The sequence below is a fragment of the Streptomyces sp. NPDC050738 genome (assembly GCF_040654175.1).
GTDB lineage: Bacteria > Actinomycetota > Actinomycetes > Streptomycetales > Streptomycetaceae > Streptomyces.
On the sequence record NZ_JBFAHN010000024.1, the window covers coordinates 1 to 54515 of the forward strand.

The 54515-nt window shown below is 67.5% G+C and carries 62 protein-coding genes, 4 tRNA genes and 1 pseudogene (1 of these 67 running past the window's edge); 57 read left to right on the plus strand and 10 right to left on the minus strand.

What is annotated here, in order from left to right; all coding sequences use genetic code 11:
• The 11 genes and pseudogenes from AB0H78_RS36375 to AB0H78_RS36425 form a co-directional block, all read left to right on the plus strand.
• Positions 1 to 185 (plus strand): annotated as a pseudogene (locus tag AB0H78_RS36375) (NADH-quinone oxidoreductase subunit C); the annotation flags it as partial.
• Complete coding sequence (locus tag AB0H78_RS36380) at positions 182 to 1150, plus strand: complex I subunit 1 family protein (protein WP_363239110.1); 969 nt, start codon at positions 182 to 184, stop codon at positions 1148 to 1150. The pseudogene AB0H78_RS36375 and the gene AB0H78_RS36380, both read left to right, overlap by 4 nt.
• A gap of 2 nt (positions 1151 to 1152) precedes the next feature.
• Positions 1153 to 1698, plus strand: coding sequence for an NADH-quinone oxidoreductase subunit I (locus AB0H78_RS36385; protein WP_363239111.1), 546 nt, complete (start codon positions 1153 to 1155; stop codon positions 1696 to 1698).
• A complete protein-coding gene (locus tag AB0H78_RS36390) occupies positions 1695 to 2276 on the plus strand; it encodes an NADH-quinone oxidoreductase subunit J (RefSeq protein ID WP_363239112.1) in 582 nt (193 codons plus the stop codon). Before AB0H78_RS36385 ends, AB0H78_RS36390 begins: the two co-directional genes overlap by 4 nt.
• Positions 2276 to 2653, plus strand: a complete 378-nt coding sequence (gene nuoK / locus AB0H78_RS36395) for an NADH-quinone oxidoreductase subunit NuoK (RefSeq protein ID WP_363239113.1) — start codon at positions 2276 to 2278, stop codon at positions 2651 to 2653. The genes AB0H78_RS36390 and nuoK overlap by 1 nt, the downstream gene beginning before the upstream one ends.
• Positions 2650 to 4653, plus strand: a complete 2004-nt coding sequence (locus tag AB0H78_RS36400) for an NADH-quinone oxidoreductase subunit L (protein ID WP_363239114.1) — start codon at positions 2650 to 2652, stop codon at positions 4651 to 4653. Before nuoK ends, AB0H78_RS36400 begins: the two co-directional genes overlap by 4 nt.
• Positions 4654 to 4680: 27 nt before the next feature.
• Positions 4681 to 6231 carry an NADH-quinone oxidoreductase subunit M gene (locus tag AB0H78_RS36405; RefSeq protein WP_363239177.1) on the plus strand — a complete coding sequence of 517 codons (1551 nt, stop codon included), beginning with the start codon at positions 4681 to 4683 and terminating at the stop codon, positions 6229 to 6231.
• A complete protein-coding gene (locus AB0H78_RS36410; RefSeq protein WP_363239115.1) occupies positions 6228 to 7709 on the plus strand; it encodes an NADH-quinone oxidoreductase subunit N in 1482 nt (493 codons plus the stop codon). The genes AB0H78_RS36405 and AB0H78_RS36410 overlap by 4 nt, the downstream gene beginning before the upstream one ends.
• Positions 7710 to 7777: 68 nt before the next feature.
• Positions 7778 to 8236 carry an MscL family protein gene (locus tag AB0H78_RS36415; protein ID WP_363239116.1) on the plus strand — a complete coding sequence of 153 codons (459 nt, stop codon included), beginning with the start codon at positions 7778 to 7780 and terminating at the stop codon, positions 8234 to 8236.
• Positions 8237 to 8369: 133 nt separating this feature from the next.
• A complete protein-coding gene (htpX, locus tag AB0H78_RS36420; protein WP_363239117.1) occupies positions 8370 to 9230 on the plus strand; it encodes a zinc metalloprotease HtpX in 861 nt (286 codons plus the stop codon).
• Positions 9227 to 9619, plus strand: a complete 393-nt coding sequence (locus AB0H78_RS36425; RefSeq protein ID WP_363239118.1) for a YccF domain-containing protein — start codon at positions 9227 to 9229, stop codon at positions 9617 to 9619. Before htpX ends, AB0H78_RS36425 begins: the two co-directional genes overlap by 4 nt.
• Before the next feature lie 10 nt (positions 9620 to 9629).
• Here the strand turns inward: AB0H78_RS36425 and AB0H78_RS36430 are convergent, their stop codons facing one another.
• The gene (locus tag AB0H78_RS36430; RefSeq protein WP_363239119.1) at positions 9630 to 10223 is read right to left on the minus strand and encodes a hypothetical protein; all 594 of its coding nucleotides are present in this window, start codon (positions 10221 to 10223) and stop codon (positions 9630 to 9632) included.
• A 100-nt stretch (positions 10224 to 10323) separates the two neighbouring features.
• On the opposite strand from AB0H78_RS36430, the gene AB0H78_RS36435 reads away from it, so the two are divergent.
• A complete protein-coding gene (locus AB0H78_RS36435; protein WP_363239120.1) occupies positions 10324 to 10596 on the plus strand; it encodes a GlsB/YeaQ/YmgE family stress response membrane protein in 273 nt (90 codons plus the stop codon).
• 31 nt (positions 10597 to 10627) lie between these two features.
• Here AB0H78_RS36435 and AB0H78_RS36440 read toward each other — a convergent pair whose 3' ends face one another.
• From AB0H78_RS36440 to AB0H78_RS36450, 3 genes are all read right to left on the minus strand, one after another.
• Positions 10628 to 11284: an alpha-ketoglutarate-dependent dioxygenase AlkB gene (locus AB0H78_RS36440; protein ID WP_363239121.1), complete on the minus strand. Its 657-nt coding sequence runs from the start codon at positions 11282 to 11284 to the stop codon at positions 10628 to 10630.
• Entirely contained in the window at positions 11281 to 11787 is a 507-nt protein-coding gene (locus tag AB0H78_RS36445; protein ID WP_363239122.1) for a methylated-DNA--[protein]-cysteine S-methyltransferase, read from the minus strand. The genes AB0H78_RS36440 and AB0H78_RS36445 overlap by 4 nt, the downstream gene beginning before the upstream one ends.
• Before the next feature lie 124 nt (positions 11788 to 11911).
• On the minus strand, positions 11912 to 12400 hold the full coding sequence (locus AB0H78_RS36450; RefSeq protein ID WP_363239123.1) for a YajQ family cyclic di-GMP-binding protein: 489 nt from the start codon (positions 12398 to 12400) through the stop codon (positions 11912 to 11914).
• A 166-nt stretch (positions 12401 to 12566) separates the two neighbouring features.
• On the opposite strand from AB0H78_RS36450, the gene AB0H78_RS36455 reads away from it, so the two are divergent.
• A tRNA-Tyr gene (locus AB0H78_RS36455) sits at positions 12567 to 12648 on the plus strand.
• A gap of 88 nt (positions 12649 to 12736) precedes the next feature.
• Here AB0H78_RS36455 and AB0H78_RS36460 read toward each other — a convergent pair.
• Positions 12737 to 13393 carry an SDR family oxidoreductase gene (locus AB0H78_RS36460; protein ID WP_363239124.1) on the minus strand — a complete coding sequence of 219 codons (657 nt, stop codon included), beginning with the start codon at positions 13391 to 13393 and terminating at the stop codon, positions 12737 to 12739.
• A 34-nt stretch (positions 13394 to 13427) separates the two neighbouring features.
• The gene (locus AB0H78_RS36465; protein ID WP_363239125.1) at positions 13428 to 14660 is read right to left on the minus strand and encodes an amidohydrolase family protein; all 1233 of its coding nucleotides are present in this window, start codon (positions 14658 to 14660) and stop codon (positions 13428 to 13430) included.
• A gap of 196 nt (positions 14661 to 14856) precedes the next feature.
• On the opposite strand from AB0H78_RS36465, the gene AB0H78_RS36470 reads away from it, so the two are divergent.
• From AB0H78_RS36470 to AB0H78_RS36520, 11 genes are all read left to right on the plus strand, one after another.
• Positions 14857 to 14929: transfer RNA gene (locus AB0H78_RS36470), tRNA-Thr, on the plus strand.
• Positions 14930 to 14973: 44 nt separating this feature from the next.
• Positions 14974 to 15046, plus strand: a tRNA-Met gene (locus AB0H78_RS36475).
• 88 nt (positions 15047 to 15134) lie between these two features.
• Positions 15135 to 15299 carry a 50S ribosomal protein L33 gene (gene rpmG, locus AB0H78_RS36480; protein WP_363239126.1) on the plus strand — a complete coding sequence of 55 codons (165 nt, stop codon included), beginning with the start codon at positions 15135 to 15137 and terminating at the stop codon, positions 15297 to 15299.
• Between the two features lie 92 nt (positions 15300 to 15391).
• Positions 15392 to 15850, plus strand: coding sequence for a MaoC family dehydratase N-terminal domain-containing protein (locus tag AB0H78_RS36485; RefSeq protein WP_363239127.1), 459 nt, complete (start codon positions 15392 to 15394; stop codon positions 15848 to 15850).
• 2 nt (positions 15851 to 15852) lie between these two features.
• Positions 15853 to 16287 (plus strand): MaoC family dehydratase, encoded by a 435-nt coding sequence (locus AB0H78_RS36490; protein WP_363239128.1) that lies wholly within the window; start codon positions 15853 to 15855, stop codon positions 16285 to 16287.
• A gap of 95 nt (positions 16288 to 16382) precedes the next feature.
• Entirely contained in the window at positions 16383 to 16934 is a 552-nt protein-coding gene (locus AB0H78_RS36495; RefSeq protein WP_363239129.1) for a TetR/AcrR family transcriptional regulator, read from the plus strand.
• Positions 16935 to 17019: 85 nt separating this feature from the next.
• The gene (locus AB0H78_RS36500; protein ID WP_363239130.1) at positions 17020 to 18456 is read left to right on the plus strand and encodes a DHA2 family efflux MFS transporter permease subunit; all 1437 of its coding nucleotides are present in this window, start codon (positions 17020 to 17022) and stop codon (positions 18454 to 18456) included.
• A gap of 71 nt (positions 18457 to 18527) precedes the next feature.
• Positions 18528 to 18941, plus strand: coding sequence for a DUF3291 domain-containing protein (locus tag AB0H78_RS36505; protein ID WP_363239131.1), 414 nt, complete (start codon positions 18528 to 18530; stop codon positions 18939 to 18941).
• A 72-nt stretch (positions 18942 to 19013) separates the two neighbouring features.
• Positions 19014 to 20069, plus strand: a complete 1056-nt coding sequence (locus AB0H78_RS36510) for a UDP-N-acetylmuramate dehydrogenase (RefSeq protein ID WP_363239132.1) — start codon at positions 19014 to 19016, stop codon at positions 20067 to 20069.
• 105 nt (positions 20070 to 20174) lie between these two features.
• A complete protein-coding gene (locus AB0H78_RS36515; RefSeq protein WP_363239133.1) occupies positions 20175 to 20708 on the plus strand; it encodes a SigE family RNA polymerase sigma factor in 534 nt (177 codons plus the stop codon).
• Positions 20705 to 21505: a hypothetical protein gene (locus AB0H78_RS36520; protein ID WP_363239134.1), complete on the plus strand. Its 801-nt coding sequence runs from the start codon at positions 20705 to 20707 to the stop codon at positions 21503 to 21505. The genes AB0H78_RS36515 and AB0H78_RS36520 overlap by 4 nt, the downstream gene beginning before the upstream one ends.
• Positions 21506 to 21528: 23 nt before the next feature.
• Here AB0H78_RS36520 and AB0H78_RS36525 read toward each other — a convergent pair whose 3' ends face one another.
• Positions 21529 to 22164, minus strand: a complete 636-nt coding sequence (locus tag AB0H78_RS36525) for an NAD(P)H-binding protein (protein ID WP_363239135.1) — start codon at positions 22162 to 22164, stop codon at positions 21529 to 21531.
• Between the two features lie 86 nt (positions 22165 to 22250).
• On the opposite strand from AB0H78_RS36525, the gene AB0H78_RS36530 reads away from it, so the two are divergent.
• Entirely contained in the window at positions 22251 to 22847 is a 597-nt protein-coding gene (locus AB0H78_RS36530; RefSeq protein ID WP_363239136.1) for a helix-turn-helix domain-containing protein, read from the plus strand.
• 284 nt (positions 22848 to 23131) lie between these two features.
• Here the strand turns inward: AB0H78_RS36530 and AB0H78_RS36535 are convergent, their stop codons facing one another.
• Both AB0H78_RS36535 and AB0H78_RS36540 read right to left on the minus strand, forming a co-directional pair.
• Positions 23132 to 24151 (minus strand): adenosine deaminase, encoded by a 1020-nt coding sequence (locus AB0H78_RS36535; protein ID WP_363239137.1) that lies wholly within the window; start codon positions 24149 to 24151, stop codon positions 23132 to 23134.
• A gap of 121 nt (positions 24152 to 24272) precedes the next feature.
• Entirely contained in the window at positions 24273 to 25499 is a 1227-nt protein-coding gene (locus AB0H78_RS36540; protein WP_363239138.1) for a pyridoxal phosphate-dependent aminotransferase, read from the minus strand.
• 159 nt (positions 25500 to 25658) lie between these two features.
• Between AB0H78_RS36540 and AB0H78_RS36545 the strand changes: the two genes are divergently transcribed.
• From AB0H78_RS36545 to tuf, 14 genes are all read left to right on the plus strand, one after another.
• A tRNA-Trp gene (locus AB0H78_RS36545) sits at positions 25659 to 25731 on the plus strand.
• Between the two features lie 105 nt (positions 25732 to 25836).
• Positions 25837 to 26124, plus strand: coding sequence for a preprotein translocase subunit SecE (gene secE, locus AB0H78_RS36550; RefSeq protein ID WP_363239139.1), 288 nt, complete (start codon positions 25837 to 25839; stop codon positions 26122 to 26124).
• Positions 26125 to 26198: 74 nt separating this feature from the next.
• Positions 26199 to 27080, plus strand: coding sequence for a transcription termination/antitermination protein NusG (nusG, locus tag AB0H78_RS36555; protein WP_363239140.1), 882 nt, complete (start codon positions 26199 to 26201; stop codon positions 27078 to 27080).
• 166 nt (positions 27081 to 27246) lie between these two features.
• Positions 27247 to 27681, plus strand: coding sequence for a 50S ribosomal protein L11 (gene rplK / locus AB0H78_RS36560; RefSeq protein ID WP_329118668.1), 435 nt, complete (start codon positions 27247 to 27249; stop codon positions 27679 to 27681).
• Between the two features lie 79 nt (positions 27682 to 27760).
• Positions 27761 to 28483 (plus strand): 50S ribosomal protein L1, encoded by a 723-nt coding sequence (gene rplA / locus AB0H78_RS36565; protein ID WP_363239141.1) that lies wholly within the window; start codon positions 27761 to 27763, stop codon positions 28481 to 28483.
• Positions 28484 to 28626: 143 nt separating this feature from the next.
• Positions 28627 to 29493 carry a hypothetical protein gene (locus AB0H78_RS36570; RefSeq protein ID WP_363239142.1) on the plus strand — a complete coding sequence of 289 codons (867 nt, stop codon included), beginning with the start codon at positions 28627 to 28629 and terminating at the stop codon, positions 29491 to 29493.
• 295 nt (positions 29494 to 29788) lie between these two features.
• A complete protein-coding gene (gene rplJ / locus AB0H78_RS36575) occupies positions 29789 to 30322 on the plus strand; it encodes a 50S ribosomal protein L10 (protein WP_329118662.1) in 534 nt (177 codons plus the stop codon).
• A 107-nt stretch (positions 30323 to 30429) separates the two neighbouring features.
• Positions 30430 to 30813 carry a 50S ribosomal protein L7/L12 gene (rplL, locus tag AB0H78_RS36580; protein WP_363239143.1) on the plus strand — a complete coding sequence of 128 codons (384 nt, stop codon included), beginning with the start codon at positions 30430 to 30432 and terminating at the stop codon, positions 30811 to 30813.
• Positions 30814 to 31399: 586 nt separating this feature from the next.
• Entirely contained in the window at positions 31400 to 34885 is a 3486-nt protein-coding gene (rpoB, locus tag AB0H78_RS36585) for a DNA-directed RNA polymerase subunit beta (RefSeq protein ID WP_363239144.1), read from the plus strand.
• Positions 34886 to 34980: 95 nt separating this feature from the next.
• Positions 34981 to 38880, plus strand: coding sequence for a DNA-directed RNA polymerase subunit beta' (locus AB0H78_RS36590; RefSeq protein ID WP_363239145.1), 3900 nt, complete (start codon positions 34981 to 34983; stop codon positions 38878 to 38880).
• Positions 38881 to 39200: 320 nt separating this feature from the next.
• Entirely contained in the window at positions 39201 to 39572 is a 372-nt protein-coding gene (gene rpsL / locus AB0H78_RS36595; protein ID WP_363239146.1) for a 30S ribosomal protein S12, read from the plus strand.
• Positions 39573 to 39574: 2 nt separating this feature from the next.
• Complete coding sequence (gene rpsG / locus AB0H78_RS36600; RefSeq protein ID WP_363239147.1) at positions 39575 to 40045, plus strand: 30S ribosomal protein S7; 471 nt, start codon at positions 39575 to 39577, stop codon at positions 40043 to 40045.
• Positions 40046 to 40083: 38 nt separating this feature from the next.
• A complete protein-coding gene (gene fusA / locus AB0H78_RS36605) occupies positions 40084 to 42213 on the plus strand; it encodes an elongation factor G (RefSeq protein WP_363239148.1) in 2130 nt (709 codons plus the stop codon).
• A gap of 150 nt (positions 42214 to 42363) precedes the next feature.
• Complete coding sequence (gene tuf, locus AB0H78_RS36610) at positions 42364 to 43557, plus strand: elongation factor Tu (RefSeq protein WP_363239149.1); 1194 nt, start codon at positions 42364 to 42366, stop codon at positions 43555 to 43557.
• 98 nt (positions 43558 to 43655) lie between these two features.
• Here the strand turns inward: tuf and AB0H78_RS36615 are convergent, their stop codons facing one another.
• The gene (locus tag AB0H78_RS36615; RefSeq protein WP_363239178.1) at positions 43656 to 45635 is read right to left on the minus strand and encodes a PIG-L family deacetylase; all 1980 of its coding nucleotides are present in this window, start codon (positions 45633 to 45635) and stop codon (positions 43656 to 43658) included.
• Between the two features lie 552 nt (positions 45636 to 46187).
• Here AB0H78_RS36615 and rpsJ point away from each other — a divergent pair.
• From rpsJ to rplR, 18 genes are all read left to right on the plus strand, one after another.
• Positions 46188 to 46496 (plus strand): 30S ribosomal protein S10, encoded by a 309-nt coding sequence (rpsJ, locus tag AB0H78_RS36620; RefSeq protein ID WP_014054162.1) that lies wholly within the window; start codon positions 46188 to 46190, stop codon positions 46494 to 46496.
• Positions 46497 to 46510: 14 nt separating this feature from the next.
• The gene (gene rplC / locus AB0H78_RS36625; protein WP_329118643.1) at positions 46511 to 47155 is read left to right on the plus strand and encodes a 50S ribosomal protein L3; all 645 of its coding nucleotides are present in this window, start codon (positions 46511 to 46513) and stop codon (positions 47153 to 47155) included.
• Positions 47156 to 47162: 7 nt separating this feature from the next.
• Positions 47163 to 47816 carry a 50S ribosomal protein L4 gene (gene rplD, locus AB0H78_RS36630; protein ID WP_206959500.1) on the plus strand — a complete coding sequence of 218 codons (654 nt, stop codon included), beginning with the start codon at positions 47163 to 47165 and terminating at the stop codon, positions 47814 to 47816.
• On the plus strand, positions 47813 to 48136 hold the full coding sequence (gene rplW / locus AB0H78_RS36635; RefSeq protein WP_363239179.1) for a 50S ribosomal protein L23: 324 nt from the start codon (positions 47813 to 47815) through the stop codon (positions 48134 to 48136). Before rplD ends, rplW begins: the two co-directional genes overlap by 4 nt.
• A 40-nt stretch (positions 48137 to 48176) precedes the next feature.
• Positions 48177 to 49013 carry a 50S ribosomal protein L2 gene (gene rplB / locus AB0H78_RS36640; protein ID WP_363239150.1) on the plus strand — a complete coding sequence of 279 codons (837 nt, stop codon included), beginning with the start codon at positions 48177 to 48179 and terminating at the stop codon, positions 49011 to 49013.
• Positions 49014 to 49025: 12 nt separating this feature from the next.
• Positions 49026 to 49307: a 30S ribosomal protein S19 gene (gene rpsS, locus AB0H78_RS36645; protein WP_329118635.1), complete on the plus strand. Its 282-nt coding sequence runs from the start codon at positions 49026 to 49028 to the stop codon at positions 49305 to 49307.
• A gap of 42 nt (positions 49308 to 49349) precedes the next feature.
• Positions 49350 to 49697, plus strand: coding sequence for a 50S ribosomal protein L22 (gene rplV, locus AB0H78_RS36650; protein ID WP_147874529.1), 348 nt, complete (start codon positions 49350 to 49352; stop codon positions 49695 to 49697).
• Positions 49697 to 50545 (plus strand): 30S ribosomal protein S3, encoded by an 849-nt coding sequence (rpsC, locus tag AB0H78_RS36655; protein ID WP_329118634.1) that lies wholly within the window; start codon positions 49697 to 49699, stop codon positions 50543 to 50545. The genes rplV and rpsC overlap by 1 nt, the downstream gene beginning before the upstream one ends.
• Positions 50546 to 50550: 5 nt before the next feature.
• The gene (gene rplP, locus AB0H78_RS36660) at positions 50551 to 50970 is read left to right on the plus strand and encodes a 50S ribosomal protein L16 (protein ID WP_164264448.1); all 420 of its coding nucleotides are present in this window, start codon (positions 50551 to 50553) and stop codon (positions 50968 to 50970) included.
• Complete coding sequence (gene rpmC / locus AB0H78_RS36665; RefSeq protein ID WP_363239151.1) at positions 50970 to 51194, plus strand: 50S ribosomal protein L29; 225 nt, start codon at positions 50970 to 50972, stop codon at positions 51192 to 51194. The genes rplP and rpmC overlap by 1 nt, the downstream gene beginning before the upstream one ends.
• The gene (rpsQ, locus tag AB0H78_RS36670) at positions 51194 to 51481 is read left to right on the plus strand and encodes a 30S ribosomal protein S17 (protein WP_363239152.1); all 288 of its coding nucleotides are present in this window, start codon (positions 51194 to 51196) and stop codon (positions 51479 to 51481) included. Before rpmC ends, rpsQ begins: the two co-directional genes overlap by 1 nt.
• 101 nt (positions 51482 to 51582) lie before the next feature.
• Positions 51583 to 51951, plus strand: coding sequence for a 50S ribosomal protein L14 (gene rplN / locus AB0H78_RS36675; RefSeq protein ID WP_053682618.1), 369 nt, complete (start codon positions 51583 to 51585; stop codon positions 51949 to 51951).
• Positions 51952 to 51953: 2 nt separating this feature from the next.
• Positions 51954 to 52277 carry a 50S ribosomal protein L24 gene (gene rplX / locus AB0H78_RS36680; protein ID WP_329118625.1) on the plus strand — a complete coding sequence of 108 codons (324 nt, stop codon included), beginning with the start codon at positions 51954 to 51956 and terminating at the stop codon, positions 52275 to 52277.
• Positions 52277 to 52834: a 50S ribosomal protein L5 gene (gene rplE, locus AB0H78_RS36685; protein ID WP_363239153.1), complete on the plus strand. Its 558-nt coding sequence runs from the start codon at positions 52277 to 52279 to the stop codon at positions 52832 to 52834. The genes rplX and rplE overlap by 1 nt, the downstream gene beginning before the upstream one ends.
• Before the next feature lie 2 nt (positions 52835 to 52836).
• Positions 52837 to 53022, plus strand: coding sequence for a type Z 30S ribosomal protein S14 (locus AB0H78_RS36690; RefSeq protein WP_030368403.1), 186 nt, complete (start codon positions 52837 to 52839; stop codon positions 53020 to 53022).
• Between the two features lie 213 nt (positions 53023 to 53235).
• Entirely contained in the window at positions 53236 to 53634 is a 399-nt protein-coding gene (gene rpsH / locus AB0H78_RS36695; RefSeq protein WP_329118620.1) for a 30S ribosomal protein S8, read from the plus strand.
• Positions 53635 to 53655: 21 nt separating this feature from the next.
• Positions 53656 to 54195 carry a 50S ribosomal protein L6 gene (gene rplF / locus AB0H78_RS36700; protein WP_363239154.1) on the plus strand — a complete coding sequence of 180 codons (540 nt, stop codon included), beginning with the start codon at positions 53656 to 53658 and terminating at the stop codon, positions 54193 to 54195.
• 3 nt (positions 54196 to 54198) lie between these two features.
• Positions 54199 to 54515 carry the 5' portion of a 50S ribosomal protein L18 gene (rplR, locus tag AB0H78_RS36705; RefSeq protein ID WP_329118617.1) on the plus strand. The gene runs 67 nt beyond the window's last position, so only the first 317 of its 384 coding nucleotides appear in the window; the start codon lies at positions 54199 to 54201; the stop codon falls past the right edge of the window.

Here is a 54515-nt window from a genome sequence, read left to right on the forward strand (position 1 = left end):
GCGCCGATTCCCGCGAACAGGGGGCGCTTGGCCGTACGCAGCCGGTCGTGGCCGGCACCGGTGAGCTGGCGGCGTACGTGGGCGCCCCCGAAACCCCCAACGCACCTGCACCCGCCGAACCCAACCCCACCCCTGACGACGACAAGCCCCACCCCGACACCCCCGCCGGAGGCGATACCGCGTGAACGACGTACTCGACGTCGCCCTCCGGCTGATCATCGTCTTCGCCGTCTTCCTCGTGCTGCCCCTGGTCGTAGGCCAGACCGAGCACAAGGTCATGGCCCACATGCAGGGCCGCCTCGGCCCCATGTACGCGGGCGGCTTCCACGGCTGGGCCCAACTCGTCGCCGACGGCGTGAAGTTCGCGCAGAAGGAAGACATCGTCCCGGCCGAGGCCGACCGCCGCATCTTCCAGCTCGCCCCCGCCGTGGCCCTCCTCCCGTACCTCCTGGTCCTCGTCGCGATCCCGATCGGCCCTGGCGAGGGCGCGGTCGGCCAGGTAGTCGACGCGGGCATCTTCTTCGTCCTCGCCGTCATGGGCGTCGGCGTGCTCGGCTCCCTCATGGCGGGCTGGGCATCGGCGAACAAGTTCAGCCTCCTCGGCGGCCTCCGCACCGCCGCCCAGCTCCTCGCGTACGAACTCCCCATGCTGCTCACCGCCGCCTCGGTCGCGATGGCGGCGGGCACGGTCTCGCTCCCCGGCATCCTCGACGCCTTCGCGTGGTGGTGGATCCCGTGGCAGATCGTCGGCGGCCTGGTCTTCTTCACCGCGGGCCTCGCCGAACTCCAGCGCCCGCCCTTCGACATGCCGGTGGCCGACTCGGAGATCATCTTCGGCGCGTACACCGAGTACACCGGGCTCCGTTTCGCGCTCTTCCTCCTCGCCGAGTACGCGGGCATCGTCGTCCTCTGCGGCCTCACCGCCGTCCTCTTCCTCGGCGGCTGGCACGGCCCGTGGGGGAGTGACGGACTCGGCTGGGTCTGGATGCTCCTGAAAACCGCGGTCCTCGCCTTCGGCGTGATCTGGCTCCGGGTCACCTACCCGCGCCTGCGCGAGGACCAGCTGCAGAAGCTCGCCTGGACCGTACTCATCCCGCTCGCGCTCGCCCAGATCGCGCTCACCGGCATCGTGAAGGTGGCGATCTCCTAGCCATGTCCCCCATCCCCGGATCCGGCCTCGCCAAGGGCCTGGCCGTCACCCTCCGCACGATGACGAAGAAGACCGTCACCGAGCAGTACCCCGAGGTGCAGCCCGAACTCCCGCCCCGTACCCGCGGCGTGATCGGCCTCTTCGAGGAGAACTGCACGGTCTGCATGCTCTGCGCCCGCGAGTGCCCCGACTGGTGCATCTACATCGACTCCCACAAGGAGACGACGCCGGCGGCCACCCCCGGCGGCCGCGAGCGCAGCCGCAACGTCCTCGACCGCTTCGCGATCGACTTCTCGCTCTGCATGTACTGCGGGATCTGCATCGAGGTCTGCCCCTTCGACGCGCTGTTCTGGTCGCCGGAGTTCGAGTACGCGGAGACCGACATCCACGAACTGACCCACGAGCGCGACAAGCTCCGCGAGTGGATGTGGACCGTCCCGGCCCCGCCCGCGCTCGACCCGGGAGCCGAGGAGCCGAAGGAGATCGCCGCGGCCCGCAAGGCGGCGGAGAAGCTGGCAGCCCAGCAGGAGCAGGGGGGCCCGGCATGAAGACCCTTGCCGCAGCAAGCCACCCCGGCTTCCTCTCGCCCTCCGGCGTGGAGATCGCGTTCCTCCTCATCGGCCTCGTCACCTTCGGCGCGGCCGTCATGACGGTCACCACCAAGCACCTCGTCCACGCCGCACTCTGGCTGGTCGTGACGCTGGGCGGCCTGGCCGGTACGTACCTCCTCCTCACGGCGGAGTTCATCGCCTGGGTCCAGGTCCTGATCTACGTCGGCTCGGTCGTCGTCCTCCTCCTTTTCGGCCTGATGCTCACGAAGGCCCCCATCGGCCGTTCCCCGGACGCCGATTCGGGCAACCGCTGGGTCGCCCTGGCCGTGGCGCTCGCCGCGGCGGCATCCCTCGTCTGGGTCGTCGCCGACGCTTTCCGTACGACCTGGATCAACCTCGACGGCGCGACGGCGCAAGGTTCCACCAAGATCACCGGCGAAGTCCTCTTCCGCCACTGGGTCCTGCCCTTCGAAGCGCTGTCGGTCCTCCTCCTCGCCGCCCTGATCGGCGCGATCGTCCTGTCCCGCAAGGACACACCCGTCGACGCCGGCACCGAATCGGAGGCGAAGAGCTGATGCACCTCGTCTATCCCGCCGTGCTCTCCGCCCTCCTGTTCTGCACGGGGCTGTACGGAGTCCTCGCCCGCCGCAACGTGATCCTGGTCCTGATGGCCGTCGAGCTGATGCTCAACGCCGTCAACCTCAACCTGGTCGCCTTCGACGTCTGGCTGCGCGACAAGCTCCACTCCGGACAGGCCCTCACCCTCTTCACGATCGCCATCGCCGCCGCCGAGATCGGCATCGGCATGGCGATCGTCCTGGCGGTCTACCGCAACCGCTCCACCTCGGCGATCGACGCACTGCGCGACACCGCCGAAGGCAGCGACCCCAGCGATCCCAGCGCAACCGACGCCGCAACCGACGCCGACGAGAAGGCCGAGGCCGCCGCGTGACCACCACGACCCTCGCCGTCCTCGTCCCCCTCCTCCCGTTCCTCGGCGCCGCCGCAGGTCTCTTCCTCGGCCGCACCGCGCCCGGCTTCGTACGCCCCCTCGCGGTCCTCCCCACCCTGGCCGCGGCAGCCTTCGCGATCACCCTCGCCACCCGCCAGGGCAGCGGAAAGACGCTCGACGCCGCGACCCGCCTGACCCCGACCGGCTCGGTCCCCATCGACCTGTCCCTGCACATCGACGGCTTCGCCGCCCTGGTCGCGATCCTGGTGACGGTCGTCGCGACCTGCGTGCAGATCTACTCGACGGGCTACCTCCGCGACGACCCCCGCTACCCCTCCTACGCGGCCCTGGTCTCGCTCTTCACCTCCGCGATGCTCCTGGTCGTCTACTCCGGCGACCTGATGGTTCTCCTGGTCGGCTGGGAAATCATGGGCATCTGCTCGTACTTCCTCGTCGGCCACTACTGGGAGACGCCCGAAGCCCGCGCCGCCTCCCTCAAGGCCTTCCTGGTCACCAAGCTCGGTGATGTCCCCTTCCTGATCGGCCTGTTCGCGCTCGCCACCGACGCCGGGACCTTCCGGATCACCGGCATCCTGCAGACGGTCGCCGACGGCGGACTGACCCACCCCACCCTGATCGCCCTGCTCCTGCTCGCGGGCGTCGCGGGCAAGTCGGCCCAGTTCCCGCTCCACACCTGGCTGCCCGACGCGATGGCCGGCCCCACCCCGGTCTCCGCGCTGATCCACGCCGCGACGATGGTCGCCGCCGGCATCTACTTCGTGGCCCGCCTCCTCCCCGTCTTCGCCGCCTCCCAGGCAGCCCTCACCGTCCTCGCCGTGATGGCCGCGGTCACCATGGTCGGCTCGGCACTCGCCGCCCTCGCCCAGGACGACATCAAACGCGTCCTCGCGTACTCGACGATCGGCCAGCTCGGCTACATGTCCGGCGCGCTGGCCGTCGGCGACCGCTCGGCCGCCGTCTTCCACCTCCTCTCCCACGGCGCGTTCAAAGCGCTCCTCTTCCTCGGCGCCGGCGTGATCATCCACGCCGCCGGCACCAACTCCCTCTCGGCGATGTCCCGTACGGGCAGCCTCGCCAAGCGCATCCCCGACGCGTTCTGGACGATGTCCATCGCCCTGCTCGCGCTCGCCGCGATCCCGCCCTTCGCCGGCTTCTTCTCCAAGGAATCGGTCCTGGTCGCCGCCGAGCACACCGCGTTCGGCGACAGCCACATCGCCCCGACGGGCGCGGGCTGGACCGTTCTGCTCGCAGGCCTCGCCACCGCCCTCCTCACCGGCGCGTACGCCACCCGCCTGTGGCTGATGGCCTTCCGCGGCAGCGGCCCCGAAGCCCCCGACCACGGCAAGCAGCCCGCCGTCATGAACGCCGTGCTCTGGGTGCTGGCCGTCCCCTCCATCGGCTTCGGCCTCAGCGCGGGCGCGATCACCGACTGGTTCGACGGCCACACCCTCTCGCCGTCCCTCACCACCTCCGTCCTCGGTACGGGAGTCGCCCTCGTCGGCGGCCTCCTCACCTACGGCGCCTGGCGCGCGGTCCACTTCAAGGAGGGCGCGGCCACCCCTCTCGGCGCGGTAGCCGCTCACCCCGAAGCGGACCCGGCCACCTCGGAGATCGAAGCGATCGCCACGCACACCCAGGCGTACGGCGACATCGCTTCGGCCCCCGACCCCTCGGACCCCGGCCGACTCCTCCTGGGCCCGCTCCACCGCCACGCGGCCGCGGGCTTCCACGTCGACGCGGTCTACGACGCCCTGTTCGTGCGCCCCGTCCTGGCCGCCGCGAAGCTGGTCCGCTTCCTCGACCGCGAGGTCGTCGACACCTACGTACGAGGAGCGGGCGCCGTCCCGCGCTGGCTGGGATACCTGGTCCGCCGCGCCCAGACCGGCAATCTGCAGACCTATCTGAGCGCCCTGCTCGCCGGCTCGGTCGTCCTGGCGATCGCCGCAGTCACCCTCGCCAACGTCTACGCCGGATCGTGAGCCGTGATCGATATCAATGCATCAGTGATGCAGTTCCTTCTCGCGTTCACCGTCGCCGGTCCGCTCATCGGCGCCGCCGCGGCCCTTCTCCCGGCCCCGCCCGGGCTGAAGGGGAAGTCACCCGACCAGGCGGTCCTGCGCCACGGCGTGGTGGTCACCGGAGTCGTGCTCATCGCCGCGATCGTCCTCGCGCTCGGCTTCGACCACCCCTCCACGATGCAGGCCACCACCGACATCACCTGGATCAAGGCGCTCGGCGTCCACATCCACCTCGGTGTCGACGGCATCTCGCTCCCCCTCCTGCTCCTGACCGCGCTGCTGACCTTCCTCTGCGCGCTCTACAGCTACTTCAAGCTCCCCCAAGGCCCGTCCCCCAAGGCCTTCGTGGCGCTTCTCCTGCTCCTCGAGTCCGGCACCCTCGCCACCTTCGCCGTACTCGACCTGATGCTTTTCTTCCTCGCCTTCGAGATGGTCCTCATCCCGATGTACTTCCTCATCGCCCGCTGGGGCGGCGCCCAACGTCAGGCCGCAGCCTGGAAGTTCATCCTCTACACCCTCCTCGGCTCCGTCGTCATGCTGCTCGGCCTGCTCCTCATCGGTCTGAAAAGCGGCACATTCGACATGGTGGCACTCGCCACTGACAACGGCCGCGGTCTCACCCACACCACCGAGGTCATCGCGGTCCTCGCCATCGCGATCGGCCTCGCGATCAAGACCCCGATGTGGCCGCTCCACAGCTGGCTCCCCGACGCCCACACCGCGGCCCCCACCGTCGGCTCGGTCCTCCTCGCGGGCGTCATGCTGAAGATGGGCACGTACGGCTTCGTCCGCATCGCCCTGCCCATCGCCCCCGACGGCATGCACACCTTCGCGCCGTACCTCGCGGCCTTCGCGGTCGCCGGAATCATCTACGGATCCCTCGCCTGCATCGCCCTGGTCCGTCCCGGCGCCAAGGGCGACCTCAAGCGCCTCATCGCGTACTCCTCCGTCGGCCACATGGGCTTCGTGCTCCTCGGCATCGCCTCGATGACCCCCACCGGCGTCAACGGCGCGCTGTTCGCCAACATCGCCCACGGCCTCATCACCGGCCTCCTCTTCTTCCTGGTCGGAGCGGTGAAGGACCGATACGGCACGGCGGACCTCGACACCCTCGCCGGCACCACAGGAGCAGCGCTCTACGGCAGGGCCCCCCGCCTCGGCGGCCTCGTCGCCTTCGCCGCCGTGGCCTCCCTCGGCCTTCCGGGCCTGGCCGGTTTCTGGGGCGAGATGCTGACCCTCTTCGGCGCCTTCGACCCGGCCCCCGGACTCAGCCGCCCCGCCTTTCTCACCTTCATGGCGATCGGCGCGGTCGGCACCCTCCTCACGGCCGCGTACATGCTCCAGGTGGTCCGCCGCGTCTGCATGGGCGCGCAGCCCGCAACGGACAACGCCCAGCACATCCCCGACCTCCAGGGCTACGAGTTCGCCGCCTGGACCCCCCTCGCTGCCCTCACCGTCCTCGCCGGCCTCTGGCCCGCGGCCCTCCTCGGCCTCTCCGACCCGGCCGTCCAGAAGCTTCTCGCAGGAGGCAAGGCATGAGCTCCCTCGTCCAGTCCGTCGACTGGGTAGCCATCGCGCCCCCCACGATCGCCGCCGCGACCGCCCTGATCGTCCTGGTCACGGACCTGTTCGTCGCGGAGAACCGCAAGCCCCTCCTCGGCGCGATCTCGATCACCGGCCTGGTCGCGTCCCTCCTCGCCCTCATCCCGCTCTACGAGCACAAGCGCCGCACCTTCTGCCTCACCACGGACCCCGCCGCCTGCAGCTACACCGTGGACCGCTTCGCCTTCGCCATCCAGGTCCTGGTCCTGGCAGGCGCGCTCCTCACCGCGCTGCTCTCCCTCACCCCGACAGCCGAGAAGAAGCTCCCCGCAGGGGAGTACTGGTTCCTGCTCCTCTCCTCGGCCTCCGGTGCGGCGCTGCTCCCCGCCTCCCGCGACCTCGCCACCCTCGTGGTCGCCCTCGAAGTGGCCTCGCTCCCCGCCTTCGCCCTCGTAGGCCTCAAGCGCGGCGACGCACGCTCCTCCGAAGCGGCCCTCAAGTTCTTCCTCTCCTCGGTCACCGCGACAGCAGTGATGCTCCTGGGCATCAGCTTCATCTACGCGACGACCGGCACCCTCTACCTCAACCGCATCGCCGACGCCCAGATCGACCCCCAGCTGGAGACCCTCACCCAGGCCGGCGTCGTCCTCACCCTGGTCGGCTTCGCCTTCAAAACAGCGGCGGTCCCCTTCCACTTCTGGGTCCCCGACACCTACGTGGGCGCCCCACTGCCCATCGCCGCGTACCTCTCCGTGGTCGGCAAGGCGGTCGGCTTCTCCGGCCTCATCCTCGTCACGGTCATGGCGTTCCCCGCGTACGCCGACGTCTGGGGCCCGGCGATCGCGGTCCTCGCCGCCCTCACGATGACGGTCGGGAACGTAGCGGCCCTGCGCCAGATCGCCACCCGCTCCCACAGCGCCGTACGCCTCCTGGCCTGGTCCTCCGTGGCCCAGGCCGGCTACCTCCTGGTCCCGATCGCGGCAGCCGCGTACACCTCGGACGACGAGGTGGGCGCCACCGTCGGATACGCCCTGATGTACGCGGTCGTGAACCTCGGCGCCTTCGCCGTAGTGGCCCTCGTCTCCCGTACGAACCCCGAGAACCGCATCTCCGACTACCGCGGCCTCTACGCCACCCGCCCCCTCGCCGCCCTCGCAATGGCCTTCTTCCTGCTCTGCCTCGCAGGCCTGCCCCCGGGCATCATCGGCCTCTTCGCGAAGGTCACGGTCTTCCAGGCGGCGGTCGACGCCCGCCTGGGCTGGCTCGCGGTGATCATGGCGGCGAACGTCGTCATCGCCCTCTACTACTACCTCCAGTGGACGGCGGCGCTCTTCAGAGCCCCCGAAGGCGAAGCGACGAAGCATCGCGCCCCCACAGCGATCACTGCCGCGATCGCCCTCGCGGCAGCCGCGGCAGTCGTCCTCTCCGGTGTCCCGGAGCTGGTGCTGCGCTACGCGTCCGTCACCCTCTTCTGAGGTTTGCTACGGTCGCGGGCTGAATGTCCCCCACCTTCCGTCCCCCCCCACGCATCAAGGAGAAGGCAGTGCTGACCGGCTTCAAGGAATTCATCCTCCGCGGAAACGTCATATCCATGGCGGTCGGCCTCGCGGTCGGTTCGGCCTTCACCGCCGTGGTCACCGCGTTCAGCACAGCGTTCATCACCCCGCTGATCGGCATGGCGACCCACTCCACGATGGGTGATTTCAGCAAGGCCCATTTCACGCTGCACGGCTCGCACTTCAACTACGGCGTCCTGATCAACGCCTCCGTGGCCTTCCTCATCACCGCGGCGGTCCTCTACTTCGCCGTCATAGCGCCCCTCGCCAAGATCCAGTCCCGGTTCACCAGCGACAAGCCGGTCGACATCAAGGCCGCCCTGCGCGACTGCCCGCGCTGCTACACGGAGATCCCGGCCATCGCCTCCCGCTGCGCCCACTGCACCAGCGAGATCAAGCCCGACCCCGAGGCGCTGGCCATGGCGGAGCTCCCCGCTCCGCGCTGACACCCGTACGGCGGACACGGCCGCCCGCGCGCACAAGGGAACTAGGACCCTCTGCCTGGCGTTGACCAGTACAGAAGGGTCCACTGGAGACAACCGCAAAGGGTTCCCCTGCCGCACCATTTGGAGGGCTACCGTGCACCGCCGGCACAACGGACTGAGGACAGCTGTACTCCTCGGGGGCCTCTCGGCCCTCATCCTCGTCATCGGAAGCTTCTTCGGCCGTACGGGCTTGATCGTCGCGCTCCTCATCGCGCTCGGCACCAACGCCTACGCCTACTGGAACAGCGACAAGCTCGCCCTGCGCGCGATGCGGGCACGCCCGGTCAGTGAGTTCGAGGCCCCCGAGCTCTACCGCATGGTCCGCGAGCTCTCCACGGCCGCGCGCCAGCCCATGCCCCGCCTCTACATCTCCCCGACCCAGGCCCCGAACGCCTTCGCGACCGGCCGCAACCCGCGCAATGCCGCGGTCTGCTGCACGGAAGGCATCCTCCAGATCCTGGACGAGCGCGAGCTCAGGGGCGTGATCGGCCACGAACTGAGCCATGTCTACAACCGAGACATCCTCATCGCCTCGGTAGCGGGAGCCCTGGCCTCGGTCGTCATGTTCCTGGTCAACTTCGCCTGGCTGATCCCCATAGGGCGCTCGGACGACGACGACGGCCCCGGCCTCCTGGGCATGCTCCTGATCATGATCCTCGGCCCCCTGGCGGCCACCGTGATCCAGATGGCGGTCAGCCGCTCCCGCGAGTACGAAGCGGACGCCTCCGGAGCCCAGCTCACCGGCGACCCGCTCGCCCTGGCCAGCGCCCTGCACAAACTGGAACTCGGCACCAAGCAGCTGCCGCTGCCGCCCGAGCCCCGTATCGAGACCGCGAGCCACATGATGATCGCGAACCCGTTCCGCCCGGGCCAGGGTCTCTCCAAGATGTTCTCCACGCACCCGCCCATGGCAGAACGCATCGCCCGACTCGAGAAAATGGCAGGCCGCCCGTGAAGACCATCCTGAACGTCATCTGGCTGATCCTCTGCGGCTTCTGGATGTTCCTCGGCTACATGCTGGCCGGGCTCCTGCTGTGCATCACGATCATCGGCATCCCCTTCGGCCTGGCCGCGTTCCGCATCGGTATCTACGCCCTCTGGCCCTTCGGCCACATGGCAGTGGACCGCCACGACGCGGGCGCCCCGTCCTGCATCGGCAATGTCCTCTGGCTGATCCTGGCGGGCTGGTGGCTGGCGCTGGGCCACCTCTTCACGGGCATCGCGCTGTGCATCACGATCATCGGCATCCCGCTGGGCCTGGCCAACTTCAAGCTGATCCCGCTCTCCCTGATGCCCCTGGGCAAGGAAATCGTCCCCACGGACCAGCCCTTCGCCACCCGCTGACCGGCCGGCTTCAGAGCTCGCGCGCCCAGACAGCCTTCCAACGGGCACCCTGCTCGATCGCCGACGAGCGATCGCTGGGGGGCTCGATGCGTTTGGACCGCTGCACCCCGCATCCGGTGCACAGTTCGTACGTGCCGTAGCCGCTGTTCCACAGCATCCCGGGCGGCCCCAGCCCGCATGCGCGGCACAGGGGGCCGTCGTCCGGTGCACTCAGTACCCGGGCGACGACCACGGGCAGCGGATCGCGCGGATGCAGTTCCGGCGCCGGGCAGTACGCGATCTGCCCCCATCTGCGCCAGCTGTCCCCGGCCGCCGCTCCCCGAAGCCCCGCCTGCTTCTCCCGTCGCCGACGGGCAGCGTAGAGACGCGTGTCGGGCAGCCAGAGCTCGCGTGCCGCGTGCAACTCCTCGACTGCCCGCACCAACGCCGCAGGATCGTCCGCCAGCCGCCCCGGTATGCCCGCGCTCCGTACGAGGTGGTGGTACGTGGCCCGAAAGCCGTACGGCGCGAAGCGCTCCAGGCAGGTCCGCAGGTTGCTCAATCTCCGGTACGGAGGCAGCGCTTCGTCGTACACCCGCAGCCGATGCGTCGTAAATGAGCTCATGCCGTCACCACTCCCCACCGCACCACGGCGATCCCCGCAACCACGCCCACACACCCCGACGTCCCTGTTTACAACACCGTACGGAAGGCAGGCTCAGCCCATGGGAATCCTCAGCTGGATCGCACTAGGCCTCCTCGCAGGCGCCATCGCCAAGATCCTGCTGCCCGGCCGTGACCCGGGCGGCCTGATCGGCACCACCCTCATCGGCATCGCAGGCGCCTTCATAGGCGGCTGGATGGCCTCCCACTTCTGGCACCACCCCGTGGCCAAGCACTTCTACGACGGCGCCACCTGGGTCTCCGCCATCGGCGGCGCACTGGTCCTGCTCATCGCGTACCGCCTGATCTTCGGCAACTCCCGAGACCGGCGCTGAACCGGTCCTGAACCGCCGCTGAACCGGCCGTTCACCCAAGCCCCGTCTCCCGCAAGGTGATGTTCAGTCGCCCAGCGACCCCCAGCCCCGGATCACCGGTCCCCGGCATCACCTTCGGCACCCCGTGGAACGCGAACCGCGAGTCCCCACCGAAGACGAAAAGATCCCCGGACTCCAACTCCACGTCCGTATAAGGCCGCCCGCGCCCCTCCACGTTCCCGAACCGGAACACGCACGTGTCGCCCAGGCTCAGCGACACCACAGGAGCCCACCCGGCCCGCTCCTCCTTGTCCTGGTGCATCCCCATGCGCGCGTCACCGTCGTAGAAATTCACCAGCGCCGCATCGGGCGCGTAAGCCCCAGCATCCCCATAAGCCTCAACAACAGCGGCCCGCCCCAACTCCACCAACCACCCCGGCAGTTCGGCGACCCGAGCCCCATTCACATCACCCGCCACACGCGCATACCGGTACGGCTGCCAGTGCCACCCCAGACACACCGTCTGTACGGACATGACCCCGCCCCCCGGCAGCACCGTGCGCCGCATCGGCACGGGCCCCCGCGCCCACTCCCGGCACGCCCCGACCAACTCCCGCTGCCGCTCAGCCGAGAGCCACCCGGGCACATGCACCGCGCCCGGCGCGACCTCCGTACGACTGCGGTCCCGCGGAAACAGTGCCCCGCTCACGCCACCAAAGCCCCTTCGAGCTCCAGCAGAGCCTGCTTCCGCTCGATCCCGCCCGCGTACCCGCGCAGCGCCCCGTCCGCCCCGATCACCCGGTGGCAGGGCCGCACGACCAGCAGCGGATTGCGCCCGATGGCAGTCCCCACAGCCCTGACCCCGGCCCCGGCGGACATCCCGATCCGGGTCGCGATCTCCCCGTACGAAACGGTCTCCCCATACGCCAGCCCCTCCAGCGCACCCCACACGCGCCGCTGGAAGTCGCTGCCGCCCGCACCGAATTCAAGCTCGAACCGGGTCAACTCCCCGTCGAAATAAGCCTCGAGCTGCTCAGCGACAGCCCCAAAGACCTCCGGCGCGCGCCGCCACCCGTCCTCGACGACCGCGCCACCCTTCTGCCCGGGCACGGAGAGCGACGTCAGCGCCACCCCGCCCGGCGCCGTGGCCGACTCCTCGCCGACCAGCAGCAGCTCACCCAGCGGGCTGTGCACCGTCCCGTAGAACGTCATCACCACCGCCTCCTTCCCTCGCAGCGCCCCGGCAGCGAATCCGCCGGGACATCTACGAGTCTGCGACCCCCGCACCGCCACGGCTGGCGGTTTCCGGACATCGCATCCATCCCACAGCCACCGCTCAGCGGTAGTTCACGAACTGGATCGCGAACTCGAAGTCCTTCTCCTTGAGCAGCGACTGCACAGCCTGCAGGTCGTCACGGCTCTTGGAGGAAACCCGCAGCTCATCGCCCTGCACCTGCGCCTTGACGCCCTTGGGGCCCTCATCGCGGATGGCCTTGGCGACCTTCTTCGCGTTGTCCTGGGAGATGCCCTCCTCGATCGTCGCGAAGAGCTTGTACTCCTTGCCGGAGAGCTGCGGCTCACCCGCGTCGAGCGACTTCAGCGAGATCCCGCGCTTGATCAGCTTGGTCTGGAAGATGTCGAGGATCGCGAGCACCCGCTCCTCGCCGCTGGCCTGCATCTGGATCTTCTCGCCGGACCACTCGATGGAGGCACCGGTGCCCTTGAAGTCGTAACGCTGCGAGATCTCCTTGGCGGCCTGGTTGAGGGCGTTGTCGACCTCCTGCCGCTCGACCTTCGAGACGATGTCGAAACTGGAGTCGGCCATGTCCTGTGGCTCCTTGTATCGGGATACGTATTCGGGTGCACAAGCCTAGTGGGGCCCTGGTGGGGTGGGGCACTGATCAATCGGGTGGCGGACCACCCCCACCCATCGGGTATCGTTTACGTCGTTGCCCCGGAACGCCGCAAGGCGGACTCGGACGACAACCCTTGGCGATGTGCCCGAGTGGCCAAAGGGAGCAGACTGTAAATCTGCCGGCTCAGCCTACCCAGGTTCGAACCCTGGCGTCGCCACAGGAAATCAGCCCCTGACCAGCAATGGTCAGGGGCTGTTCTGTTTCCCCGGCCCGGCCCGCCCCGGCGCAGGCCCGGCCATCCGGCCTCAGTTCCCGGCCACGGACTTCACCGCCACCGCCACCGGCACGGACCCGCCGATCAGCTCCAGCGTCAGCCCCGCCGTGGCCGGACTCTCCACCAGCTCCGCGAGCACCGCCGCCACATCGTCCCGCGGCACAGAACCACGCCCCGTCCGCGCCTCCAGCCGTACGAGACCGGTCCCCGCGTCGTCGGTCAGCGCGCCGGGCCGCAGGATCGTCCACTCCAGGCCGGCCCGCCGCCGTACCTCCTCGTCGGCCGCACCCTTCGCCCGCAGATACGCGTCGAAGACCTCGTCGCCCTCACGCTCCGTGTCCGCCCCCATGGACGAGACCACCAGATACCGCCGCACCCCGGCACGCTCGGCCGCATCGGCGAAGAGCACCGCCGCGTCGCGGTCCACGGTGTCCTTCCGCTCCACGCTGCTGCCGGGCCCCGCGCCCGCCGCGAAGACCGCCGCGTCGGCGCCCTTCAGCGCCTCGGCGACCTGCTCCACGGAAGCCGATTCCAGATCGAGCACGACCGGTTCGGCACCCGCCGACCTCAGGTCCTCGCTCTGTCCCTCGGCGCGGATGATGCCCGCGACCTCATCACCGCGTGCGGCGAGCAAACGCTCCAGCCGCAGCGCGATCTGACCATGTCCACCTGCGATGACAATGCGCATGTTTCCGACCGTACGCCCGCGAAGCGCCCCGCGCTCACGAAGCCGTGTCCGACCGCCCCTGACGCGGCAGTTCGAGGGCGACGGCCACCGCCGAATCGCAGTACTCCCGCACCGCGCTCGTCCGCGCGACCACCCGCCCGCGATGGACGACGATCCTGCTGTACGCCAGCGACAGCACGGCGTCCAGCCGCTCTCCCCGTACGGCCAGAAGCTCCGCCGGGAACCCCGCCTCCACCCGCACCTCGGCCAGGTCCATCGCCTCGCGCGCCGCCGAACTCACCGTCACGTACGCCTCGTTGACGCGCATCCCCGTCTGCGAGGCCAGCAGATAGGCGGCCTCCAGAGGATCCCCGCGCCCCACCGGATTGGCCGCGTCGCGCACCGCCCCGCTGCCCGCGGCGACCTGCACCCCGGCCGCCCGCAGCAGCCGTACGGGAGCGACCCCGCGCACCTCCCCGCACCCGCCCTGCGGCAGGCACACCACCCGCACCCCCGCGGCGGCGAGCTGGTCGGCGGCCCGGGTCGCCACGTCCAGCGGCAGCCGCGAGAGGCCGGCACAGGGCCCGAGCGTGACACCGCCGCGCAGTCCCCCGGCCATGGCAGCGAGCCGGGCGAGGCGGGCCGGATCGTCACCCTCCGTATGCAGATCGACGGAGCACCCGTGTTCGGCGGCGACGCCGAGCACCGCCTCCGCGTACCCCGTCGGATCGGGGTCCAGATCGGGGCAGCCGCCCACCGCCGCGGCGCCCATCTTCACCGCGTCCCGCAGTATCGCCAGTCCGTCGGCCCCCGCGACGCCCGTGAGCAGCCGGGGCACGGCGACCGCGGTCAGGTCCGCGAGCCCGCGCAGCGACCGCCGGGTCTTCAGCACGGCCTCCAGCGCCCCGAGGCCCTGGGCGTCCCCGATCCGTACGTGCGCGCGCTGGGCGGTGGCCCCGTGCCCGAGCTGCAGCAACGCGGCCTCCGTGGCGCGCCGCTGGACGTCTTCGGGTGCGTACGAAGGCGCCCGTGAGGCCGGCTCGTCCGCTGTGAGCGCGGTGTCGCTGTGGGCATGCGGTTCTGCGGGGGCGGGGAGCAGCAGATAGCCGGCGAGGTCGATCCGCGAACCGTGCGAGGGGAGGCTGCCCGCAGTGCCGACGGCTTCGATGCGCCCGGCGCCGAGCGATACGTCCACGGTCCGGCCGTCGGTGAGACGGGCACCGCAGAGCAGGAGAGCGGTGGTGCCGGCGGTGACGCCTTCGGGAGGCTGCGGCTGACTGTCGGGCATCGCGCTCCTCCTGGGGGCTGGTGGATCAAGATCACGCAGCGGTGGAGCGAGCCTAGAGCGAGGCCGGGCGCGCTTCGAGGAGGAGCGGAATAGTCGTACCGGTGTGGCCTCGTGAGGCCCGTGCGAGGGGTGGGACGGAGGGCCGGCTTAAGGATTTGGTCGATCGGCGAGGGAGCGGGTAATGTCTTCCTCGCTCGCCCCAATAGCTCAGTCGGTAGAGCGTCTCCATGGTAAGGAGAAGGTCTGCGGTTCGATTCCGCATTGGGGCTCTGGTGCGGTAGCCCTCACCTTCGGGTGAGGGATTCCGTATCAAAGCGGTGTAGCTCAGTCGGTAGAGCAAGCGGCTCATAATCGCTGTGTCACCGGTTCAAGTCCGGTCACCGCTACACACAGTAGCCGATTGTGGGGTCGGTCCTTCGATCGGCTACTCTTTTATGCGTTCATCCGTCCAACGACCGTCCCAGGAGCACTCACGTGGCTGCCACCGACGTCCGCCCGAAGATCACGCTGGCCTGCGTGGAGTGCAAGGAGCGGAACTACATCACCAAGAAGAACCGGCGTAACGACCCGGACCGCTTGGAGCTGAAGAAGCACTGCCCGCGCTGCCACTCGCACACTGCACACCGCGAGACGCGCTAACACACAGGCTCGTATGCAAGGCCGTCCCCCTCGGGGGGCGGCCTTGTGTCGTTTTTGCAGGTACAGGCTCTTTCATCAGGAGGTAGCGAGTCATGGCGCTCGACCAGTCCTTCGTGGGGCGGACCTATCCGCCCACCGCTCCGTACGAGGTCGGCCGGGAGAAGATCCGCGAGTTCGCGGTTGCTGTGGGTGACACCAATCCCGCGTACACGGATCCGGATGCCGCCAAGGCGCTCGGACATTCCGATGTGATCGCTCCGCCGACTTTTGTGTTCGCGATCACTTTCAAGGCCGCGGGTGCGGTCATCGAAGATCCGCAACTGGGTCTGGATTACAGCCGGGTGGTGCACGGCGACCAGAAGTTCGCGTACACGCGTCCGGTACGGGCGGGGGACCGGCTGACGGTCACCTCGACCATCGAGGCGATCAAGTCCATGGCGGGCAACGACATCCTGGACATCCGCGGCGAGGTCCACGACGAGTCCGGCGAGCATGTCGTGACCGCCCTCACCAAGCTCGTGTCCCGCGCGGCGACGGCAGAGGAGGCGTGACGATGACAGCGAAGGTCTCTTACGGGGACGTCGAGGTCGGCACCGAGCTGCCGGCGGCGTCCTTCCCTGTGACGCGTGCCACGCTTGTCCAGTACGCGGGCGCCTCGGGCGACTTCAACCCGATCCACTGGAACGAGAAGTTCGCGGTCGGCGTCGGGCTGCCCGATGTGATCGCGCACGGCATGTTCACCATGGCCGAGGCGATCCGCGTGGTCACCGACTGGGCCGGCGACCCGGCGGCGGTCGTGGAGTACGGCGTGCGCTTCACCAAGCCCGTCGTCGTTCCCAACGACGAGACGGGTGCGCTGATCGAGGTCAGCGCGAAGGTCGCGGCCAAGCTGGACGACGATGCCCGTACGGTGCGCGTCGACCTGACGGCGATGAGCGCAGGCCAGAAGGTGCTGGGCATGTCCCGCGCCGTGGTCCGCCTCGCCTGACGAGAGCAGTGCGTAAGGGGCGTCCGCCATGGCGGACGCCCCTTACGCATCTCCACCCCTTGACTCAGGTAGTGATTGGCCACTAACTTAACCGCATGGCCAGGATGAGTGCAGACGAGAGGCGCGAGAGCGTCATCCGCGCGGCGGTGACCGAGTTCGCCCGCGGCGGCTACAACGGCACCTCCACGGAGGCGATCGCCAAGCGGGTGGGCGTCTCGCAGCCGTATCTCTTCCGGCTCTTCCCGAACAAGCAGGCCATCTTCCTTGCCGCGGCGGCCCGTTGCTGCCAGGAGATCACCGAGGTCCTACTGAAGGCGGCCGACGGGGTGGAGGCCGATGGGCTCCGGATGGCCATGGGGATGGCGTACGAGTCGCTCATCGCCGACGACCCGGACAAGCTGCTGATGCAGATGCAGGCGTACGTGGCCGTGGCGTCGGCGGAGATCGTAGGCGACCACGAATTCGGTGAGTCGGTCCGGGCCGCCTGGCTGGAGATGTACGACACCATCCACCTGAAGCTCGGCGCGGACGCCACGGGGACGACGACGTTCCTGGCGGACGGGATGCTCATCAACACGCTGGTGTCCCTGGGCTTCAAGCCCGAGCACCGGGTCTGGGCGAACTTCTACGAGTCGAAGCTGCAGTGAAATGACGCACGTGATCCCGCTTTTCCGCTCCGCTGTTCCACGCCCGCAAAACTTAGTCATCAATAACTAACTCCGAGGGGGAGTAATGAACGAGCAAGCAGCAGGACGGCGCGGGGGCGCCACCTGGGCCCTGATCATCACCAGCGTCGCCGGTTTCATGGCGGCTCTCGACAATCTCGTCGTCACGACCGCCCTGCCCTCCATCCGCGAGGACCTGGGCGGCGCGCTCTCCGACCTGCAGTGGACGGTCAACGCCTACACGCTGACCTTCGCCGTCCTGCTGATGTTCGGCGCAGCCCTCGGTGACCGGTTCGGCCGCCGCAAGCTCTTCATCTCCGGCCTCACGGTCTTCACTCTCGCCTCCGCCGCCGCTGCCATGGCCCCCGGCATCAACTCCCTGATCGCCGCCCGCGCGGTCCAGGGCGTAGGCGCGGCGATCATGATGCCGCTCACGCTCACCCTGCTCACCGCAGCCGTTCCGGCCGCCCGCCGGGGCGCCGCCCTCGGCATCTTCTCCGCCGTCACCGGCCTCGCGGTCGCCAGCGGCCCGTTGATCGGCGGCAGCCTCACCGAGCACTTCTCCTGGGAGTGGATCTTCTGGCTGAACGTCCCGGTCGGTCTGGCCCTGCTGCCCTTCGCCCGCCTCCGCCTCTCCGAGTCGTACGCCCCGAACGCCCGTCTCGACATCCCCGGCACGGTCCTCGTCAGCGGCGGCCTGTTCGGCATCGTCTACGGGCTGGTCAACGGCCAGGCCGACGGCTGGACTTCGCCCACCATCCTCATCAGCCTCTTCGCGGGTGCCGCCCTCCTGGCCGGTTTCGTCCATCACGGCTTCACCGCCAAGAACCCCATGCTCCCCATGCGGCTCTTCCGTAACCGCGCCTTCTTCGGCATCAACATGGCGTCCATGCTGATGTTCCTGGGGATGTTCGGCTCGATCTTCCTGCTCAGCCAGTTCCTGCAGGGTGTCGCCGGATACTCGCCCACCGAGGCCGGACTGCGGATGCTCCCCTGGACCGGAATGCCGCTGATCGTCGCGCCGTTCGCCGGGATCCTCTCGGACCGGATCGGCGGCCGCCCGGTCGTCGCGGCAGGTCTCGCACTCCAGGCGCTGGGCCTCGGGCTCTTCGCGGCGGTCATCGGCCCCGACGTCTCGTACGCGGCCCAGCTCCCGGGCCTGATCCTCAGCGGCATCGGCATGGCGCTGTACTTCGCCCCCGCGGCCAGCGTGGTCATGTCCAGCGTCCGCCCCGCCGAGCAGGGCATCGCCTCCGGCGCCAACAACGCCCTGCGCGAGGTCGGCGGATCGCTCGGAGTCGCCATCATGGGTGCGGTCTTCTCCGCCCAGGGCGGGCTGGAAACCCCGCAGTCCTTCACCGACGGCACGGTCCCCGCGCTGTGGATCGGCGCCGGCACGGTGGCCCTCGCCGCCCTGGTGGCCCTGCTGATTCCGCGCCGCGCCAAGGCCGCGGCCCAGGCCGCCGAGGACCAGGCCGAAGAACGCGAATTCGCCTCCGCCTGAACGATCTTGGCCCATACGATGACCGATCCGGACACGACCAATCCGGACACTCACGAAAGCGGAGGCCAGCCATGCCGGACCTGCCCTGGATCGTTCCTCAAGCACCCGCACCGCACACCGAGGCCTACGCCATGGCCTCCCGCTTCGAGACCCGCACCCTGCTCGGCGCGCTCAGGTTCTTCGCGAAGGCCCCCGGGATCATGCTCCAGATACGCAAGGCCCCGGGTGCGTACGGGGTGACGCTGCGGGCCCGCCCGCTGCGCCGGACCTTCTGGACGCTCTCCGTATGGGAGTCGAAGGAGGCGCTGTACCGCTTCGCCGGCACCGGCGCGCACCGCGCGGGCGTCCGCGCCGTGAGGGGCCTGATGAGCGATTCGACCTTCACCTACTGGGCCGCGAACACGGATGACGTCCCGCTCGGCTGGGAGGAGGCGCTGCGGCGCCTGGACGAGGAAGACGAAAAGAAGCAGCAGACGCAGGTGTGACGCCCCCGCCGTACGGACAGCCCCGCCGCGACCGGCGGGGCTGTCCGTCTGCCGTCTCGTACGCTTGACCCCGTGCAGGAACTCCACGAAGCCCCCCTCGCCCCCCTGACCACCTTCCGCCTCGGCGGCCCGGCCACCCGGCTGATCACGGCGGAGACCGACGCCGAAGTGATCGAGGCGGTCCGCGCCGCGGACGCGACGGAGACACCCCTCCTCGTCATCGGCGGCGGCTCCAACCTGGTCATCGGCGACAAGGGCTTCCGCGGCACCGCCCTGCGCATCGCCACCCGTGGCTTCGAACTCTCCGGTACGAAGCTCGAGTTGGCGGCAGGCGAGAACTGGTCGGACGCCGTCGCCCGCACCGTCGAGGCAGGCCTGGCCGGCATCGAGTGCCTCGCCGGAATCCCCGGCTCCGCCGGCGCGACCCCGATCCAGAACGTCGGTGCGTACGGCCAGGAAGTGTCCGCCACGATCACCGAGGTGGTCGCCTACGACCGCCAGGCCGCCGAAACGGTGACGATCCCCGCGGCCGACTGCCACTTCTCGTACCGCCACAGCCGCTTCAAGCAGGACCCCGACCGCTATGTGGTCCTCCGCGTCCGCTTCGAACTGGAAGACGCGGGCGGCCTCTCGGCCCCCCTCAAGTACCCGGAGACGGCCCGCGCCCTCGGTGTCGAGGCAGGCGACCGCGTCCCGGCGGCCAAGGCGCGCGAGACGGTGCTCACGCTGCGCGCCGGCAAGGGCATGGTCCTGGACCCCGAGGACCACGACACCTGGTCGGCGGGCTCCTTCTTCACCAACCCGATCCTGTCGGCGCAGGAGTACGAAGCCTTCCTGGCCAGGGCCCGGACGCGTCTCGGCTCCGACGTCGTCCCGCCCGCCTACCCGGCGGGGGAGGGGCTGACGAAGACATCGGCGGCCTGGCTGATCGACAAGGCGGGCTTCACGAAGGGGTACGGCACGGGCCCGGCCCGTATCTCCACCAAGCACACCCTGGCCCTCACCAACCGGGGGAGCGCCACCACCGAAGACCTTCTCGCGCTGGCCCGCGAGGTCGTCGCGGGTGTCCAGGAGGCCTTCGGCGTCACCCTGGTCAACGAACCCGTGACCGTCGGCGTCAGTCTCTGAAGCCCCCTCCGAAACCCGGTGGAACCCACCGGGCACCCCCGGTTGTCGAGTGAGTGACAGGGTCTTTGCCCTTGAGGACCGCACGCTCATCGAGGGGGACACCAGGTGGGGACGGAGCCGGCCACGCGCGATGCGGATTTCACGGAGTTCACGGCGTCCGCGTACGCCTCGCTGCTGCGCACCGCCCGTCTGCTGACGGGGGACCGGCACACGGCCGAGGATCTGGTGCAGGCCGCTCTGGTCCGCGTCTATCTGCACTGGGGCCGTTCGGCGGCCTGGGAATCGCCGCAGGCGTACGCCCGCAAAGTGGTCGTCAATCTCTACGCGACCTGGCGCCGCCGCAGCTGGCACCGCGAGGTGCCCCACGCGATCCAGGGGGAGGGCGGTCAGCCGGACCGCGCGGACGACGCGACGGGCGGCACGGACACCCGGATCGAACTCCGGCGCGCACTCTCCTCCCTGCCCCGTGCCCAACGGGCGGTGCTGGTGCTCCGCTTCTACGAGGACCTGTCGGTGGAACAGACGGCCGAGCTGCTCGGCTGTTCGCCCGGAACGGTCAAGAGCCGTACCAACAGGGCCCTGGAACGGCTGCGCGCCACGGGTGCGCTGACCGGTTACGCGCAGAGGGGTGCACGGTGAGCGATACGGACCACTCCGATCACTCGGACGAAGACCTGTTGAGGCAGGCGCTGCACGATCTGGCGGGAGCGGACGCCTCCCCGGCGGCAGTGGAGGCCCCGGCCCTGATGGCACGCGGCCGCCGCACGCGCGGGCGGCACAGGGCGGCGCTGGCGGCCTGCGCGACGGCTCTGGTGGCGCTGGGCGGGTCCTTGCTGGGCCTGAACCTCGCAGGCGGGGAGGGGCGCGACGGGTCCTCGGCTGCCTCCACCGCAGCCGTACGGACGCCTGAGGCGGTGACCGGGAAGGCGTACGCGTACGGGCTGCCCGGTGTCTGCGACCTGCGAGTCGCCCTGTTCGACGGGCGCTTGTGGACGGCCCGTCACGACACCTGGGCGATCTCGCTCGTCGGGGACTATCTGACGGGGCGCATGACCCTCCGGTCCCACAACGCACTGCGTTTCAGCGGAGCCGGCGGCATCCCTCCGATGACGTTCCACCCGGCCGGCGCGGCCGATGTCGAGGCCGTCTCACCCGGCTGCCTGGACCGGCTGGCATCGGACGTCAAGAAGCCGAGGACCGGGGCGATCTACCCCGTGCGGCTGGGAGGCGGCCACCCGTGCGACATGGGTCCTGACATCACGCGCATCGACGGACGCTGGTGGGCCTCGGAGGAGAAGACCCCTGAGGGCGCCTGGGAGCAGGCCCCGTCGGGGACGATCGAACTGCGCGCCCCGGACACCGCCGAGGTCACCTACCTCGGGGGCCGCACGGCCACCTTCCACCCGCTCGCAAGCCCGCCCGGACTGTGCCAGTGATACGGCGGCGCGGTCCTCCGCCCCTAGTACGCGACCCCGACCCCCTGCTTGAAGGCCCGCGCATCGTCCACCAGCGCGAGCATCGCGTGGGCCACATCGGCCCGCGCGATCGAACGCCCCTTGCGCGGATTGCCCCCGATCTCGGTGCGGTACGCACCCGTCCGCGCCCCGTTGGTGAGCTTCGGCGGTCGTACGGCCGTCCAGTCCGTCGCGCTCCGCGCCATCTCCTCCTCCATGGCCCGAAGGTCGGCGTACACGTCCTTCAGGATCGCGTTGATCGCGGAGAGCATGACGCGGTCGAGCAGCGCCTCCCGTACCTCCGGCGCAGGTGCGAGCGGCGCCGCGCTGACCACGAGGAGCCGCCGCGTCCCCTCCGCCTCCATGGCGCGCAGCACCGGCCGGGTCAGCCGGGCCGCGACCCCCGCGTCCGACCGCTTCCTCGCCCCGAGCCCGGAGAGCACCGCGTCGCGTCCGGACACGGCGGCCCGCAGTTCTTCCGCGTCGTCGAGAGCGGAGGTGAAGACCTCCACCTCCGACAGCCGGACGGGCAGCCGCGCCGGATCCCGTACCACCGCGGTGACCTGGTGCCCTGCCGCCACCGCCTGCTTGACGATCTCCTGACCGATACCGCCGGTCGCTCCGAAAACGGTGAGCCTCATGGCGCTTCCTCCCGGGTGGGTAAGTGTTCACTCACCCCTATAGTGAGTAAACGCTCACCCACTCGTCAAGCTTGGTTGGTCCCTCCATGCAGCAGAAGCCGGCCCGCGTCCGCATCGTCGACGCAGCTCACGAACTCATGCGCACAGCCGGCCTCGCCCGCACCACCACCAAGGAGATCGCCAGGGCGGCGGGCTGCTCGGAGGCAGCGCTCTACAAGTACTTCCCGAGCAAGGAGGACCTCTTCATCACGGTCCTCAGCGAACGGCTGCCCAAACTGGCACCCCTGCTGAACACCCTGGTCGAAAGCCCCGGCGGCCACAGCGTCGAGGAGAACCTGACCACGATCGCCCGCCAGGCCGCCCTCTTCTACGCCGAGAGCTTCCCGATCGCCGCCTCGCTCTACGCCGAACCCCGCCTCAAGCAGCGCCACGACGACGCCATGCGCGCCATCGGCGCCGGCCCGCACATGCCCATCCGCCGCCTCGACGCCTATCTCCGCGCCGAACAGCGGGCAGGCCGCGTCGGCCCCGAAGCGGACACGTACGCCGCGGCCTCCCTCCTCCTCGGAGCCTGCGCCCAACGCGCCTTCGCCTACGAGATGTCCGAGGACGGCGTCCCCCCGCACCCCCTGGACGAGTTCGCCGCAGGAATCGCCCGCACGCTGCTCAAAGGGATCGCATAGGGTCCTCCCCGCTCCTGGCGCGGGCAGCACGGTGGACACAAGCTCCGAGCAGACCCTTGAGCGGCTCGACAGGGACGGCACGACGATCATCGTCGGCATGTCCAGCAGGACGGCCGTGCAGGTCTACGAGGACCCTCGGCGGCCAGTGCCCCAAGCGCGCGGCCAACGCCCTGTGTGCGGCGCTGGAGATGAAGAAGTTCGCGGAGCACCACACGGTCGTCAGGACCATGGAGCTGTCCCCGTCGGCCCGCCCGAAGCTCACCTGGCAACCCCGGTGTCCGGGGTCAGACGGCCAGCCAGTCGTCCACCCCGGACAGCAGCTTCTCCCGTACGTCCACCGGTGCGGCGGACGCCCTGACCGACTGCCGCGCCAGCTCGGCCAGCTCCTCGTCGCTGAACCCCTGGTGCTTGCGCGCCAGTTCGTACTGCGCCGCCAGCCGCGACCCGAACAGCAGCGGGTCGTCGGCCCCCAGCGCCATGGGAACCCCCGCGTCGAACAGCCGCCGCAGCGGTACGTCCTCGGGCTTCTCATAGACCCCCAGCGCCACATTGGACGCCGGACACACCTCGCACGTCACCCCGCGCTCAGCGAGCTTCCGCAGCAGCCGCGGGTCCTCGGCCGCCCGCACCCCGTGCCCGATCCGCGTCGCGTGCAGGTCGTCCAGGCAGTCCCGTACGGAAGAGGGCCCGCTCAGCTCCCCGCCATGAGGTGCGGCCAGCAGCCCGCCCTCGCGCGCGATCGCGAAGGCCCGGTCGAAGTCCCGCGCCATGCCCCGGCGTTCATCATTGGACAGTCCGAACCCCACCACCCCCCTGTCGGCATAACGCACCGCGAGGCGCGCAAGTGTCCGTGCGTCCAGCGGATGTTTCATCCGGTTCGCCGCGACGACCACCCGCATCCCGAGCCCGGTCTCCCGCGAAGCCGAATCGACGGCATCCAGGATGATCTCCAGAGCCGGGATCAATCCGCCGAGCAGGGGCGCGTACGACGTCGGATCGACCTGGATCTCCAGCCACCCCGACCCGTCCCGCACATCCTCCTGGGCGGCCTCGCGCACGAGGCGCCGGATGTCGTCGGGGGTACGCAGGCAGGACCGCGCGATGTCGTAGAGCCGCTGGAAGCGGAACCACCCCCGCTCGTCGGTGGCCCGCAGCTTCGGGGGCTCCCCACCAGTCAGCGCCTCGGGCAGGTGGACGCCGTACTTGTCGGCCAGTTCCAGCAGGGTCGAGGGCCGCATCGACCCGGTGAAGTGCAGATGCAGATGGGCTTTGGGCAACAGCCTCACATCACGTACGTGCTCCATCCCAAGATCCTGCCGTACGCACCCGTCCCCCCGGTAGCGGCTTTCCCCCTATGAGTAGTTGCCCGAACGAAGAAACGGGCCCCCGGCCGAAACCGGAAGCCCGTGTCCATACCCGCAAAAACTAGTCGCGGGCCTCGGCCAGCAGCTTCTGCAGCCGCGAGACGCCCTCGATCAGGTCCTCGTCGCCCAGCGCGTACGAGAGCCGCAGGTAACCCGGGGTCCCGAAGGCCTCACCCGGCACCACGGCGACCTCGACCTCGTCCAGGATCAGCGCGGCGAGCTCGACCGAGGTCTGCGGCCGCTTGCCCCGGATCTCCTTGCCGAGCAGCCCCTTCACCGAGGGGTACGCGTAGAAGGCACCCTCCGGCGTCGGGCAGACGACTCCGTCGATCTCGCTGAGCATCCGCACGATGGTCTGCCGGCGCCGGTCGAAGGCGGTCCGCATCTCGGCGACCGCGTCCAGGCTCCCGGAGACGGCGGCCAGCGCGGCGATCTGCGCCACATTGCTGACGTTCGACGTGGCGTGCGACTGCAGGTTGGTCGCGGCCTTGACGACGTCCTTCGGGCCGATGATCCACCCCACGCGCCAGCCGGTCATCGCGTACGTCTTGGCGACGCCGTTGACGACGATGCACTTGTCGCGCAGCTCGGGCACGATCGCCGGCAGCGAGGTGAAGGTGGCGTCCCCGTAGACGAGGTGCTCGTAGATCTCGTCGGTGAGCACCCACAGACCGTGTTCGACGGCCCAGCGCCCGATCGCCTCGGCGTCGGCCTCGCTGTATACGGCGCCGGTCGGGTTGGACGGCGAGACGAAGAGGACGACCTTGGTCCGCTCGGTGCGGGCAGCCTCGAGCTGCTCCACCGAGACCCGGTAGCCGGTGGTCTCGTCGGCCACGACATCGACCGGGACACCGCCCGCGAGGCGGATCGACTCGGGGTACGTCGTCCAGTACGGAGCCGGGACGATGACCTCGTCGCCCGGGTCGAGGATCGCGGCGAACGCTTCGTAGATCGCCTGCTTGCCACCGTTGGTGACCAGGACCTGGGAGGCGTCCACCTCATAACCGGAGTCACGCAGCGTCTTGGCGGCGATGGCGGCCTTGAGCTCGGGGAGCCCGCCGGCCGGGGTGTAGCGGTGGTACTTCGGGTTGCGGCAGGCCTCGATCGCGGCCTCGACGATGTAGTCGGGCGTCGGGAAGTCGGGCTCACCGGCCCCGAAGCCGATCACCGGGCGTCCGGCGGCCTTGAGGGCCTTGGCCTTCGCGTCGACGGCGAGGGTCGCGGACTCGGAGATAGCACCGATGCGGGCGGAGACCCTGCGCTCGGTAGGAGGAGTTGCAGCGCTCATACGGCCCATCGTCCCAGACCTGAAACGCGCTCGGCACACGGGTTTCACGGACTGGGCAGGAATGATCTGTTCGACGTCAGCCCCGTGAGCACGTACACTCACTCACCGTTGGCCCACAGCAACCACATCTTCGGATGCGGTACGTTGGGGGAACCACAAAGGGTCGTAGCTCAATTGGTAGAGCACTGGTCTCCAAAACCAGCGGTTGGGGGTTCAAGTCCCTCCGGCCCTGCTACACACACCTTCGCCGGTTGTGTGCGCATGTAAGTACTTCATTGATTGCCATGCGGCTCCACCGGGCGCGGCATGGTCACGACCCGGAATCAGGTGAGAGATCGTGACGGACGCCGTCGGCTCCATCGACATGCCTGATGCACAGGATGAGGCGCCGGAGTCGAGCAAGAAGGCGCGCAAGGGTGGAAAGCGCGGCAAGAAGGGCCCCTTCGGCCGTCTCGCGCTCTTCTACCGTCAGATCGTTGCGGAGCTCCGCAAGGTGGTCTGGCCGACGCGCAACCAGCTGACGTCGTACACGTCAGTGGTCATTGTCTTTGTTGTCATCATGATCGGCATCGTGACCGTGATTGACTATGGGTTCAACCAGGCCGTCAAGTACGTCTTTGGCTGATCCCGCGAAGGGCGCCCGGAGCGGCGCCCCTTTCGCATGTTCCACACCTTTGTATCCAGGAAGAAGCAGCCACCGTGTCTGACCCGAACCTGAACGAGTCCGCCGAGGCCGAGCTCGACATCGTCGAGGCGGCAGACGCTGTGGACCCCGACCAGGCAGAAGCTGCTGACGCCGCTGCTGGCGAGCCGGCCGAAGAGGCCGCCGTGCACATCGAGGACGAGGCCGAAGCGGTCGCAGAGACCGATGAGGACGAAGCCGCAGTCGAGGCCGTCGAGGCAGAGGCCGACGCCGCCGAAGGCGACGAGGAGCCCGCCGAGGCCGAGCCCGCCGAGGCTCTCGACCCGGTCGAGGCCCTGCGCGAGGAGCTCCGCGGTCTGCCCGGCGAGTGGTACGTCATCCACACGTACGCCGGTTACGAGAAGCGCGTGAAGGCCAACCTGGAGCAGCGTGCCGTCTCGCTGAACGTGGAGGAGTTCATCTATCAGGCCGAGGTGCCTGAAGAGGAAATCGTCCAGATCAAGAACGGCGAGCGCAAGAACGTCCGCCAGAACAAGCTTCCCGGTTACGTGCTGGTCCGCATGGACCTCACCAACGAGTCCTGGGGCGTTGTCCGCAACACCCCCGGAGTCACCGGCTTCGTCGGCAACGCCTACGACCCGTACCCGCTGACGCTGGACGAGATCCTCAAGATGCTCGCCCCGGAGGCCGAGGAGAAGGCCGCCAAGGCCGCCGCGGAAGAGGCCGGTCTGCCGGCGCCGCAGCGCAAGCTCGAGGTCCAGGTACTGGACTTCGAGGTCGGCGACTCGGTCACGGTCACCGACGGCCCGTTCGCGACACTCCAGGCCACGATCAACGAGATCAACGCCGACTCGAAGAAGGTCAAGGGCCTCGTCGAGATCTTCGGCCGCGAGACTCCGGTCGAGCTCAGCTTCGACCAGATCCAGAAGAACAGCTAAGTCCTTCTGGACACACGCCTACCGACCAGGTCAGACAGGCTCTCGCAGCCGGTCTGACCTGCTTGGTTTTTGGTCGCGCAGCTATACCCGTTATCGTTGTGCGGTATGCCTCCATCCGGATGACCGGATGTGGGCGAAAAACTCTCACTAGGACCCGGAGAGAGCAATGCCTCCCAAGAAGAAGAAGGTCACGGGGCTTATCAAGCTCCAGATCAACGCGGGCGCCGCTAACCCGGCGCCGCCGGTCGGCCCCGCACTGGGCCAGCACGGCGTCAACATCATGGAGTTCTGCAAGGCCTACAACGCCGCGACCGAGTCGCAGCGTGGCATGGTCGTGCCGGTGGAGATCACGGTCTACGAAGACCGTTCCTTCACCTTCATCACGAAGACTCCGCCGGCCGCGAAGCTGATCCTCAAGGCCGCAGGTGTGGACAAGGGCTCAGGCGAGCCGCACAAGACCAAGGTTGCCAAGCTCACGGCCGCCCAGGTCCGCGACATCGCCACGGTCAAGCTCCCCGACCTGAACGCCAACGACCTCGACGCCGCGTCGAAGATCATCGCTGGCACCGCCCGTTCGATGGGTATCACGGTCGAGGGCTGATCCAGCCCCCGTAGCACCTCAGTGGTAGGGCCAGCGCTGGTCCGCACCACGACTCCATACCTGACACACAGGAGAAGCAGTGAAGCGCAGCAAGAATCTCCGCGCTGCGGACGCCAAGATCGACTCGGCGCGCACCTACGCGCCGCTCGAGGCCGTCCGTCTCGCCAAGGCCACCTCGGCCACGAAGTTCGACGGCACCGTCGAGGTCGCCATGCGTCTGGGCGTTGACCCGCGCAAGGCCGACCAGATGGTCCGTGGCACCGTGAACCTCCCGCACGGCACCGGCAAGACCGCCCGGGTCCTGGTCTTCGCGACCGGCGACCGTGCAGAGGCCGCACTCGCCGCGGGCGCCGACATCGTCGGCTCCGACGAGCTCATCGACGAGGTTGCGAAGGGCCGTTTGGACTTCGACGCCGTCGTCGCCACCCCGGACCTCATGGGCAAGGTCGGCCGCCTCGGCCGCGTGCTCGGTCCGCGTGGTCTGATGCCGAACCCGAAGACCGGCACCGTCACCCCCGACGTCGTGAAGGCTGTCAACGACATCAAGGGCGGCAAGATCGAGTTCCGCGTCGACAAGCACTCGAACCTGCACTTCATCATCGGCAAGGTTTCCTTCGATGAGACGAAGCTGGTCGAGAACTACGCCGCGGCGCTGGAGGAAGTCCTCCGTCTGAAGCCGTCCGCCGCCAAGGGCCGCTACATCAAGAAGGCCACCCTGGCCACCACGATGGGCTCGGGCATCCCGCTGGACGCCAACCGCACCCGCAACCTCCTCGTCGAGGAGGACCCGGCCGCGGTCTGAGCCTGACGGCTTGCCAAGTGGCACCGGGCCCCGCACCTCTTCGGAGGTGCGGGGCCCGGTTTCTTTTGTGCTTCGTCGAGGAACCCGCACCGGGTACCGACAGAATGCAGGGGTACCAACAGCACCTGAGGGGCGGGCAATTCATGAGTACGAGCACCGTACGGAACACCTGTACGGCCGTCGTCGCGGCCGTGGCACTGACCGGCATCGCGGCCTGCGGCTCCGGCGGCTCCGGGGGCGGGGGAGCGGCCGAGGTGGCCAACCCGATCGCGGCGCTGCGGCTGGCCCAGCAGAAGACCAGCGGGGCCAAGTCGGCCAAGGTCGAGGGCACGACGGTGATGGGCTCCGCCGTGTCCATGAAGCAGAGCGGCGTGATGGCCTGGTCGAACGGCGTCACCGGCACCATGGACATCACCTACACCGCCGGCTCGATGGCGGACTCCATGAAGCAGATGGGCTCCGACGGCACGGCCAAGGCCCGCTATCTGCACGACGCGTACTACGTGAACATGGGCGACGCCTTCGCCAAGCAGACGGGCGGCAAGCACTGGATCGAGTACCGCTACGCCGATCTGTCCAAGATCATGGGCGCCTCCGGCGACGCCATGAAGGACCAGATGCAGAACACCACCCCGGACCAGGGTGTGAAGTCACTGCTTGCCTCAGGCGACGTGAAGAAGGTGGGCGCGGAGGACGTGCGCGGGGTCTCCGCGACGCACTACTCGGGCACGGTCGACGTGGCCAGGCTGACGGCGAAGAACTCCTCCCTCAGCGCCGAGAAGCTCGATGAGCTCAAGGCCCAACTGGAGAAGTCCGGCATCACCACCGAGCAGGTCGACATCTGGGTCGACAAGGACAATCTGCTGGTGAAGAAGGTCGAGCGCGGCCAGATGAAGACGGGCGAACTCAACTCGACGGTCTACTACTCGGACTACGGCACCAGCGCTCCGGCCGAGGCGCCGCCGGCCGGGGACACGGTCGACTTCACCCAGCTGATCAAGAAGCAGTAGGCGGTTCAAACCTCACCACGGGAGCGGATTTGCCTGACGCCGCCCCTTTCACGTAATCTTCCACAGAAGCCAAAGACCGCTGGTCGTTGCCGTGTTCTCGCAAGGGAGTGCGGTGGCCGAAGGATCCGCTGGAAGCGGACGACCCGCGCAGGTGTTTGTGGAAGTACTCCCGGACGCTGTTCTTCACTGAACACAGCCGGTTGAGCGCACGCCCCATGCACTTGTGCTGGGGCGTTTTCGTTTTCTGCGGAACCTTCTGAGCGGTCCTCATCACCCGGAAGGAGGCCGACGCTCTATGGCAAGGCCCGACAAGGCTGCCGCGGTAGCCGAGCTCGCGGACCAGTTCCGCAGCTCGAACGCCGCCGTGCTGACCGAGTACCGGGGTCTCACCGTGGCGCAGCTCAAGACGCTGCGTCGTTCGCTCGGTGAGAACGCCCAGTACGCCGTGGTGAAGAACACGCTGACCAAGATTGCGGCCAACGAGGCCGGGATCACTTCGCTGGACGACCACTTCAGTGGTCCGACGGCGGTTGCCTTCATCACCGGTGACCCGGTGGAGTCGGCGAAGGGTCTTCGTGACTTCGCCAAGGAGAACCCGAACCTGATCATCAAGGGCGGTGTCCTTGACGGTAAGGCGCTGTCCGCCGATGAGATCAAGAAGCTTGCGGACCTCGAGTCCCGCGAGGTTCTGCTCGCCAAGCTGGCCGGTGCCATGAAGGGCAAGCAGACTCAGGCTGCACAGCTCTTCCAGGCGCTGCCGTCGAAGTTCGTCCGCACCGCGGAAGCGCTTCGCGTCAAGCTTGCCGACGAGCAGGGCGGTGCCGAGTAATTCGGCTCGCGCAATGACCGACGCCACTCGGCGAAGGTCGCAGCGGGCCTGTACGCCCGCCGACATGTACCTCGGCACCTGCCGAATTAGTGGAAGGACCCGCCATCATGGCGAAGCTCAGCCAGGAAGACCTGCTCGCCCAGTTCGAGGAGCTCACCCTCATCGAGCTCTCCGAGTTCGTTAAGGCGTTCGAGGAGAAGTTCGACGTCACCGCCGCCGCGGCCGTCGCCGTTGCCGGCCCCGCCCAGGGTGGCGGCGCCGCCGAGGCCGCTGAGGAGCAGGACGAGTTCGACGTCATCCTCACCGGTGCCGGCGAGAAGAAGATCCAGGTCATCAAGGTCGTGCGCGAGCTGACCTCCCTGGGTCTGAAGGAGGCCAAGGACCTCGTCGACGGCGCTCCGAAGCCCGTCCTCGAGAAGGTCGCCAAGGAGGCCGCCGAGAAGGCTGCCGAGTCCCTCAAGGGCGCCGGCGCCTCGGTCGAGGTCAAGTAAGTACCTGACACGCGGCTACGGCCGGGTGGAGGCGAGTCTTCCGACTCTCTGAACTGAAGGGCGATCACCCGTAAGGGTGGTCGCCCTTCGGCGTACGGTGACGCCCCTGCCGCCTGCCTTGCTCTTCCGGCTATGACGAGTATGGTGATCTTCGTTGTGCGCCGGACGGCAACGTAGCGGGCACCAAGGGGCCTTGACGAACCGCACGCAGCGCGCAATTCTCAGGACGCGTCGTCGCTTCGATCCGCATCCGAGGCATGGATCGAAGACGAAGAGGGCAGGATCGTTGTGCGCCTCTGGCGCAGAGGTTCTTCCGCAGGTCAGCAGCGCAGGGCAGCAGAACAGTGAAAGATCTGAGGGTGTCTAAAAACCCGCACTGGACATCGGTGTGCCGAATGGCTACACTGACCCTTTGCGCTGCCTGTTAGCTGCCCCCTGCCCGTCACCAGGGGCATGCCCTTGCTTGAGCATCGATGACCGAACTTTCCTGACCTGGCCTTTCGGCTGATTCAGGAACGGGCTGTCTCTGTGCCCCGCTGGGACCGGTACGCGCGTAGTGAGTCCGAGCCCTCGGAAGGACCCCCTCTTGGCCGCCTCGCGCAACGCCTCGACCGCCAATACGAACAACGGCGCAAGCACTGCCCCGCTGCGCATCTCTTTTGCAAAGATCAAGGAGCCCCTCGAGGTTCCGAACCTTCTTGCGCTGCAGACCGAAAGCTTTGACTGGCTTCTCGGCAACGCCGCATGGAAGGGTCGCGTCGAGGCCGCTCTCGAGAGTGGACAGGACGTCCCCACCAAGTCCGGCCTGGAGGAGATCTTCGAGGAGATCTCTCCGATTGAGGACTTCTCCGGGTCGATGTCGCTGACCTTCCGCGACCACCGCTTCGAGCCCCCGAAGAACTCGATCGACGAGTGCAAGGAGCGCGACTTCACGTTCGCGGCCCCGCTCTTCGTCACCGCCGAGTTCACCAACAACGAGACCGGCGAGATCAAGTCCCAGACGGTCTTCATGGGCGACTTCCCGCTCATGACCAACAAGGGCACCTTCGTCATCAACGGCACCGAGCGTGTCGTCGTGTCGCAGCTGGTCCGCTCGCCGGGTGTCTACTTCGACTCCTCCATCGACAAGACGTCCGACAAGGACATCTTCTCCGCCAAGATCATCCCTTCCCGGGGTGCCTGGCTGGAGATGGAGATCGACAAGCGCGACATGGTCGGTGTCCGCATCGACCGCAAGCGCAAGCAGTCCGTCACCGTCCTGCTCAAGGCTCTCGGTTGGACCACCGAGCAGATCCTCGAGGAGTTCGGCGAGTACGAGTCGATGCGCGCCACCCTGGAGAAGGACCACACCCAGGGCCAGGACGACGCACTGCTCGACATCTACCGCAAGCTGCGCCCGGGCGAGCCGCCCACGCGTGAGGCTGCTCAGACGCTGCTCGAGAACCTCTACTTCAACCCGAAGCGCTACGACCTCGCGAAGGTCGGCCGCTACAAGGTGAACAAGAAGCTCGGCGCCGACGAGCCGCTGAACGCGGGCGTCCTGACCTCCGACGACATCATCGCCACGATCAAGTATCTGGTGAAGCTGCACGCCGGTGAGCTGGAGACGGTCGGCGAGTCCGGCCGGTCCATCGTCGTCGAGACCGACGACATCGACCACTTCGGCAACCGTCGTCTGCGCAACGTCGGCGAGCTCATCCAGAACCAGGTCCGCACGGGTCTGGCTCGTATGGAGCGCGTCGTGCGTGAGCGCATGACGACCCAGGACGTCGAGGCGATCACGCCGCAGACCCTGATCAACATCCGGCCGGTCGTCGCCTCCATCAAGGAGTTCTTCGGCACCAGCCAGCTGTCGCAGTTCATGGACCAGAACAACCCGCTGTCGGGTCTCACCCACAAGCGCCGTCTGTCGGCGCTTGGCCCGGGTGGTCTCTCCCGTGAGCGGGCCGGCTTCGAGGTCCGTGACGTGCACCCCTCGCACTACGGCCGCATGTGCCCGATCGAGACGCCTGAAGGCCCGAACATCGGTCTGATCGGTTCGCTCGCCTCGTACGGCCGCGTCAACGCGTTCGGCTTTGTCGAGACCCCGTACCGCAAGGTCGTCGAGGGCGTCGTCACCGACGACGTCGACTACCTGACCGCGGACGAGGAAGACCGCTTCGTGATCGCCCAGGCGAACGCGACGCTGTCCGAGGAGATGCGCTTCACCGAGGCGCGCGTGCTGGTCCGCCGTCGTGGCGGGGAGATCGACTACATCCCCGGTGACGACGTCGACTACATGGACGTCTCGCCGCGCCAGATGGTGTCGGTCGCGACCGCGATGATCCCGTTCCTCGAGCACGACGACGCAAACCGCGCGCTCATGGGCGCGAACATGATGCGTCAGGCCGTGCCGCTGATCACGTCCGAGGCTCCCCTCGTCGGCACCGGCATGGAGTACCGCTGTGCGGTCGACGCCGGTGACGTACTGAAGGCCGAGAAGTCGGGTGTCGTCCAGGAAGTCTCCGCGGACTACATCACCGTCACCAACGACGACGGCACGTACACCACGTACCGCATCGCCAAGTTCTCCCGCTCGAACCAGGGCACCTCGGTCAACCAGAAGGTTGTCGTCAACGAGGGCGACCGCGTGATCGAGAGCCAGGTTCTGGCCGACGGTCCCGCGACCGAGATGGGCGAGATGGCGCTCGGCAAGAACCTCCTCGTGGCGTTCATGCCGTGGGAGGGCCACAACTACGAAGACGCGATCATCCTCAGCCAGCGGCTGGTCCAGGACGACGTCCTCTCCTCGATTCACATCGAGGAGCACGAGGTCGACGCCCGTGACACCAAGCTCGGCCCGGAGGAGATCACCCGGGACATCCCGAACGTCTCCGAAGAGGTCCTCGCCGACCTCGACGAGCGCGGCATCATCCGTATCGGTGCTGAGGTCGTCGCCGGCGACATCCTCGTCGGCAAGGTCACGCCCAAGGGTGAGACCGAGCTGACGCCGGAAGAGCGCCTGCTCCGCGCGATCTTCGGTGAGAAGGCGCGCGAAGTGCGCGACACCTCGCTGAAGGTGCCGCACGGTGAGATCGGCAAGGTCATCGGCGTCCGCGTCTTCGACCGTGAAGAGGGCGACGAGCTGCCGCCGGGCGTGAACCAGCTGGTTCGTGTCTACGTGGCGCAGAAGCGCAAGATCACCGACGGTGACAAGCTCGCCGGCCGCCACGGCAACAAGGGTGTCATCTCCAAGATCCTTCCGATCGAGGACATGCCCTTCCTTGAGGACGGCACGCCGGTCGACATCATCCTGAACCCGCTGGGTGTCCCGTCCCGAATGAACCCGGGACAGGTCCTGGAGATCCACCTCGGCTGGCTCGCCAGCCGCGGCTGGGACGTCTCCGGTCTGGCGGACGACTGGGCGCAGCGACTGCAGGCCATCGGCGCCGACCAGGTGCCTGCCGGCACCAACGTCGCGACCCCGGTCTTCGACGGCGCCCGCGAGGACGAGATCACCGGACTGTTCCAGTCCACGATCCCCAACCGCGACGGTGTCCGGCTGGTCCAGCCCTCGGGCAAGGCCAACCTCTTCGACGGCCGCTCCGGCGAGCCGTTCCCGGAGCCGGTCTCGGTCGGCTACATGTACATCCTCAAGCTGCACCACCTGGTCGACGACAAGCTCCACGCGCGTTCGACCGGTCCGTACTCCATGATCACGCAGCAGCCGCTGGGTGGTAAGGCTCAGTTCGGTGGTCAGCGCTTCGGTGAGATGGAGGTGTGGGCGCTGGAGGCATATGGCGCCGCGTACGCACTCCAGGAACTCCTCACCATCAAGTCCGACGACGTGACCGGCCGCGTGAAGGTCTACGAGGCCATCGTCAAGGGCGAAAACATCCCCGAGCCCGGCATTCCCGAGTCCTTCAAGGTGCTCATCAAGGAAATGCAGTCGCTCTGCCTCAACGTGGAGGTGCTGTCCTCGGACGGCATGTCCATCGAGATGCGCGACACGGACGAGGATGTCTTCCGCGCTGCGGAAGAGCTCGGAATCGACCTGTCCCGGCGCGAGCCGAGCAGCGTCGAAGAGGTCTGACGGGCCTGGCCGGGACTTCCCTCGGGGAGTCCCGGCCGCCCCGGACCGTTCAGACCATGTTTGACACTCGACCCTGAAAGAGGGATTGACGACAAGTGCTCGACGTCAACTTCTTCGACGAGCTGCGGATCGGCCTTGCCACCGCGGACGACATCCGAACCTGGTCTCACGGCGAAGTCAAGAAGCCGGAGACAATCAACTACCGCACGCTCAAGCCGGAAAAGGACGGGCTCTTCTGCGAGAAGATCTTCGGTCCGACCCGGGACTGGGAGTGCTACTGCGGTAAGTACAAGCGTGTCCGCTTCAAGGGCATCATCTGCGAGCGCTGCGGCGTCGAAGTCACTCGCGCCAAGGTGCGTCGTGAGCGGATGGGCCACATTGAGCTGGCCGCCCCTGTCACGCACATCTGGTACTTCAAGGGCGTCCCGTCACGTCTGGGATACCTGCTCGACCTCGCGCCGAAGGACCTCGAGAAGGTCATCTACTTCGCCGCGTACATGATCACCTTCGTGGACGAGGAGCGCCGGACGCGCGACCTGCCCTCGCTGGAGGCTCACGTCTCCGTCGAGCGTCAGACCGTGGAGAACCGTCGCGACTCCGACCTGGAGGCCCGCGCCAAGAAGCTCGAGACCGACCTGGCCGAGCTCGAGGCCGAGGGTGCCAAGGCCGACGTGCGCCGCAAGGTGCGCGAAGGTGCCGAGCGCGAGATGAAGCAGCTGCGCGACCGTGCGCAGCGCGAGATCGACCGTCTCGACGAGGTCTGGGCCCGCTTCAAGAACCTCAAGGTCCAGGACCTCGAGGGCGACGAGCTCCTCTACCGCGAGCTGCGTGACCGTTTCGGCACGTACTTCGACGGTTGCATGGGTGCCGCCGCGCTGCAGAAGCGCCTCGAGTCCTTCGACCTCGACGAGGAGGCCGAGCGCCTCCGCGAGATCATCCGTACCGGCAAGGGCCAGAAGAAGACCCGTGCGCTCAAGCGCCTGAAGGTCGTCTCCGCGTTCCTGCAGACGGCCAACAAGCCCAAGGGCATGGTGCTCGACTGCGTGCCGGTCATCCCGCCGGACCTTCGCCCGATGGTGCAGCTGGACGGTGGCCGCTTCGCGACCTCCGACCTGAACGACCTGTACCGCCGCGTGATCAACCGCAACAACCGCCTGAAGCGGCTTCTCGACCTCGGTGCTCCCGAGATCATCGTGAACAACGAGAAGCGCATGCTCCAGGAGGCCGTGGACGCCCTCTTCGACAACGGTCGTCGTGGTCGCCCGGTGACCGGTCCCGGCAACCGCCCGCTCAAGTCCCTCAGCGACATGCTGAAGGGCAAGCAGGGTCGTTTCCGCCAGAACCTCCTCGGCAAGCGTGTGGACTACTCCGCGCGTTCCGTGATCGTCGTCGGTCCGCAGCTCAAGCTGCACCAGTGCGGTCTGCCGAAGGCGATGGCGCTGGAGCTCTTCAAGCCGTTCGTGATGAAGCGCCTGGTGGACCTGAACCACGCGCAGAACATCAAGTCGGCCAAGCGCATGGTCGAGCGTGGCCGCACCGTCGTGTATGACGTCCTCGAAGAGGTCATCGCCGAGCACCCGGTGCTGCTGAACCGTGCACCCACCCTGCACCGCCTCGGCATCCAGGCCTTCGAGCCCCAGCTGGTCGAGGGCAAGGCCATCCAGATCCACCCGCTCGTCTGCACCGCGTTCAACGCGGACTTCGACGGTGACCAGATGGCCGTGCACCTGCCGCTTTCGGCAGAGGCGCAGGCCGAGGCCCGCATCCTGATGCTGTCCTCGAACAACATCCTCAAGCCCGCCGACGGCCGGCCGGTCACGATGCCGACCCAGGACATGGTCCTCGGTCTGTTCTTCCTGACCACCGACGGCGAGCTCCGTGACACCAAGGGCGAGGGCCGTGCATTCGGCTCCACGGCCGAGGCGGTCATGGCGTTCGACAACCGTGAGCTGGCGCTGCAGTCGCAGGTCGACATCCGCTTCCCGGTGGGCACCATGCCGCCGCGTGGCTGGGTGCCGCCGGTCGCCGAGGAGGGCGAGCCCGAGTACCAGCCGGGTGACACCTTCCGGCTGCGTACGTCCCTGGGCCGCGCGCTCTTCAACGAGCTGCTGCCCGAGGACTACCCGTTCGTCGACTACTCGGTGGGCAAGAAGCAGCTCTCCGAGATCGTCAACGACCTGGCCGAGCGCTACCCCAAGGTCATCGTGGCGGCGACGCTCGACAACCTGAAGGCGGCCGGCTTCCACTGGGCGACCCGTTCCGGCGTCACCGTCGCCGTTTCGGACATCGTCGTCCCGGAGGCCAAGAAGGCCATCGTCCAGGGCTACGAGGCTCAGGACGAGAAGGTCCAGAAGCAGTACGAGCGCGGTCTGATCACCAAGGACGAGCGCACGCAGGAGCTCATCGCGATCTGGACCAAGGCGACCAACGAGGTTGCCGAGGCGATGAACGCGAACTTCCCCAAGGTGAACCCCATCTTCATGATGGTTGACTCGGGTGCCCGAGGAAACATGATGCAGATGCGTCAGATCGCCGGTATGCGTGGTCTGGTGTCGAACGCCAAGAACGAGACGATCCCGCGTCCCATCAAGGCGTCGTTCCGTGAGGGCCTGACCGTCCTCGAGTACTTCATCTCCACGCACGGTGCCCGTAAGGGTCTGGCTGACACCGCCCTGCGTACCGCCGACTCGGGTTACCTGACCCGTCGTCTGGTGGACGTCTCGCAGGACGTCATCATCCGCGAGGAGGACTGCGGCACCGAGCGCGGTCTGAAGCTGAAGATCGCGGTCAAGGACGAGGCCGGTGTGCTCCGCAAGACGGAGGACGTCGAGACCTCGGTCTACGCCCGCATGCTCGCCGAGGACGTCGTCATCGACGGCAAGGTCATCGCGCCGGCCAACGTCGACCTGGGCGATGTGCTCATCGACGCGCTGGTCAACGCGGGCGTCGAGGAGGTCAAGACCCGTTCGGTCCTGACCTGTGAGTCCGCGGTCGGCACCTGTGCCTTCTGCTACGGACGCTCGCTCGCCACCGGCAAGCTGGTCGACATCGGTGAGGCGGTCGGCATCATCGCCGCCCAGTCCATCGGTGAGCCCGGTACCCAGCTGACGATGCGTACCTTCCACACCGGTGGTGTGGCGGGTGACGACATCACCCAGGGTCTGCCCCGTGTTGTCGAGCTCTTCGAAGCCCGTCAGCCCAAGGGTGTCGCCCCGATCTCGGAGGCGGCAGGCCGCGTCCGTATCGAGGAGACCGAGAAGACCAAGAAGCTCGTGGTCACGCCGGACGACGGCTCGGAGGAGACTCCGTTCCCGATCTCCAAGCGTGCCCGCCTGCTGGTCGGCGAGGGCGACCACGTCGAGGTGGGCCAGAAGCTCACCGTGGGTGCCACCAACCCGCACGACGTGCTCCGGATCCTCGGTCAGCGTGCGGTCCAGGTCCACCTGGTCGGCGAAGTCCAGAAGGTCTACAACTCGCAGGGCGTGTCGATCCACGACAAGCACATCGAGATCATCATCCGGCAGATGCTGCGCCGCGTGACGATCATCGAGTCCGGCGACGCGGAGCTCCTGCCGGGCGAGCTCGTCGAGCGCTCGAAGTTCGAGACCGAGAACCGTCGTGTGGTCACCGAGGGCGGTCACCCCGCCTCCGGCCGTCCGCAGCTGATGGGTATCACCAAGGCCTCGCTGGCGACGGAGTCGTGGCTGTCCGCGGCTTCCTTCCAGGAGACGACCAGGGTTCTGACGGACGCGGCGATCAACGCCAAGTCCGACTCCCTGATCGGCCTCAAGGAGAACGTCATCATCGGTAAGCTCATCCCGGCCGGTACGGGTCTCTCCCGCTACCGCAACATCCGGGTGGAGCCCACCGAGGAGGCCAAGGCAGCGATGTACTCGGCCGTCGGCTACGACGACATCGACTACTCGCCGTTCGGCACCGGCTCCGGCCAGGCCGTCCCGCTGGAGGACTACGACTACGGTCCGTACAACCAGTAAGAGCGAATAGGTCACGTCCACTGGGCGGTCACCCCTCGCGGGTGGCCGCCCAGTGGCGTATCTTGCGCCCCCGCTGTCGTGCGCGTGGGCACTTGTTTTGACCAGAGCCGATGCGGTAGGTACGATCTGACCTTGTGCCTGGGGTGTGCCCTGGCTCCGTTGCGTGTCCTCAACCGCATACGGAACCAACGAACGGCCACCGCAATCTGCGCCCTCTCCGCCTTGGCGGCGGGGGTCTGCATGATTCGACACACCCGACCGCGTGGGTCGGAGATGTTCCAGGTTAGTTTCACCGACGGCACACAGAAACCGGAGAAGTAGTGCCTACAATTCAGCAGCTGGTCCGGAAGGGCCGGCAGGACAAGGTCAAGAAGAACGTGACCCCCGCGCTCGAGGGTTCGCCCCAGCGTCGTGGTGTCTGCACCCGCGTCTTCACGACCACCCCGAAGAAGCCCAACTCGGCCCTCCGTAAGGTCGCGCGTGTTCGCCTGACCTCCGGCATCGAGGTCACGGCCTACATCCCGGGTGAGGGACACAACCTGCAGGAGCACTCGATCGTGCTCGTGCGCGGCGGCCGTGTGAAGGACCTGCCCGGTGTTCGCTACAAGATCATCCGCGGCTCCCTTGACACCCAGGGTGTCAAGGGCCGCAAGCAGGCCCGCAGCCGCTACGGCGCCAAGAAGGAGAAGTAAGAATGCCTCGTAAGGGCCCCGCCCCGAAGCGCCCGGTCATCATTGACCCGGTCTATGGTTCTCCTCTTGTCACGTCGCTGATCAACAAGATCCTGCTCGACGGCAAGCGCTCCACCGCTGAGCGCATTGTCTACGGCGCGATGGAAGGCCTCCGCGAGAAGACCGGCAACGACCCGGTCATCACGCTGAAGCGTGCGCTTGAGAACGTCAAGCCCTCGCTCGAGGTCAAGTCCCGCCGTGTCGGTGGCGCCACCTACCAGGTGCCGATCGAGGTCAAGCCGGGCCGCGCTGCGACCCTGTCCCTCCGCTGGATCGTGGGTTACTCCCGCGCCCGTCGCGAGAAGACGATGACCGAGCGCCTCATGAACGAGCTCCTCGACGCCTCGAACGGCCTCGGTGCGGCCGTCAAGAAGCGTGAGGACACGCACAAGATGGCCGAGTCCAACAAGGCCTTCGCGCACTACCGCTGGTAGTCCCTACCCACATCGAGACCGAGAGAAGACTGAGCCATATGGCCACCACTTCGCTTGACCTGGCCAAGGTCCGCAACATCGGGATCATGGCCCACATCGACGCGGGCAAGACGACCACCACTGAGCGGATCCTCTTCTACACCGGTGTGAGCTACAAGATCGGTGAAGTCCACGACGGCGCTGCCACGATGGACTGGATGGAGCAGGAGCAGGAGCGCGGCATCACGATCACGTCTGCCGCGACGACCTGCCACTGGCCGCTCAATGAGGTTGATCACACGATCAACATCATCGACACCCCGGGTCACGTCGACTTCACCGTCGAGGTGGAGCGTTCGCTCCGCGTCCTCGACGGCGCTGTCACCGTGTTCGACGGTGTCGCGGGCGTCGAGCCCCAGTCCGAGACTGTCTGGCGTCAGGCGGACCGCTACGGCGTTCCGCGTATCTGCTTCGTCAACAAGCTCGACCGTACGGGCGCCGAGTTCCACCGCTGCGTCGACATGATCGTGGACCGCCTCGGCGCCGTCCCGCTCGTCATGCAGCTGCCGATCGGTGCAGAGGCCGACTTCCAGGGTGTCGTCGACCTCGTCACGATGAAGGCCTTCGTCTGGTCCGCCGAGGCGGCCAAGGGCGAGGCGTACGACATCGTCGACATCCCGGCGACGCACACCGAGGCGGCCGACGAGTGGCGCGGGAAGCTGCTCGAGTCCGTCTCGGAGCACGACGACGAGATGATGGAGATGTACCTCGAGGGCCAGGAGCCCACCGAGGACCAGCTCTACGCGGCCATCCGCCGGATCACGCTTGCCTCCAAGGGCACTGCCGACTCCGTCACCGTTTCCCCGGTGTTCTGCGGTACGGCGTTCAAGAACAAGGGCGTCCAGCCCCTGCTCGACGCCGTTGTGCGCTACCTCCCCTCCCCCCTGGACGTCGAGGCAATTGAGGGCCACGACGTCAAGGACCCGGAGAAGGTCGTCAAGCGCAAGCCGTCGGACGACGAGCCGTTCTCCGGCCTGGCGTTCAAGATCGCGAGCGACCCGCACCTGGGCAAGCTCACCTTCGTCCGGATCTACTCCGGTCGCCTGGAGGCCGGCACCTCGGTGCTGAACTCCGTCAAGGGCAAGAAGGAGCGCATCGGCAAGATCTACCGCATGCACGCGAACAAGCGTGAAGAGATCCCCTCGGTGGGCGCCGGCGACATCGTCGCCGTCATGGGTCTGAAGCAGACCACCACCGGTGAGACTCTGTGCGACGACAAGCAGCCGGTGATCCTGGAGTCCATGGACTTCCCGGCGCCGGTCATCCAGGTCGCGATCGAGCCGAAGTCCAAGGGTGACCAGGAGCGTCTGGGCGTCGCCATTCAGCGTCTCGCTGAAGAGGACCCCTCGTTCCAGGTGCACTCCGACGAGGAGACCGGCCAGACCATCATCGGTGGTATGGGCGAGCTTCACCTCGAGGTGCTCGTCGACCGCATGAAGCGCGAATTCCGCGTCGAGGCGAACGTCGGCAAGCCCCAGGTCGCGTACCGCGAGACGATCCGCAAGGCCGTCGAGCGTATCGACTACACGCACAAGAAGCAGACTGGTGGTACTGGCCAGTTCGCGAAGGTGCAGATCGCCATCGAGCCCATCGAAGGCGGCGACGCCTCGTACGAGTTCGTCAACAAGGTCACCGGTGGCCGTATCCCCAGGGAGTACATCCCCTCGGTGGACTCGGGCGCCCAGGAAGCCATGCAGTTCGGCATCCTGGCCGGTTACGAGATGGTCGGCGTCCGCGTCACCCTTCTCGACGGTGGTTACCACGAGGTCGACTCCTCGGAGCTCGCCTTCAAGATCGCCGGTTCGCAGGCGTTCAAGGAGGGTGCTCGCAGGGCCTCTCCCGTGCTCCTCGAGCCGATGATGGCCGTCGAGGTCACCACGCCCGAGGACTACATGGGCGATGTGATCGGCGACCTCAACTCCCGCCGTGGCCAGATCCAGGCCATGGAGGAGCGCAGCGGCGCCCGCGTCGTGAAGGGCCTCGTGCCCCTCTCGGAGATGTTCGGCTACGTCGGCGACCTCCGCAGCAAGACCTCGGGTCGCGCAAGCTACTCGATGCAGTTCGACTCCTACGCCGAGGTTCCGCGGAACGTCGCCGAGGAGATCATCGCGAAGGCCAAGGGCGAGTAACTCACCCGAGTACACGCTTTAGGCTTATCACCGGAGCCACTGGGGCATTCAGCGCAATCCGTGCCGAATGCCCCGGGCCCCGGCATCCCAGCAAAGATCACCTGGCGCCGATGAAGCAAGGCGTACAGAACCACTCCGCAGGAGGATTCAGTGGCGAAGGCAAAGTTCGAGCGGACTAAGCCGCACGTCAACATCGGCACCATCGGTCACATCGACCACGGTAAGACGACCCTTACGGCCGCCATTACCAAGGTGCTGCACGACGCGTACCCCGACCTGAACGAGGCCTCGGCCTTCGACCAGATCGACAAGGCTCCCGAAGAGCGCCAGCGCGGTATCACGATCTCGATCGCGCACGTCGAGTACCAGACCGAGTCGCGTCACTACGCGCACGTCGACTGCCCCGGGCACGCCGACTACATCAAGAACATGATCACGGGTGCCGCGCAGATGGACGGCGCGATCCTCGTGGTTGCCGCCACCGACGGCCCGATGCCGCAGACCAAGGAGCACGTGCTCCTGGCCCGCCAGGTCGGCGTTCCGTACATCGTCGTCGCCCTGAACAAGGCCGACATGGTGGACGACGAGGAGATCCTGGAGCTCGTCGAGCTCGAGGTTCGTGAGCTCCTCTCCGAGTACGAGTTCCCGGGCGACGACCTTCCGGTCGTCAAGGTCTCGGCGCTCAAGGCGCTCGAGGGCGACAAGGAGTGGGGCCAGACCGTTCTGGACCTCATGGCCGCCGTCGACGAGTCGATCCCGCAGCCCGAGCGTGACGTCGAGAAGCCGTTCCTCATGCCCATCGAGGACGTCTTCACGATCACCGGTCGCGGTACGGTCGTCACCGGCCGCATCGAGCGTGGTGTCCTGAAGGTCAACGAGACCGTCGACATCGTCGGTATCAAGACCGAGAAGACCACCACCACGGTCACCGGCATCGAGATGTTCCGCAAGCTGCTCGACGAGGGCCAGGCCGGTGAGAACGTCGGTCTGCTTCTTCGTGGCATCAAGCGCGAGGACGTCGAGCGCGGCCAGGTCATCATCAAGCCGGGCTCGGTCACGCCGCACACGGACTTCCAGGCGCAGTCCTACATCCTGTCGAAGGACGAGGGTGGCCGTCACACCCCGTTCTTCAACAACTACCGCCCGCAGTTCTACTTCCGTACCACGGACGTAACGGGCGTTGTGACCCTCCCCGAGGGCACCGAGATGGTCATGCCGGGTGACAACACCCTCATGGACGTCGCGCTGATCCAGCCGGTCGCCATGGAAGAGGGCCTGAAGTTCGCCATCCGTGAGGGTGGCCGGACCGTCGGCGCCGGCCAGGTCGTCAAGATCACCAAGTAATCACTTGATGGTCTGACCTGGTAGCTCGACACAGAGCACCAAGCACAGAGAGGGCCCCGCACCGAGAGGTGCGGGGCCCTTTGCGTTGTCGTACGGGGTCATGCCGAGCGCGAGCGGGCCGGCCGCCACAGCCAGGGCCGCGCGTCAGGGCCCAGACCCACCACGCTCACCCCCTTGGGGCCGGCGTGCAGCGCCGGGCCGTCGAGTGCGACCACCCCCTTGGGGCGGGTCAACACCTTGCCGTTCAGCAGGAGTTGGACCTGGCCGCGGTCGTCCTTGCCGAGCAGGGCCGGGCCCTTGGGGCGGCCCAGGACCGTCAGTTTCGAGGTGGCGGGCCTGCGCATGATCAGGTCGACGGTGCCGGCCGGTCCCGGCAGCGCGACGGGGGAGTCCCCGGGAGTCGGCAGCCCGGTGAGGCCCGGCTTCAGCGGCTGTCCCGGCGCACTCTGCGTCCACTCGTGCACGGTGTCGCGGCCGGCCGCGTACACATGCACCCGGCCCGCCGTGTCGACCGTCGCGCTCAGCCCGTCCTGGACCTGGCCGCCGCCGAGGCTGCGCCAGGGACCCCAGGCGCCGGCCGCGCTCCGGATGCGTGTGCTGATGCCCTGAGCCGCGTTCCGTACGAAGAGATGGACCTGCCCGTCGGGCGCGGCCACGGCCACCGGCACGCCCAGGCGGCGGCCGCGGTCGGGGGTCGACTCGGGGTTGCCGAGGCCGGCCCAGGGGCCGAACTCCCCGCCGGGCGTGCGCTGTTCGAGCACCACGAGCTCGCGGGTGTTGCGCGATCCGTGCCCGGCGAGGGAGTCGAAGCGCAGCCCGAACAGCAGCTGTCTGCCGTCCGCCAGGGCCGTGGCGCCGAGGATTGGGGCGAGCGGTCCGCCACCGAGATCGTCGGGGGGCGACCACTGGCCGCTGCCGGGGGAGGTCTCGCGCCAGCGCACCGCGCGCAGGCCGAGCACGCCGTACGCGACGAGACGGCCGTCCGGGTCGGAGCCGAGCGCGGGCCGCGGCCCCGGGTAGCGGTAGTGGGTGGAGCGGACCCAGCCCTTCTTGTTCCGTACGGGTGCGGTGCCGCCCACGCCGTAGTCGCCGCAGCCGCCGGGGTTGCCGCACTGCCAGGCGGGGCTGCCGCCGTACGGGACGAGGTGCGCGGCCTTGGCCAGCATGACCGGCCGGGGGAGGTTCTTGGGCCAGTGACGGTTGTAGTAGCCGCGGAAGGCGGTGGCCACGAAGGCGGGGACCTCGCCGCCGGTCCGGGTCGACTCGGCGACCCAGCGGATCATCGCCGCCCAGCTGAAGGAGGCGGTCGCGGTGTGGTCGGCGTGGTCGGAGTAGCCGGCCTGCTCGCTGTCCCTGATCCGTACGGCCTCGGGACTGTGCTGGATGTCCGGGTCGGGGTCCAGGGTCTGGATCACCGTGGGGCGGTAGGTGCTCATCAGGCCGGTGAGGGCGTCGACCAGCTCGTCGTAGTCGTACGCCTGCGCCTTCTGCAGCGGGGAGTCCTCGGCCACGACGGTGCGCAGATTGAGCCCCCGGGACTGCCAGAGCGTGGGCAGTCCCAGCCGGCCGAAGGAGAGGTGCATGGCGGTGTTGAGGAAGATCAGCTCGACCTTGCGGTCACCGGCGGCAAGGGTGTTGATCTCCGCCAGGTGCCCGCCGCGGAGCCTGGTCACGCCCTTCTGCCACGGGGTGAACCTGCCCAGGCCCAGCAGTGTCGCGTAAGCCTGGCGCAGTCCCTGGTGGCGGGCGGAGGAGTACGCGGCCTTGTCCGGAGGGGGCTTCGGGCCGCCGGGCGGACGGTTGATGCCGGTGTGCTCGCCGCCGGTGGTGTAGACGCAGACCAGTGAGGTGCCGCCGTCGAGCATCCGCTGGGTGTCCGGGTTCATGAAGTACAGATCGTCGTCCGGGTGGGCCAGGATCTGCATCACGAGCCGGCTGTGGTCGGTGGAGATCGGCTTGCCGGGCAGCGGGTCGGCCTGCGGGGCCTTGCGGCGGGGGGCCTCGGGGACGGAACAAGCGGAGAGCGCGAGGCCCGCGCCGGTCGCCCCCAGACCCGCCAGCAGCACGCGTCTGGGCAGGTCAGAACCCTGGAATGCGCTCAACAAACTGCTCCGTCCGAGCCCCCCGCACGGGCTGTCCCGTGCTCCGTACCGACTTGCTTGACGGAGATTTTTTCGCGGAGGTTGCCTCGGGGACGCGGCCTGTGCGTCGAATGCGCTCGAGTGGGGTACTCTCTCCGGCCGCGATTGGCCAGTGGAGTGCCCCATATGGCACACTGTTCAGGTTGCTCGGTTGAGTGCCGATGCTGCGCGTCTCCCGTCGGGAGAACCGGAAGCGAGTCCCACAGTACTCGTCGACCACATCGCCTTCGGGTGGTACCGGTCGGACGTACGGGAATCTTTCGGGAAGCGTCAGTGCGGTGTGCATACCAGGCACCCGGTGGGTCGCATCGAAGGTGGATGCAGTCGCCCCCGGCCTGCGGTCATCGGCCCGCGAACCCTTGGTTGGGAAATTCCTTCGGGATTTCTGCGTAGAGGGAACGCGACACGCCCGACCGCGTGGGTCGGAGGTCGATCGCAGTGCCGACCGGGTTCCAGAGCTTTTCCAAGAGACAGGACTACGAAGTAGCCATGGCGGGACAGAAGATCCGCATCCGGCTCAAGGCCTACGACCACGAGGTCATCGACTCCTCGGCGAAGAAGATCGTCGAGACGGTGACCCGCACTGGTGCGTCGGTCGCAGGCCCGGTGCCGCTGCCCACTGAGAAGAACGTGTACTGCGTCATCAAGTCGCCGCACAAGTACAAGGACGCGCGCGAGCACTTTGAGATGCGCACGCACAAGCGCCTCATCGACATTCTCGACCCCACCCCGAAGACGGTTGACTCGCTGATGCGTCTCGACCTGCCGGCTGGCGTCGACATCGAGATCAAGCTCTGAAGGGACGGGCCGAGATGAGCAAGAACATCAAGGGCGTCCTGGGCGAGAAGCTCGGCATGACCCAGGTCTGGGACGAGAACAACCGGGTTGTCCCGGTGACCGTCGTCAAGGCCGGTCCGTGCGTCGTGACGCAGGTCCGTACGAACGACAACGACGGCTACGAGTCGGTCCAGATCGCCTTCGGCGAGATTGACCCGCGCAAGGTGAACAAGCCCCTCAAGGGTCACTTCGCCAAGGCCGACGTGACCCCCCGTCGCCACCTGGTCGAGCTCCGCACCCCTGACGCCAGCGAGTACACGCTGGGCCAGGAGATCACTGCTGAGGTCTTCGAGTCGGGCATCAAGGTCGATGTGACCGCGAAGTCCAAGGGCAAGGGCTTCGCCGGTGTCATGAAGCGTCACAACTTCAAGGGCGGCAAGGCATCTCACGGTGCCCACCGCGTGCACCGCAAGCCTGGTTCCATCGGTGGCTGTGCCACCCCCGGCCGTGTCTTCAAGGGCATGCGCATGGCGGGTCGCATGGGCAACGAGCGGGTCACCACCCAGAACCTGACCGTCCACGCCGTTGACGCCGAGAAGGGTCTGCTGCTCATCAAGGGCGCCGTCCCCGGCCCCAACGGTGGCCTCGTCCTGGTCCGCACCGCGGCCAAGGGGGTTTGAGGAACCGATGAGCACCATTGACATCCTTTCGCCGGCAGGCGACAAGACCGGCACCGTTGAGCTCCCCGCGGAGATCTTCGACGCCAAGGTGAGCATTCCGCTGCTCCACCAGGTCGTCGTCGCGCAGCTGGCCGCGGCCCGTCAGGGCACGCACAAGACCAAGCGTCGCGGCGAGGTCCGTGGTGGTGGGCGCAAGCCTTACCGCCAGAAGGGCACCGGCCGCGCCCGTCAGGGTTCGACCCGCGCTCCGCAGTTCGTAGGCGGTGGCGTCGTCCACGGCCCGCAGCCGCGTGACTACTCGCAGCGGACCCCCAAGAAGATGAAGGCCGCCGCCCTGCGCGGTGCCCTCACCGACCGGGCCCGTAACGCTCGCATCCACATCGTCACCGATGTGGTCGAGGGTGCGGTTTCCACGAAGGCCGCCAAGTCCCTGCTGGGCAAGATCAGTGAGCGCAAGCACGTGCTCCTGGTCGCGCACACGTCGGACGAGGCCGCGTGGCTGTCCGCCCGCAACCTGCCCCAGGTGCACCTCCTGGCGCCGGGCCAGCTGAACACGTACGACGTGCTCGTCTCCGACGACGTGGTCTTCACCAAGGCCGCCTTCGAGTCCTTCGTGTCTGGCCCCAAGGCCACCACTGAGACCGAAGGGAGTGACGTCTGATGACGACCACCGTCACCAGCAAGACCTTCACGGACCACCGCGACATTCTTGTCAAGCCGGTTGTGTCCGAGAAGAGCTACGCGCTGCTCGACGAGAACAAGTACACGTTCATCGTCGCGCCCGGCTCCAACAAGACCCAGATCAAGCAGGCCGTGGAAGCGGTCTTCTCGGTCAAGGTCACCGGGGTCAACACGATCAACCGGCAGGGTAAGCGCAAGCGGACCAAGACCGGTTTCGGCAAGCGCGCTGACACCAAGCGCGCCATCGTGACCCTTGCCGAGGGCGACCGTATCGACATCTTCGGCGGTCCGACCGCCTAACGGTGGTCTGGATCGTCCGGAATCGGACGAGGACTGAGAAATGGGAATCCGCAAGTACAAGCCGACTACGCCGGGCCGTCGTGGCTCCAGCGTCGCCGACTTTGTCGAGATCACGCGGTCCACGCCGGAGAAGTCGCTGGTTCGCCCTCTGCACAGCAAGGGCGGCCGTAACAACACCGGCCGGATCACGGTTCGTCACCAGGGAGGCGGCCACAAGCGCGCCTTCCGAGTGATCGACTTCCGTCGTCACGACAAGGACGGCGTGCCGGCGAAGGTCGCTCACATCGAGTACGACCCGAACCGCACCGCCCGCATCGCGCTGCTGCACTACGCAGACGGCGAGAAGCGCTACATCATCGCCCCGGCGAAGCTCAGCCAGGGTGACCGGATTGAGAACGGCCCTGGCGCCGACATCAAGCCGGGCAACAACCTGCCGCTGCGCAACATCCCGGTGGGTACGACCATCCACGCCATCGAGATGCGTCCCGGCGGCGGAGCGAAGATTGCCCGTTCCGCGGGTTCTTCGGTCCAGCTGCTGGCGAAGGAGGGCGCTTACGCCCACCTTCGTATGCCGTCCGGTGAGGTTCGCCTCGTCGACGTCCGCTGCCGCGCCACCATCGGCGAGGTCGGCAACGCCGAGCAGTCGAACATCAACTGGGGCAAGGCCGGCCGTATGCGCTGGAAGGGCGTTCGCCCCTCCGTTCGCGGTGTCGCGATGAACCCGGTCGACCACCCGCACGGTGGTGGTGAGGGTAAGACCTCCGGTGGTCGCCACCCGGTCTCCCCGTGGGGTCAGAAGGAGGGTCGTACTCGCTCGCCGAAGAAGGCATCGAGCAAGTACATCGTCCGCCGCCGCAAGTCGAACAAGAAGCGCTAGGAGCGGGTTTAGATGCCGCGCAGTCTCAAGAAGGGGCCTTTCGTCGACGGACACCTTGTCAAGAAGGTGGACGTACAGAACGAGGCAGGCTCCAAGAACGTCATCAAGACCTGGTCCCGGCGCTCGATGATCATCCCCAGCATGCTGGGGCACACCATCGCGGTGCACAACGGCAAGATCCACGTCCCGGTGTTCGTCACCGAGTCGATGGTCGGCCACAAGCTCGGCGAGTTTGCGCCGACCCGCACCTTCCGCGGCCACGTCAAGGACGACCGCAAGTCGAAGCGCCGCTAAAGGCGGGGTGCGAAGACTATGAACGACACCGAAGGGACAACCATGGAAGCCAGGGCCCAGGCGCGGTACATCCGCGTCACGCCCATGAAGGCCCGCCGAGTGGTGGACCTTATCCGTGGCATGGATGCCACGGAGGCTCAGGCGGTCCTGCGTTTCGCCCCGCAGGCCGCGAGCGTGCCGGTTGGCAAGGTGCTTGACAGCGCCATCGCCAACGCTGCACACAACTACGACCACCCGGACGCTACTTCGCTGGTCATCAGCGAGGCGTACGTGGACGAGGGCCCGACCCTGAAGCGGTTCCGTCCGCGTGCTCAGGGCCGTGCCTACCGGATCCGTAAGCGGACCAGCCACATCACCGTGGTCGTCAGCAGCAAGGAAGGAACCCGGTAATGGGCCAGAAGGTAAACCCGCACGGGTTCCGACTCGGCATTACCACCGACTTCAAGTCGCGTTGGTACGCCGACAAGCTGTACAAGGACTACGTCAAGGAAGACGTCGCCATCCGCAGGATGATGACGTCCGGCATGGAGCGCGCCGGCATCTCGAAGGTTGAGATCGAGCGCACCCGTGACCGCGTGCGTGTGGACATCCACACCGCTCGTCCGGGCATCGTCATCGGCCGCCGTGGCGCCGAGGCCGACCGCATCCGCGGTGACCTCGAGAAGCTCACGGGCAAGCAGGTGCAGCTGAACATCCTCGAGGTCAAGAACCCCGAGATGGACGCTCAGCTGGTTGCTCAGGCCGTTGCCGAGCAGCTCTCCTCCCGCGTCTCCTTCCGTCGTGCCATGCGCAAGAGCATGCAGGGCACGATGAAGGCCGGCGCCAAGGGCATCAAGATCCAGTGCGGCGGTCGCCTCGGCGGCGCCGAGATGTCCCGGTCGGAGTTCTACCGCGAGGGTCGTGTGCCGCTGCACACGCTCCGCGCGAACGTGGACTACGGCTTCTTCGAGGCCAAGACGACCTTCGGTCGTATTGGCGTCAAGGTCTGGATCTACAAGGGCGACGTCAAGAACATCGCCGAGGTCCGCGCCGAGAACGCTGCGGCCCGTGCGGGTAACCGCCCGGCCCGTGGCGCCGGCGCTGGCGGCGACCGTCCCGCCGGCCGTGGTGGCCGTGGTGGCGAGCGCGGCGGCCGTGGTGGCCGCAAGCCGCAGCAGTCCGCGCCGGCAGCAGAGGCCCCCAAGGCCGACGCTCCCGCCGCCGCTGCTCCGGCTGAGAGCACCGGAACGGAGGCCTGACCGACATGCTGATCCCTCGTAGGGTCAAGCACCGCAAGCAGCACCACCCCAAGCGCAGTGGTATGGCCAAGGGTGGTACTGAGGTTGCGTTCGGCGAGTACGGCATCCAGGCGCTCACGCCCGCGTATGTCACGAACCGCCAGATCGAGGCCGCTCGTATCGCGATGACCCGCCACATCAAGCGTGGCGGCAAGGTCTGGATCAACATCTATCCGGACCGTCCGCTCACCAAGAAGCCTGCCGAGACCCGCATGGGTTCCGGTAAGGGTTCTCCCGAGTGGTGGATCGCGAACGTCAAGCCCGGTCGGGTGATGTTCGAGCTGTCCTACCCGAATGAGAAGGTCGCCAAGGAGGCGCTCACCCGCGCCGCCCACAAGCTTCCGATGAAGTGCCGCATTGTGCGGCGCGAGGCAGGTGAGTCGTGATGGTGGCCGGTACGAAGGCGACCGAGCTGCGCGAGCTGAACGACGAGGACCTCGTCGCCAAGCTCCGTGAGGCCAAGGAAGAGCTGTTCAACCTCCGCTTCCAGGCGGCGACCGGGCAGCTCGAGAACCACGGTCGGCTCAAGTCCGTCCGTAAGGACATCGCCCGGGTCTACACCCTGATGCGCGAGCGCGAGCTGGGCATCGAATCGGTGGAGAGCGTCTGATGAGCGAGAACACTGTGACTGAGACGACTGACAACGCCCGCGGCTTCCGCAAGACCCGTGAGGGTCTCGTCGTCAGCGACAAGATGGACAAGACCGTCGTCGTCGCTGTCGAGGACCGCGTCAAGCACGCGCTGTACGGCAAGGTCATCCGCCGTACGAACAAGCTCAAGGCCCACGATGAGGCCAACGCTGCCGGCATCGGCGACCGCGTTCTCCTGATGGAGACGCGTCCGCTGTCCGCCACGAAGCGCTGGCGTGTCATCGAGATCCTCGAGAAGGCCAAGTAATTCATCCGAGGGGTATCCCTCAGATGTAGTTCCGCCAGGCTCGGCAGGGGCTTCTTCACCGAAGCCCCTGCCGGGAACCGGCAGACGATCAGGAGATAGACGTGATCCAGCAGGAGTCGCGACTTCGGGTCGCCGACAACACTGGTGCCAAGGAAATCCTTTGCATCCGTGTTCTCGGTGGTTCCGGTCGCCGCTACGCGGGCGTCGGTGACGTCATCGTCGCCACCGTCAAGGACGCGATCCCGGGCGGCAACGTGAAGAAGGGTGACGTCGTCAAGGCTGTCATCGTTCGCACCGTCAAGGAGCGTCGTCGTCAGGACGGCTCGTACATCCGCTTCGACGAGAACGCCGCCGTCATTCTGAAGAACGACGGCGACCCTCGCGGCACCCGTATCTTCGGCCCGGTGGGCCGTGAGCTGCGCGAGAAGAAGTTCATGAAGATCATCTCGCTCGCGCCGGAGGTGCTGTAAGCATGAAGATCAAGAAGGGCGACCTGGTTCAGGTCATCACCGGTAAGGACAAGGGCAAGCAGGGCAAGGTCATCATGGCCATCCCTACTGAGAACCGTGTCCTGGTCGAGGGTGTCAACCGGGTCAAGAAGCACACCAAGGCCGGTCAGACCGCTCGCGGTTCGCAGACCGGCGGCATCGTGACGACCGAGGCTCCGGTCCACGTCAGCAACGTGCAGCTGGTTGTTGAGAAGGACGGCAAGAAGGTCGTTACTCGCGTCGGTTTCCGCTTTGACGACGAGGGCAACAAGATCCGTGTTGCCAAGCGCACCGGTGAGGACATCTGATGACTACCACCACCGCGCCGCGTCTCAAGCTGCGCTACCGCGAGGAAATCGCCGGCAAGCTGCGTGAGGAGTTCTCGTACGAGAACGTCATGCAGATCCCCGGTCTCGTCAAGATCGTGGTCAACATGGGTGTGGGCGACGCAGCCCGCGACTCCAAGCTGATCGATGGCGCCATCCGCGACCTCACCACGATCACTGGCCAGAAGCCGGCCGTCACCAAGGCCCGCAAGTCGATCGCGCAGTTCAAGCTGCGCGAGGGGCAGCCGATCGGCTGCCACGTCACCCTCCGCGGTGACCGCATGTGGGAGTTCCTGGACCGTACGCTGTCGCTCGCGCTGCCGCGTATCCGTGACTTCCGTGGTCTGTCGCCGAAGCAGTTCGACGGCCGTGGCAACTACACCTTCGGTCTCACCGAGCAGGTCATGTTCCACGAGATCGACCAGGACAAGATCGACCGTACGCGGGGCATGGACATCACCGTGGTCACCACGGCGACCAACGACGACGAGGGTCGTGCGCTGCTTCGTCACCTCGGCTTCCCGTTCAAGGAGAACTGACCGTGGCGAAGAAGTCCCTGATTGCCAAGGCCGCCCGCAAGCCCAAGTTCGGTGTGCGCGCGTACACCCGCTGCCAGCGCTGCGGCCGCCCGCACTCCGTCTACCGCAAGTTCGGCCTCTGCCGCGTGTGCCTTCGTGAGATGGCTCACCGTGGAGAGCTCCCGGGCGTGACCAAGAGCTCCTGGTAATCCCGTAATTTCGGGCATTATCCAGGGCTCTCGGTAAGTATCTGGTCGGCAGGAGCCCTCCCTTTCATGCCGTAGGCTAGAAGGGTTGGGCGCCTGCCGCTCATGACCGACTTACTACGCCGTAGGTCCCCGCACCGCACCCGTCCTGCCTCTGAGTAGGGAGAGGGATGGCGCATACAGGAAACCCCGGCGAGAGAGGCCGAAGGCCAATTCATGACCATGACTGACCCCATCGCGGACATGCTCACGCGTCTGCGTAACGCTAACTCGGCGTACCACGACACCGTCGTGATGCCGCACAGCAAGATCAAGTCGCACATCGCGGAGATCCTCCAGCAGGAGGGCTTCATCACCGGCTGGAAGGTCGAGGACGCCGAGGTCGGCAAGTCCCTCGTGCTCGACCTGAAGTTCGGTCCGAACCGCGAGCGTTCGATTGCCGGCATCAAGCGCATCTCGAAGCCGGGTCTGCGTGTTTACGCGAAGTCCACCAGCCTGCCGAAGGTTCTGGGCGGCCTGGGCGTGGCGATCATCTCCACGTCCCACGGTCTCCTGACCGGCCAGCAGGCCAGCAAGAAGGGCGTAGGTGGGGAAGTCCTCGCCTACGTCTGGTAGTCGGGAAAGGAAGGAAAGCTCATGTCGCGTATCGGCAAGCTCCCCATCCCGGTTCCCGCTGGTGTGGACGTCACCATCGATGGCCGCACGGTCGCAGTGAAGGGCCCCAAGGGCTCCCTCTCGCACACCGTTGCCGCTCCCATCGAGATTGTTAAGGGCGAGGACGGCGTTCTCAACGTCACCCGTCCCAACGACGAGCGTCAGAACAAGGCCCTGCACGGCCTGTCCCGCACGCTGGTGGCGAACATGATCACCGGCGTGACCACGGGTTACGTCAAGGCGCTCGAGATCAGCGGTGTCGGTTACCGCGTCCAGGCGAAGGGCTCCAACCTGGAGTTCGCGCTCGGATACAGCCACTCGATCACCATCGAGGCCCCCGAGGGCATCACCTTCAAGGTCGAGACGCCCACGAAGTTCACTGTCGAGGGCATCGACAAGCAGAAGGTCGGCGAGGTTTCGGCGAAGATCCGCAAGCTGCGGAAGCCCGACCCGTACAAGGCCAAGGGCATCAAGTATGCCGGCGAGGTTATCCGCCGCAAGGTCGGAAAGGCGGGTAAGTAAGCCATGGCATACGGTGTAAAGATCGCCAAGGGTGACGCGTACAAGCGCGCTGCCATCAAGCGTCGCCACATCCGCGTCCGCAAGCACGTCTCCGGTACGCCGGAGCGTCCTCGTCTGGTCGTGACGCGCTCCAACCGCAACATCGTGGCTCAGGTCATCGACGACATCGCGGGCCACACGCTCGCGTCGGCGTCGACGCTTGACACCTCGATCCGTGGTGGAGAGGCCGACAAGAGCGCCCAGGCACAGAAGGTCGGCGCACTTGTCGCCGAGCGTGCCAAGGCTGCTGGTGTCGAGGCCGTCGTGTTCGACCGTGGTGG

Bases quoted from the DNA above. Each gene is read 5' to 3' on its own strand.
- rplP (WP_164264448.1), top strand. From the start codon at position 50,551: ATGCTGATCCCTCGTAGGGTCAAGCACCGCAAGCAGCACCACCCCAAG.
- AB0H78_RS36485 (WP_363239127.1), top strand. From the start codon at position 15,392: ATGGCGCTCGACCAGTCCTTCGTGGGGCGGACCTATCCGCCCACCGCT.
- AB0H78_RS36430 (WP_363239119.1), bottom strand. From the start codon at position 10,223: ATGAGCTCATTTACGACGCATCGGCTGCGGGTGTACGACGAAGCGCTG.
- AB0H78_RS36390 (WP_363239112.1), top strand. From the start codon at position 1,695: ATGAAGACCCTTGCCGCAGCAAGCCACCCCGGCTTCCTCTCGCCCTCC.
- rplD (WP_206959500.1), top strand. From the start codon at position 47,163: ATGAGCACCATTGACATCCTTTCGCCGGCAGGCGACAAGACCGGCACC.
- AB0H78_RS36525 (WP_363239135.1), bottom strand. From the start codon at position 22,164: ATGAGGCTCACCGTTTTCGGAGCGACCGGCGGTATCGGTCAGGAGATC.
- rpsH (WP_329118620.1), top strand. From the start codon at position 53,236: ATGACCATGACTGACCCCATCGCGGACATGCTCACGCGTCTGCGTAAC.
- rplX (WP_329118625.1), top strand. From the start codon at position 51,954: ATGAAGATCAAGAAGGGCGACCTGGTTCAGGTCATCACCGGTAAGGAC.
- rplL (WP_363239143.1), top strand. From the start codon at position 30,430: ATGGCGAAGCTCAGCCAGGAAGACCTGCTCGCCCAGTTCGAGGAGCTC.
- AB0H78_RS36405 (WP_363239177.1), top strand. From the start codon at position 4,681: ATGCAGTTCCTTCTCGCGTTCACCGTCGCCGGTCCGCTCATCGGCGCC.
- AB0H78_RS36410 (WP_363239115.1), top strand. From the start codon at position 6,228: ATGAGCTCCCTCGTCCAGTCCGTCGACTGGGTAGCCATCGCGCCCCCC.
- AB0H78_RS36540 (WP_363239138.1), bottom strand. From the start codon at position 25,499: ATGAGCGCTGCAACTCCTCCTACCGAGCGCAGGGTCTCCGCCCGCATC.
- AB0H78_RS36570 (WP_363239142.1), top strand. From the start codon at position 28,627: ATGAGTACGAGCACCGTACGGAACACCTGTACGGCCGTCGTCGCGGCC.
- rpmC (WP_363239151.1), top strand. From the start codon at position 50,970: ATGGTGGCCGGTACGAAGGCGACCGAGCTGCGCGAGCTGAACGACGAG.
- AB0H78_RS36450 (WP_363239123.1), bottom strand. From the start codon at position 12,400: ATGGCCGACTCCAGTTTCGACATCGTCTCGAAGGTCGAGCGGCAGGAG.
- rplE (WP_363239153.1), top strand. From the start codon at position 52,277: ATGACTACCACCACCGCGCCGCGTCTCAAGCTGCGCTACCGCGAGGAA.
- rpsS (WP_329118635.1), top strand. From the start codon at position 49,026: ATGCCGCGCAGTCTCAAGAAGGGGCCTTTCGTCGACGGACACCTTGTC.
- rplC (WP_329118643.1), top strand. From the start codon at position 46,511: ATGAGCAAGAACATCAAGGGCGTCCTGGGCGAGAAGCTCGGCATGACC.
- AB0H78_RS36435 (WP_363239120.1), top strand. From the start codon at position 10,324: ATGGGAATCCTCAGCTGGATCGCACTAGGCCTCCTCGCAGGCGCCATC.
- AB0H78_RS36505 (WP_363239131.1), top strand. From the start codon at position 18,528: ATGCCGGACCTGCCCTGGATCGTTCCTCAAGCACCCGCACCGCACACC.
- AB0H78_RS36385 (WP_363239111.1), top strand. From the start codon at position 1,153: ATGTCCCCCATCCCCGGATCCGGCCTCGCCAAGGGCCTGGCCGTCACC.
- AB0H78_RS36490 (WP_363239128.1), top strand. From the start codon at position 15,853: ATGACAGCGAAGGTCTCTTACGGGGACGTCGAGGTCGGCACCGAGCTG.
- rpsC (WP_329118634.1), top strand. From the start codon at position 49,697: ATGGGCCAGAAGGTAAACCCGCACGGGTTCCGACTCGGCATTACCACC.
- rpsQ (WP_363239152.1), top strand. From the start codon at position 51,194: ATGAGCGAGAACACTGTGACTGAGACGACTGACAACGCCCGCGGCTTC.
- rplF (WP_363239154.1), top strand. From the start codon at position 53,656: ATGTCGCGTATCGGCAAGCTCCCCATCCCGGTTCCCGCTGGTGTGGAC.
- rpsJ (WP_014054162.1), top strand. From the start codon at position 46,188: ATGGCGGGACAGAAGATCCGCATCCGGCTCAAGGCCTACGACCACGAG.
- rplV (WP_147874529.1), top strand. From the start codon at position 49,350: ATGGAAGCCAGGGCCCAGGCGCGGTACATCCGCGTCACGCCCATGAAG.
- fusA (WP_363239148.1), top strand. From the start codon at position 40,084: ATGGCCACCACTTCGCTTGACCTGGCCAAGGTCCGCAACATCGGGATC.
- AB0H78_RS36445 (WP_363239122.1), bottom strand. From the start codon at position 11,787: ATGACGTTCTACGGGACGGTGCACAGCCCGCTGGGTGAGCTGCTGCTG.
- AB0H78_RS36535 (WP_363239137.1), bottom strand. From the start codon at position 24,151: ATGGAGCACGTACGTGATGTGAGGCTGTTGCCCAAAGCCCATCTGCAT.
- AB0H78_RS36530 (WP_363239136.1), top strand. From the start codon at position 22,251: ATGCAGCAGAAGCCGGCCCGCGTCCGCATCGTCGACGCAGCTCACGAA.
- AB0H78_RS36495 (WP_363239129.1), top strand. From the start codon at position 16,383: ATGGCCAGGATGAGTGCAGACGAGAGGCGCGAGAGCGTCATCCGCGCG.
- AB0H78_RS36500 (WP_363239130.1), top strand. From the start codon at position 17,020: ATGAACGAGCAAGCAGCAGGACGGCGCGGGGGCGCCACCTGGGCCCTG.
- AB0H78_RS36460 (WP_363239124.1), bottom strand. From the start codon at position 13,393: ATGCGCATTGTCATCGCAGGTGGACATGGTCAGATCGCGCTGCGGCTG.
- rplK (WP_329118668.1), top strand. From the start codon at position 27,247: ATGCCTCCCAAGAAGAAGAAGGTCACGGGGCTTATCAAGCTCCAGATC.
- nuoK (WP_363239113.1), top strand. From the start codon at position 2,276: ATGCACCTCGTCTATCCCGCCGTGCTCTCCGCCCTCCTGTTCTGCACG.
- rpsG (WP_363239147.1), top strand. From the start codon at position 39,575: ATGCCTCGTAAGGGCCCCGCCCCGAAGCGCCCGGTCATCATTGACCCG.
- AB0H78_RS36465 (WP_363239125.1), bottom strand. From the start codon at position 14,660: ATGCCCGACAGTCAGCCGCAGCCTCCCGAAGGCGTCACCGCCGGCACC.
- rplB (WP_363239150.1), top strand. From the start codon at position 48,177: ATGGGAATCCGCAAGTACAAGCCGACTACGCCGGGCCGTCGTGGCTCC.
- rplJ (WP_329118662.1), top strand. From the start codon at position 29,789: ATGGCAAGGCCCGACAAGGCTGCCGCGGTAGCCGAGCTCGCGGACCAG.